Consider the following 55,775-nt stretch of genomic DNA (forward strand, 5'->3'; position numbering starts at 1 on the left):
CGTCCCCGCCGTACCCGCCGCCGCACAGACCGATTCCGAGGGTTGTCGCGACGGTGCGCTTGCCCGGCTGCCGAGCTTCTACATCAACGAATGCGACCCCGCGGGCCCGGATCATTACGTCTTCGCTGAAGGTTCGGCATCGCAAACCGATATCCAGGGCACCAAGAGTCGTATCGCCTATGCACTCAAGGACAATGCCGTAACGCCGACCGCCGCTTCGATCGTCGCCAGCTACAAGGCGCAGCTCCAGCAGAACGGATGGACGATCGTCGCGAGCGGTGAGCCCGCCTGGGTGACCGCCTATCGCGGCTCGCGCGCGGGCTCATGGGTGCAAATCGAGGCCAATGGCGGCGCCAACTATCAGATCGTGTACGTGACCCCGGCGGACAAGGTGGCCGACGCGTCGGCGCAGCATTACGCGCTGACTTGCGACGGATCGCTGATCGGCCGCTTCGCACAAGTTCAGGGCCTGCAAACCCAGCTATCCGAGGATGCTATCCGCTCGGGGAGCGGGAAACGGATTTTCTTTCCGCAGGCACAAAAATACGAAAATGTGACACTGTCGGGCGGCACCATCACGAGACCCGGTGATCGCACGACCAATGCCGGCCTTCGCGCCAGTGCGGGATTGGTGCAGAGCTGGCAGCAATGCGACCTCGTGCTTGATAACGAAGCCGGCGCGGCGCTGTTCACCTGGCAGTTGCGCGCGCCCCACCTCCTTTCGGTGACGACGGCTCAGGGCGCGACGACACTGACGCTCGACCATCAAGGCTATACGATGATCATGAGCGGCTCCTAACGGAGGCCGACGATGCGGCTTTGCCGCTGCGCCCTTTGGTTCAATCGCGTGGCGTCTGGAAACGCCGCCTGCCTCTCCCTATATCATTGAAACCACAATGTTTTGGAGGTTGCATGGCCGGCGGTTGGTCGCGCGACGGCGCGGTGCAGGACCAGATCGACGATACGGTCGCGGATGCGGTGAGCGGCGCGCGCGCGCGCATGCCGGCGGGCGACGGATTGGACTATTGCGAGGATTGCGGCGAGGACATTCCCGCCCGTCGGCGCGAGGCACTCCCCGGCGCACGTACCTGCGTCGTTTGCCAGGCGCGCCGCGACGCGGCCGTCAGAAGCGCCGGGATCAATCGGCGCGGCAGCAAAGACAGTCAGCTCAAATAACGTGGTACGATCGACGCCCGGCGGCCAAGCCGATCTGTTCGGACGCGAAGCGGCAAAGCTGCCGGCCGGCCTGGATTATGTCGAACGGTGGATGGCTCCGGCCGAGCAGGCCGCGCTGATCGGGCGATTCGCGGACGTACCCGTGTCGCCGTTCCGCTTTCAGGGGTGGCTGGGCAAGCGTCGCACCGCGTCGTTCGGCTGGCATTACGATTTCGATCGGGGCAGGTTCGCGGCCGCGGCGCCCATCCCCGATTTTCTGCTGCCTGTTCGCGACCGGGCGGCTGCTTCCGCCGGCCTCGCCGCCGACGACCTCGTACAGGCGCTGGTCACCCGTTACGACCCCGGGGCCGGGATAGGATGGCATCGCGACCGCCCGGTCTTCGAGCACGTCGTGGGCCTGTCGCTCGAAGCGCCGGCGACGCTAAGACTGCGCCGCCGCACATCCAGCGGCTTCGATCGCGCATCGCTCGATCTGGCGCCGGGCTCGCTCTATCATCTCAGCGGCGCGGTGCGTCACGATTGGGAACATAGCATCGCCGCGATGGACGTGCGGCGATGGTCAGTGACCTTTCGCAGTCTTCGCGCCGACACATCAGCCGTGCAGTAGCACGGCGGGGATCCGGCCAAATGCCGTGGGACAACGACTCATCTGTGATTCGTTCTAAAAAGGTGGTTTAATACGATTATGGACGATGCCGCCTTCGCTTCCCTGACCCCGCGCGAGCGCGATTGCCTGCGCGGCGTGCGCGCGCTCAAGGGGTCGGGCGAGATCGCGCGCGAGCTCGGCATCGCCACCGGCACAGTCGATGCCTATCTCGGCACCGCCAAGGTCAAGCTGGGCGCGCGCGACCGCAAGCATGCCGCGATGCTGTTCGCCGAGCACGAAGCCGGGCTCGCCCCCCAGAAACCTACCCCCCAGAATCTCGCATACGAGAATCTGGGGCTGGCGGCTGCCTCTCGCCACCCGTCATGGTCGTCGGCGATCGAGGGCGACCGTCTCTCCCCAAACCTTCAGGACGTCGTCCTCGGTCAGCGGCGCTTCGGCGATTTTCCGGTACGGACCACATGGTCCGGAACGTTCCGGGAAATCCTCGAAGGGGCGAGACCGAGTGATTTGTCAACGACGACCAGAGGAGTGCTGATCCTAGCTGCCACCGTGATTATTGGCTTTGCCTTTTTCGTGGTCAGCGCCGGGGTTGGCGCATTGTACGGTCTGGCGACACTTCTTCGTTCGCTTTCTCACTGACGCTCGCTGTTTCAAACCGAACGCGCCGGCCGGGGGCCTGCGCGAAGGAGGCACTATGCGCGTCGATCCGACCAATCATCCGCAATATGATACCATTCTTGCCGTCGCGGCTGCCGTGATGGCGGCCGAGCGCGACACAGATGCGTCGATCAAGGCGCTGAGCCAGCTCGTGTCGACGACGATCGACGAGTTCGCCGAAGCCCGCCTGCCCGCCGGCCTGTCGCAGCGTGCGCTCGACAAGCTCGCCTCGTCGATCGCGGGGCAGATCGAAAGCCGCCGTCTGCTCACCGAAGCGCACCGCGAGTTCGGCCGCGCCGCCAAGGCACTCGGCGCGACCGCCGACGGTTGGGGTCCGACCTGGCCCTGCTACACGGTCGAGGAAGCCGTCAAGCCGAAGCGCGCGCCGCTCCGTCGCGTCGCCTGATCAGCTTGACGGAGACACGCCGCGATGGTCGACATCGAAGGTGATATTTTTCCTGTTCGCTTTCTTGTGGCTCGGGTCGTGCGGCTATGCCTTATGGCGTGGCGGACAGCCCGAGCGATTTGTCGCCGTCATCTTCCTGGTGGCGGTTCCGTTATGCCTGGTCGCGTACATCCCGGATCCTTGGCGCGGGGTGCAGTGGATCATCCTGGCGATCGATTCGGCGATGCTCGTCCTGCTGCTGGCGATTGCGCTTCGCGCCAACCGGTACTGGACGCTGGCCATGGCGGCCATGCAGTTGCTGCAAGTACTGGGGCATTTCCTGAAGCTGACCGATCCCGCCATGCTGCACGTGGTCTATTGGATCAGCGCGGTGGTCTGGGCTTATCCGATGTTGCTCCTGTTGGTGCTCGGTACCGTCCGGCACCACAATCGAGTCAGGCGGCTGGGGCCAGAGCCGTCCTGGAGCAACTCCTCGCTCCCGCCGGATTGAGCGATCGGCGCATCGCCACCACGCTGATCGATGAATTCGGCTCGCTGCCGCTGCTGTTGGCCGCGCAGCCCGCGCGGCAATTGCGCGCGGCGGGCGACCCCCAGGTCGTGGCACTCCTTCAGGCGGTCAAGCAGACGGTGCGCCACGTTACGCGCGCCGACCTCGACGAGCGGCCGGTATTGCCGACGTCGCGCGCGTTGCGGGACTATCTGATGGCGCATCTGGCGGACGAGCCCAACGAACATGTCCGCGTGCTCTACCTCAACGGGTACGACCGGCTGATCGTCGATGAGCTCCATTCGAGCGGCACGCCGACCAGCACGCCGTTCTGTGTGCGCACCATCGCGGCGCGCGCGCTCGAGGTCGGGGCGATGAACGTCATCGTCGCGCATAACCACCCTTCGGGACTGCGCCAGAGCAGCGACGCCGACATCGCCTACACCGTCGCGCTCGAACACGCGCTCGACGCGCTCGGCATCACGCTGATCGATCACCTCATCGTCACGCGCGGCGGGCTCGCCAGTGTGCGCGCGGCAAGTCGGGCGATGGCGGCATGACGATCCATGCGCTCCTGGTCGACGACGACCCCGATACGCGTGCGATCGTCGCGCTCGCGCTCGACCTGCACCCGCGCTTCGCGGTGACCGCGGTGTCGCGGCTCGATGCCGCCGACGTGCTGCGCCGCGGGATCGAGAAGTTCGAGGTGATCCTGCTCGACATGAAACTGAGCGACATGAGCGCGGCGGCGCTGGTCGCGACGATGCGGCAATGGTCGCCCGAACCGGTGCCGATCGTGCTGCTGGCGGCCAGGGCCGGCGACGCGGACCGGCGAAGCTATCGCTCGGCCGGCGCGCAGGCCGTGATCGCCAAGCCGTTCGATCCCGTCGCGCTACCCGATCGCGTGGTCGATTTGCTCGAACCGACAGGTCCCGTCGCGCGTACCGCCGGTTACGCGCGGTAGGCCGCGGCATGCATCACGAACCCCTTATACCCTTCCCGGCAGAGGAAGGGGTAACGGGTTGGGGGAAGTCTCACTAAAGCCCACCCCTTTGTGGCACTCCCCCAGCCCGATAGTATCTAGTTTATGACCTGCGCGGCGAAGCGCTCCATTTCCTCCGCCTGCGGGCTCATCTGGAGCAGGAGCAGGTCGAGGCCGGCGGCTTCATATTCTGCAATCCGTTCCTTCAACTGCTCGGGTGTGCCGACGAGATTGGGGCGCAGCCCGCGGTTCGATACGGAATATTCCTGGATCTTGAGCTCGCGCTCGAGCTGCGTCCCCGACAGCCATTGGTCGAAATTATCGTAGCCCGCGGGCACCCCGGTAACGGTCGTGATCCGCTCGAGCTCGCGCTTCGCCTCGGCCTCGCTGTCGCGGACGATCGCATAGGCGGCCATGCCGTATTGCATCGGCTTGCCGTCCGCGGCCTCACGCCGTGCCGCCATGTCGGCGATCTTGGGCGCAATCGCCTCGACCGGGTCGCCGTGCATCACATAGGCGTCGCACTGGCTCACGATCATCGCCTTGGCCTTCTCGCTCTCGCCGCCGGCATAGACGGTCGGGCGCTTGGCTGGTTTGGGCGAGCAGATCGCGGCGTCGGTCTGGTAGAATTGGCCGTCGAACGAGAAACGCTCCTCGGTCCATAGCCCGTCGACCACCGTCAGCCATTCCTCGGTCCGCGCATAGCGGTCGTCGTGCTGGTCGAACTGGAGCCCGTATTGCTTCGCCTCGTCGGCCCACCACGACGAAACGACGTTGAGCGCCAGCCGCCCGCCCGAGATGCGATCGATGTTCGCCGCCGCCTTCGCGAACAGCGCCGGGTGGTGGAAATTGGGCCGCACCGCGACCATCAGCTCGATCGACTCGGTCACCGCCGCCAGCGCCGCCGCGGTCGACCAGGCATCCAGCGCGGGCTGCTCGACGCCCTTGATGTCGTTGAGGTTGAGCTCGGCGATCAAGGTCAGGTCGTAGCCGAGCTGTTCGGAGCGCTGCGTCAGGCGTTTGGTGTAATCCCAGCTCGCGTCCATCCCTTCGTCGGGCACGTTCCTGAGCCAGCCGCCGAACACCGGCATCCAGTAACCGTAGCGCATCAACGCGCCTCCATCAGCGTTTCGAGGTAATCGATCAGGCGGTCGTGCGGGTCCCAGCCGAGCACGTCGAGCGGCTTCGCGACGAAATTGGACAGCGCGTTGATGTCGTAGAAGCGCGGCGTCCCGTCGCGGTCGTCGATCATCGCCTCGATCCCGCCGACATCGAGGTTCATCGCCCGCGCGATCCGTTCGGCGGCATCGATCAACGCGGGGTCGGGCTGGGTAGCGACCATCTTGATGTTCGAATCCGCCACGCAGGCATCCGCCGGGCACAGATCGAACGCCCCGCCCCCGGCGATATCGATCGCGTAGAGATACTGACGGTCGAGCGTCTCGATCCGCGTGATCTCGCCGCCGCGCGCGGGAACGTAATCCTGCACCAGCAGCACGCCGTCGACGCTCCTGGGCAATTCGCCCTCGGCCACCGCCCAGCGCAGTTCGGTCATATTGTCGAATTTGACGATCCCCGCGCCGGAGCCGCCGATATTGGCCTTCACGACGAGCGGGAACGACAGCGTCGCGGCGGCGGTTTCGACATCGGCGGCGCGATGGACGACGCGCGTGTCGGGGATCGCCAGCCCGAGCGACGCGATCAGCGCAAGCTGCCGCGCCTTCGACGCGTCGATCGCCAGCACGTCCGTGCCGTTGACCACGCGCGCGCCGTTCCGCCGCCAATGATCGAGCAGCGCCATCGTGTGAAAGATCGGATGCTCGTCGCTGCGCAGGAAGCTCGACATGGCGATGCGGTTGAGGATGACGGGCGCCGGGATTGCGGGGTCGGCGGGGTTCCAGTGGCCGTCCGGGCCGAATGCGGAGTAGCCGATCCCGCGCCGATCGAGTGCGGCGAACAGCGGGGCGAACCATAAAGGGTGTTCGTAGAGAATCGCGAGGTCGGTCATCGTCTTCTCTTTCCGTCACCCCGGCCTTGTGCCGGGATCCACTGTGCAGCCAACGATCCCGCTAGAGCCTCTGGCGCAGCGCTTGCCCCCCGGTGGACCCCGGCACAAGGCCGGGGTGACGATTTTCTTGTCACGCTCGGCAGATAGGCAATCGGCCACACCGCTGCTAAGGCCCCGCGCATCATGCTCAACCTGACCGACATCACGGTCCGCCTTGGCGGGCGGACCATTCTCGACGGCGCGACCGCGAAGCTGCCGCCGAAGAGCCGCGTCGGGCTGATCGGGCGCAACGGCGCTGGCAAGACGACTTTGGTCAAGGTGATCGCGGGCACGCTCGACCCCGACACCGGCAGCGCCGACATGCCGCGCGGCTCTCGCCTCGGCTACATCGCGCAGGAGGCGCCAGCCGGGCAGTCAACGCCATTCCAGACCGTGCTCGACGCCGATGTCGAGCGCGCCGCGCTGATGCACGAGAGCGAGACCAGCCACGATCCCGACCGGCTCGGCGAAGTGCACGACCGGCTGATGGCGATCGACGCGTACACCGCGCCGAGCCGCGCGGCGCAGATCCTGGTCGGGCTGGGCTTCGACGAAGCGGCGCAGCATCGCCCGCTCGACAGTTTCTCGGGCGGGTGGCGGATGCGCGTCGCGCTGGCGTCGCTGCTCTTCTCGCAGCCCGATTTGCTGCTGCTCGACGAGCCGTCGAACCACCTCGACCTCGAAGCGGTGCTGTGGCTCGAGGATTTCTTGAAGTCGTACCCCGCGACGATCCTGATCGTCAGCCACGAGCGCGATTTCCTCAACAACGTCGTCGACCACATCCTCCACCTCGAGCGCGGCAAGCTGTGGCTCTATCCCGGCGGGTACGATTCGTTCGAGCGCCAGCGCGCCGAGCGCCAGGCGCAGATCGCCTCCGCGCGCGCGAAGCAGCAGGCCGAGCGCGAGAAATTGCAGGATTATGTTGCGCGCAATTCCGCCCGCGCCTCGACCGCCAAACAGGCGCAGAGCCGCGCCAAAGCTTTAGCGAGAATGCAGCCGATCGCCGAGCTGGTCGACGACCCGTCGCTGAGCTTCGACTTCCCGAGTTCCGCCGAACTGCGCCCACCGCTGATCACGCTCGACCTCGCGAGCGTCGGGTATGGCGACAAACCGATCCTCAGCCGCCTCAACCTGCGCCTCGATCCCGACGACCGCATCGCGCTGCTCGGCAGGAACGGCAACGGCAAGACCACGCTCGCCCGCCTGCTCGCCGCGCAGCTCGCGCCGATGGACGGCGCGATGACAGCGTCGGGCAAGATGCGCGTGGGCTACTTCACGCAGTATCAGGTCGAGGAACTCGACGCGTCCGAAACCCCGCTCCAGCACATGACCGTGCAGATGAAGGGCGCGACCCCGGGCGCGGTGCGCGGCCAGCTCGGCCGGTTCGGCTTTTCGGGCGACAAGGCGACGACCAGGGTCGGCAAGCTGTCGGGCGGTGAGCGTGCCCGCCTCGCGCTCGCTTTGATCACGCGCGACGCGCCGCACATGCTGATCCTCGACGAGCCGACCAACCACCTCGACGTCGACGCGCGCGAGGCGCTGATCCAGGCGCTCAACCAATATTCCGGCGCGGTCGTCATCGTCAGCCACGACCGCCACATGCTGGAGATGACCGCCGACCGGTTGGTGCTGGTCGACAATGGCACCGCGAAGGAATTCGACGGCAGCCTCGACGATTATATCGCCTTCGTGCTGGCGAAGGACGCGTCCGACACCGCCAAGGAAGTCTCCAAGCTCAACAAGAAGGAAGCGCGGCGCGCCGCCGCAGAGGCGCGCGAGGCGAGCCAGGGCCTGCGCAAGGCGGCGCAGGCGGCCGAAGCCGAGCTGGCCAAGCTCAACGCCGAGCGCAGCGCGATCGACCGTGCGATGTTCGACCCGTCATCGGCGGACGCCACGCTCGCCAGGCTGACGATGACCGACTTGATGAAGCGCCGATCAGAGGTCGAGACCAGGATTGAGGCGGCCGAGGCGGCGTGGCTCGAAGCCAGCGAAAAGCTGGAGGCGGTCGCCGCTTAAAGCTCCCTCCCGGTCTTCCGGGAGGGGCGGGGGGTGGGCGCCGAGCACAGCGAGCTCTTTCGGCCAATGACGGAGCGCGACCCAAGTGGGCCGCGCACCCACCCCTAACCCCTCCCTGAAGTCAGGGAGGGGAATAAAGTGCGCCGCACGTTGGTTAGCATTTTGTCAAAGCTTCGCCCCTACGACGCTCCGTGACTATGAAGGAATTCGGGGCATGAGCGCGTTCGGGCGCCGTAATGGAGCCGGCGGCGGCGCGGCCGGACGGCCGGCGTTCGGCGTCGCCAAGCCGATGCAGGGTGGTGCACCTGCGCGGTCCGAGCCCGATGTCGCCGAGCAATTCCCGCCGCTCCCGGGTGGACAGGACCCGCTAGTCGCGCCGTCCGAGAGCGATGCGCCGCTGGGCAACATGCCCGGCGTCCAGATGGACGCGATGCAGCGCCTCGCCGACCGCCAGAACGCCAGCGCCGAATCGGGCAGCTCGCGGGGCGAAGGGTTCGAGGCGTCGGTTCACAAGATCAAGGAACAGGTGCTGCCGCGCCTGCTCGAACGCGTCGACCCGGAAGCCGCAGCCACGCTCAACAAGGACGAGCTGGCCGAGGAATTCCGCCCGATCATCGGCGAGGTGCTCGCCGAGCTGAAGCTGACGCTCAACCGCCGCGAGCAGTTCGCGCTCGAAAAGGTGCTGGTCGACGAATTGCTCGGCCTCGGGCCGCTCGAAGAATTGCTCGCCGATCCGAACATCTCCGACATCATGGTCAACGGGCCGGACCAGACGTTTATCGAACGCAAGGGCCAGCTCGAACTCGCGCAGATCCAGTTCCGCGACGAGGAGCATCTGTTCCAGATCGCGCAGCGCATCTGCAACTCGGTCGGCCGCCGCGTCGACCAGACTACGCCGCTCGCCGACGCTCGCCTCAAGGACGGTTCCCGCGTCAACGTAATCGTCCCGCCGCTCAGCTTGCGCGGCACCGCGATCTCGATTCGCAAATTCTCCGACAAGCCGATCACGCTCGACATGATGGCCGGGTTCGGGTCGATGTCGGTCAAGATGGCGACCGCGCTCAAGATCGCGGGCGCGTGTCGGTTCAACGTCGTCATCTCGGGCGGTACGGGCTCGGGTAAGACGACGATGCTCAACGCCTTGTCGAAGATGATCGACCCGGGCGAGCGCGTGCTGACGATCGAGGACGCGGCGGAACTTCGCTTGCAGCAACCGCACTGGCTCCCGCTCGAAACGCGCCCAGCCAACCTCGAGGGTCAGGGCGAGATCACCATCCGCGACCTCGTCAAGAACGCGCTGCGTATGCGTCCGGACCGCATCATCCTCGGCGAAATTCGTGGGAGCGAGTGTTTCGACCTGCTCGCCGCGATGAACACTGGCCACGACGGGTCGATGTGTACACTCCACTCCAATTCCCCACGCGAATGCCTCGGCCGTATGGAGAACATGGTGCTGATGGGCGACATCAAGATCCCGAAGGAAGCAATCTCGCGCCAGATCGCCGACTCGGTCGACATGATCATCCAGGTCAAGCGCCTGCGCGACGGTTCGCGCCGAGTCACCAACATCACCGAAGTGATCGGCATGGAAGGCCCCGTCATCGTGACGCAGGAACTGTTCAAGTTCGAGTATCTCGACGAGAGCGCGGACGGCAAGATCGTCGGTGAATATCGCGCGATGGGCCTGCGCCCCTACACGCTTGAAAAAGCGCGGCAATACGGGTTCGACCAGGCGTTTCTGGAAGCTTGTTTGTAAGCGGTCAAAGCCGCTTGCACGTCCGTTCGAGAACAGTCGCATGGTTGGCGATCCGCATGGACGTGGTTAGCCGCAACCGAACGGCATCGAACACCAGCGTCACCACCACATCGATCGACTGATCGGCGCCGACCAAATTGGCGACCATCACATCGTTTTCGACGGCTGATCCACATCGCGCGCTGGCGAGCAGTCTGTTCGCGCGGACGTCGCCGCCTAGCGCGCTGTGTATGACCATGTCGAGCGCGGCGCATGGCGCAAGGTGGTCGAACGGCTTGCCGTCCAGGTCGCTGGTGAACGTCACGGCCTTCGCCGCGCGATCGAAATTGACGATGTTGGCCGACTCGTTGGGGTTACGGCAATCAAAGCGATCCTCCGCGGCAGCGGTATCGACGATCAACAGGGCCGCGACGGCAGCGATGACGGCGAAGCGCTTCATATGCCCCCCTTTTCCCGTATCGGATAGTTGCCGCAGCCTCACTTGACCAGCGGCGATGCAAACGAGGTTAACGCGCTACTAACCCGACCGCACTGCCGCTAAGCCGGCGGCATGCGCCGTTGGCTGCTCCCGCTGCTCGTCCTCCTTCCGGCGCCGCTCGGCGCGGCGATGGCGCCCGCGATGCCCGGGCCGCCATTGCCCGACCGCGCGGTGCTCGCACCCGACGCCGAAGCGCAATGGGTGCCGTTCGAGCTGACTCCGGGCAACCAGATCCGTTTCCGCATGACGGTCGATGGGCGCGCCGCGACCGCAATCCTCGACACCGGGTTCAGCCAATCGGTGATCTCGCGTCGCTGGGCGACCAGCGCGGGGCTGCGCATCGCCAATGGCGGGGTCGGCGTCGGGGTCGGCGGATCGGTCGCGATGGGCCAGGTCAACGGGCGCACGCTGGTGATCGGTGGCCTTACCAGGACCGGCGGCCGGCTCGGCGTGCTCGATTTGCCGGACAGCGCGACTGGCGGCGATACCGCGATCGACGCGGTGATCGGCAGCGACATCCTGCGCGCCTATGCGCTCGATATCGATTTTTCCGCGCGGCGGTTCCGCCTGCTGCCGAGCGGGCGCCTGCCCTTTGCGGGGCAGAGCGCACCACTGTCGCTGTCGGGCCGCGACCAGCTGTATATCAGCGAACTGCGCGTCGACGGCACGCGGCTGCGCCCGATGATCGTCGACACCGGCGACGGGGCGACGATCGCGGTGTCGGCGGAAGCGTGGGGGGCGCTCGGCGCGGCGGGGCCGGCGACGACGACCACCGTGTCGTACAGCGTCGCCGGCGCGGTGCAGTCCGGCCTTGCGGTGCTGCCCGAGGTCGCGGTGGGCGATGCGGCACTGCGCCAGGCCGAGACGCTGATCGAGCCCGGCGGCGGTTTTTCGGCGCGGATGGGCGCGTCGGGGCGGATCGGGATCGGGTTCCTCCAGCGCTTTCGCGTACTGCTCGACCCGCGCGCCGGACGGATGGTGATGGCGCCGACGCCCGATACCGATCGTCCGCCGCTGCGCTCGACCAGCGGACTGTTGCTCTCGACCCAGCCCGACCGGTTGCGCGTGCTCCACGTGATGCGCGGCGGTCCCGCGGCGGCGGGCGGGTGGCAGGCAGGCGACGAAATCTGCAGCGTCGACGGCACCGCGATCTCTGCAGCCTATGCGCGCGACCCGATCGCCCTGTGGCAAGTCGCCGCCCCCGGGCGAGTGGTGCGGCTCGGACTGTGCGGCGGCCCGGTCCGCGCGCTGACGCTCAGGAACTTCTACTAGAGATTGAAGGCGACGCTGACGGCGATGATCGCCGCGATCAGCGCGAAGACCTGAACGCTGCGCCAGTCGAGCAACGCCACGCGGTCGAGGTCGTCGCGTTTCCGGTGCCGCCAGTCGATCACCCCCGCGATCACAGCAACGACGAGCGCGAGCGCGACCGCGCCTTCGGCGATCTCCTTCCCCGACCAATCCATCGACTCAGTGGCCGAGCTTCTCGATCTTTTCTTGCAGCCGTGCGAGCTCGGCCTTGAGCGCGGCGACATCCTCGCCGTTGCCCGTCGCCGGCGCGGCGGGTTCGGCGCCCGCACCCGGCTTGAACGCCTTGGTCGCGGCCTCGAACATCTGCATGTTGCGCTTGGCGATCTCCGCGAAGGGCGAGTTGGCGAACGCGCCCTCGACCGCGGTCTTGAACTGTTCGTGGTTGCGGCGGAAGCTTTCCATCGACGCTTCGAGGTAGCCCGGCACCATCGCCTGCATCGAATCGCCGTACATCGCGATCAGCTGGCGGAGGAAATTGACCGGCAGCATCGTCTGCCCGCGGCTTTCCTCCTCCATGATGATCTGGGTCAAGACATTGTGCGTGATGTCCTCGTCGGTCTTGGCGTCGACCACCTTGAAGTCGCGCCCCTCGCGCGTCATCGCCGCGAGGTGATCGAGCGTGATGTAGGACGAGCTTTCGGTGTTGTAGAGCCGCCGGTTGGCGTATTTCTTGATGATCACCGGGCCGTCACCCGCACCGTGCTTTTTCATGGTCGACCGCCCCTGAAGATGTCGGGACCGGTTATAGCCGATGTTTGACGCACCGCAACATGTTGCGCCGCATGGGTGCAGCATGACGCTGCGGTAACCATGCCGGGCCGCCATTGTGCAACTGCGCTGGCGATGACGCCGCGACGGCGCTAGAAGACGCGCCGCAACCCGAGGAGCCTCCCATGTCCGATGTCGTCATCACCGCCGCCAAGCGCACCCCCGTGGGCAGCTTTCTGGGCGCGTTCGCGAGCGTGCCCGCGCACGAGCTCGGCCGCGTCGCGATCGAGGCAGCCTTGGCGCAGGCCGGCGTGCGCGGCGCCGAAGTATCGGAAGTTATCCTGGGGCAAGTGCTGACCGCCGGGCAGGGCCAGAACCCCGCACGGCAAGCGTCGATGGCGGCGGGCGTGCCCAAGGAAGTGCCCGCCTGGGGCGTCAACCAGGTGTGTGGCTCCGGCTTGCGCGCGGTCGCGCTGGCGGCGCAGGCGGTCGCGACCGGTGACGCGACGATCGTCGTCGCGGGCGGGCAGGAAAGTATGTCGCTGTCGGCGCACGCGCAGAATTTGCGCGGCGGAACCAAGATGGGCGACGTCAGCCTGGTCGACACGATGATCAAGGATGGCCTGACCGACGTATTCAACGGCTATCACATGGGGATCACCGCCGAGAATCTCGCCGAGCAATATCAGGTCACCCGAGGCGAGCAGGACGAATTCTCGGTCGCCAGCCAGAACAAGGCCGAAGCGGCGCGTGGGAGCGGCAAGTTCAAGGACGAAATCGCCGCGGTGACGGTGAGGGGCCGCAAGGGCGACACGATCGTCGAGGACGACGAATATATCCGCGCCGGGGTGACAATCGACAGCGTGTCGGGCGTTCGCCCCGCGTTCAAGAAGGACGGGACGGTCACCGCCGCCAACGCATCGGGGCTGAACGACGGCGCCGCCGCGCTAGTCGTGATGAGTCGCGAAGAAGCCGAGCGGCGCGGCGCGCCGATCCTCGCGACCATCAAGTCGTGGGCGTCGGCCGGCGTCGACCCGTCGATAATGGGGATCGGCCCGGTCCCCGCTTCGAAGCGCGCGCTCGAAAAGGCCGGCTGGAGCATCGCCGATCTCGATTTGATCGAGGCCAACGAAGCCTTCGCCGCGCAGGCGCTGTCGGTGGGCAAGGAACTCGGCTGGGACGCCGACAAGGTCAACGTCAACGGCGGCGCGATCGCGATCGGCCACCCGATCGGCGCGTCGGGCGCGCGCGTGCTGACGACGCTGATCTACGAAATGCAGAAGCGCGGCGCGAAGAAAGGCTTGGCGACGCTCTGCATCGGCGGCGGCATGGGCATCGCGATGTGCATCGAGCGGTAAGAGAATACCGCTATATTACAGCAGCTTGCTTGTAATTCGCCAGTTCAGCTGTCCTATCGTGGCATAATTGCTACAATTTGATACAAATTACGACATCTCTGACATAATGTCTGGGCTTGGGCTTGCGCCTGCAAGCCAAAACGGTTCTGGTTCACGCTGACGGTACTGGGGGAGTACCGATTTCACCTTCAGGGGGTTTCAGCATGAATATTTCACGCCTTTTGTCGGCGACGGCGCTCGTATCGTGCGGCCTGCTCGCGCCGCAATTCGCTTACGGCGCCGACAAGCCCGCCGGTCCGGCAGCGGCCGCGCCGGCGCCGCAGACCACGCCCAATTGCGATCCCGCGCAGGATCCGAACTGCCAAGCGACCGACGACAAGTCCGACGCCGAAATCGTCATCACCGGATCGCGCATCCGCCGTCCGAACCTCGAATCGACCGTGCCGATCACGTCGGTCCAGGGCGAATCGTTCTTCCAGAACGGCCAGACCAGCATCGGCGATGCGCTGAACGAACTGCCGCAGCTGCGCAGCACCTTCGCGCAGACCAACCCGGGACTCGGCATCGGTATCGCCGGCCTCAACCTGCTCGACCTTCGCGGCCTCGGCACGCAGCGCACGCTGGTGCTGGTCAACGGCCGCCGCCACGTCCCGGCGGACATCCTGAACAACGCGGTGTCGGTCGACACCAACTCCATCTCCGCCGACCTGATCGAGCGCGTCGATATCGTGACGGGCGGCAACTCCGCCGTGTACGGCTCGGACGCGATCGCCGGCGTGGTCAACTTCGTGCTGCGTCGCGACTTCAACGGGCTTCAGGTGCGCGGCCAGGCCGGCGTCACTGGCCAGGGCTATGGCGGTAACCAGTTCGTCTCGGCGATGTACGGCAAGAACTTCGCCGACGGCCGCGGCAACATCACGCTGCAGGGCGAGTATACGCGCAGCGAGCGCGTGTTCGCGTCCGACGTCGACGCCTTCCGCGTCAACCGCAACTTCGCGACGGTCGATGCCGACGGCGGCTCGGGCATCGTCAACGGCGGCGACGGCTACACCGATAACGCGCTGTTCAACGACCTGCGCAGCACGACGATCTATTATGGTGGTCTGGTGCCGATCAACCAGCGCAACGTGCCGAACGCCGGCGCGTGCGGCAATGCGACGACCGCCGCCAATGGCCCGCCCAATACCGCCGGTACGGCGTTCAACTGCACCTACCTGTTCGCCGATAACGGCCGCCTGATCGCGCAGACGGGCACGCGCTTCGGCACGGGCCTCAACAGCGGCATCAACGGCGGCAACGGTCAAACCGGCCGCGAGGCCGAGACCGTGTCGGTCCTGCCGCAGAACCAGCGCTACGGCTTCAACCTGCTCGGCCATTACGAGTTCGACAAGGCGCTGGAATTCTTCGTCGAGGCCAAGTGGAACCGCGTGAAGACGGTCGGCAACAACGCCGGCCCGTCGTTCAACCAGGGCACCGGTGGCACGACCGACTTCCGTGAGCGCCCGCGGCTCGACAACCCGTTTCTCAACCCGGCCGACCGCACCACGCTGGCGAACCTGATCCTCGCCTCGGGCTGTCGCACCGACTTGCAGGTGATTTGCCCGGCGGCTGGCAACCTGACCGCGACCGACATCGCCAACATCAACAACGGCAGCTTCCGCTTCGTCGATGCGCGCAATCTGCTCGACGTGGGCCTGCGCGACGAGCACTTCCAGCGCGATACCTATCGCGTGGTCGCCGGCTTCCGCGGGACGTTCAACGACGACTGGAGCTACGAACTGTCGGCCAATTACGGCCAGTTCCGCGAATCGACCACGACCAGCGGTTATATCGACCGCCAGCGGTTCGCGCTGGCGATGGACGCCGGCCGCAACCCGGTCACCGGGCAGATCCAGTGCCGCTCGCAATTCGATCCGGCGTCGGCGGTCCAGCTGTCGGGCTTCTCCCCGTCGCCCGATCCCGCCAGCGCCGCGACGGCCGCGTACAATGCGGCGAACGCCGCGCGCCTCGCGGCGGACATCGCCGCCTGCGTTCCGTACAATCCGTTCGGCACGCCGGACAACACCGCCTCGATCAACTATTTCTCGCGGACCTTCACGGTCCGGGCGGGCCTGAGCCAGTTCGTGGGTTCGGGCTTCGTGTCAGGCGACCTGAGCCAGTTGTTCGAACTGCCCGGCGGCCCGGTCAGCTTCGCGATCGGCGGCGAGTATCGGCGTGAAACGGCCTTCTACAAGCAGGATCCGTTCGTCGTCGGCGGCTTTACCAACGGTGTGTCGATCCCGCCGTTCGTGCCGAAGCCGTTCGAAGTGAAGGAAGCCTATGGCGAACTTCGCATTCCGGTGCTGAAGGATATGCCGTTCTTCGATGAACTGACGATCAGCGGCGCGGGCCGCGTGTCGGGGTATCAGGGCAAGGCCGGCACGGTCTGGACGTACAACGCCGGCGTCGATTACGCGCCGATCAAGGACATCCGGTTCCGCGCCAATTACAGCCGCGCGGTGCGCGCGCCGAACGTGTCGGAAACCGGCTTCCCGCTGGTGCCGAACTTTTCGAACGGCTTCGTCGATCCGTGCAACCCGGCGCAAATCGGCAGCGGCATTCGCAAGACCAATTGTCAGACCGATCTGGGCCCGCTGCTCGCCAACCTGACGGACATCACCCAGTCGCTGCCGATCGTCAGCGGGTCGAACCCCAACCTGAACGTCGAAAAGTCCGATTCATACACCTATGGCGTGGTCGTCCAGCCGCGTTTCATCCGCGGGATGAGCCTGTCGGTCGACTATTATAACATCAAGGTGAACGGGGTCATCGCGACGATCGCGCCGCAGACGATCGTCAACCAATGCTATGATTCGGCGACGCTGAACAACATCTACTGTGCGCTGTTCACGCGCTATCGCGGGACCGGCCCGGGCCCGCTCGGCGAAGTGCCGGGACGCATCCTGGGCAACTCGCTGACCAACGTGCCGCTCAACTTCGCCAAGCGCGTCCGCCGCGGCATCGACGTCAACTTCGACTATCGCCACGACTTCGGCGGGGTCGCGCTGGATACCAGCCTCGTCTATGTCCACAGCCTGACGAACAGCAACTATCAGGATCCGACCAACCCGGCGTTCGAAACGCGTATCCTCGACCAGCTCGGCGATCCGCAGGACGAGTTCCGGTGGGATGTGGCGATCGGCGTGAAGCCGTTCACCTTCGGCTACCGGATGCACTATATCGGGCCGCAGTGGCGCGCCGCCTATGCGACGACGCACACGATCAACGGCCTGCCGCCGAGCAACATCGATGCCTTCCCGACGCTGAAGTATCCGGGCGTCTTCTACAACGACATCCGTCTCGACATCGATGTCGGCAAGGGTCGTACCGGCGGCAAGCTGAAGTTCTACATGGGCATCGACAACGTGCTCAACCAGGGCGTGCCGGACGGCGCGACCACGGCGACGGGCACCGGCAGCGCGATTTTCGAATATCGTGGCCGCAGCTTCTACGCGGGGTTCAAGGCGAACTTCTGATCGGTCACGATCGGTTGCATGGGGCGGGGGGAAACCCCCGCCCTTTTTTTGCCTCGCGTTCAGCCCGTCCGATCGAAGCGGCTGCCCAATCCCGTCAGCAATTCATATTGCGACATGCCCGACGCCGCCGACGCGCGCGGCAGGTCGTAGTCGATCTCGAGCCAGTCGCCCTCGGCGACCGGCTGGCCGGTCACGCCGACCGCGATCAAATCCATCGACACGCGCCCGAGCACGGGCAGCGTCGCGCCGCCGAGCAACGCCTGGCCTCTTCCGGAAAAGCCGCGCCAGTAGCCGTCGGCATAGCCGATGTTGAGGATCGCGACATCGGTGTCGGCGGGCGCGGTCCAGGTCGCGTTGTAGCCGACCGTCTCGCCCGCCGCGACGCGGCGGCGCTGCAGCACTTGCGCTTGCGGGAACGCGACTTGCGCGATCGCGCCGGCCAGTTCGGGACGCGGCACGCCGCCGTAGAGCGCGAGGCCGGGGCGAGTCAGGTCGAATGCATAGTCGCCACCCAGCGCGATCCCGGCGGAATTGGCGAGGCTCAGCCGCTCGGCCGTAACGCCCGCCGCCATCGCGACGAAGCGGCCGCGCTGGTCGCTGTTCTTGGGCGAATCCTCGTCCGCCGACGCCAGGTGGCTCATCAGCACGTCGATCGTCAGGCCATCGAGCGCGCCGGCCGCAAGGTCGTCGCCGCCCAGCCCCATTCGGTTCATGCCGGTGTCGAGCATCACGTGGCATGGGGCTCCGCCTGCCGCTCGCCACCGCACGGCCTGCGCTGCGGTGCTGATCACCGGTGTCGCGATTCCCGACAGCGCCGCTGCCATGTCCTCGTCGCGCACGCCGTGGAGCACCGATAATGCGGGCAGGCCGAGCGGCGCCAGCTCCGCGGCTTCGGCCCAGGTCGCGACGAAGAAATCGCGAGCACCTGCCTTCGCCAGCGTCGTCGCCACCCACGCGGCGCCGAGCCCGTAGCCGTCCGCCTTGATCGCCGCGCCGCACGCTGCGCTGCCGCTCATCCGCGCGAGCGCGCGCCAATTCGCGGTCAGCGCGTCGGCGTCGCGGCGCAGGCGTAACGGGGCGGCGGTCATGCCGCCCCCTACCCTTGGCGCCGCCGCGACGCCAGCCGCGTCAGCGCCAGTAATTGAGCGCCGGCAGCAAGGCGGGGGGCAGCTCGCGCATCCATCGCGCCGCGGCGATCCGCAAGCCCGGGTCGGCACGCACCGCGTCGTACAGCTTGCCCGGGTCGTTGGTCGTGCGCCACGCCGGCTGGAGCAGCAGGAAGCTGCCCGGCGCGATCAGCGACGTATCGATATCGGACTTGAGGTACGTCGCCAGCGCCGCCGAATCGCGCGTGCAGAAATAGACGCGGAAGCGCAGCTGGTCGTTGTTCTCGGTCTTGAAGAACGGGTCGGCCGGCTCGGGCGCGTTGAGCACCGTCGCGAAGGCGGGGCGCGCTTCGTCCGCGCGGCCCAGGCCCTTGAGCGCGCAGCCGCGAATCCATTCGAACTGGCGGTCGCTGCCGTCGAGCTTTTCGGCGCCGCGCTTACCGCGTTCCTTGCCGCCGTCGAACTGCGCGCGCGCCTCGGTGATCACCGCCAGCGCCTCGGCATAGCGGCCGACATTGGCGAGCCCGGCCGCGCGATTGACGTCGATATTGACCCCGAACACGTTTTCACGCCCGATCCGCTCGCGCGCCTCGGCCAACAGCCTGATCGCTTCGTCGTAGCGCCCCAGCCCGATCAGCAAATTGCCCTCGCGGATCGTCAGGATCACCCATTCCATCTGGTCCCAGTTCGCCTTGAGGGTGCGCTTCGCGCGCTCGTCCTCCACCAGCTTGAGCGCGCGGTCGGAATAGCCGGCGCGGTACAGCACGTTGGCGAACTGGAGCAGCGCGCGGGTCGGCGGGCGGACCGTCGAGTCGGCCGAATTCGTCGGCGCGTTGGGCGACGCCATCGCATAGGCGCGCTCGGCCTTGTCGATCGTGCGCTGGCGCAACAGCCCGAGATCAGGCCCGGTCCAGGCGAGCAGCGGCTCCCACAGGAACGCGAGCCGCCGGTCGGCGAGCAGCCGCAGCGCGGTGTCGGGGTCGCCGATCGGCAGGTAGCGCCAGCGCATCTCACCCGGCACGACCCCGCGCACCGCGGCGTCGTCGCCCTTGACGAGCAATTGCACCGGCATCCTGCCCTTGGGACTTTCGACCTCGCCGCGCGCGATGACGAACGACGCCAGCGGATCCTCCGCCGGCGGCGTCGACACGGGCGGCGCGACCATCGCGGGCGGCGCGAGCGGCGGCGGCGCGTTCTGCGCGGCCAGCGGCGTGGCGGCCAGCGCCGCGCCGATCATCGTTACGCCGGTTACAATTGCGCGCGTCATGCCGGAACCGCCTCCCCTTTCCACTTCAGTCCCCACAGCGCCACCAGCAGCGCGACCAGGACCACCCCCCAGGTGTACCATAGCCCGGCGTACGGATTGCCAGTCTTGGCGACGATCAACTGACTGATCAAGGGGAGGAATCCGCCGAAATAGCCGGTGCCGATATGGTAGGGGATCGACATCGACGAATAGCGGATGCGCGGTGGGAACATCTCCGCCAGCAACGCCGCGACGGGGCCGTAGGTCGCCCCCGCGAGCGCCGACATCAGCAGCATCGCGAACAGGATGCCGACGATGCCCCACGCGGTCGGGCGCACCTTGTCGAGGCTGTAGCCCGCGGCGGTCAGCGCGGCGTCGAGCCCCTTGGGACTGGTGTCCGCCACCGCCTCCCCGCCGACGATCACCACCACCGCCGGGGTCGTCCCCTTGGTGTAGGCCACGCCCTTCTTGGAGAAATAGTCGAGCAATTGCCCGCATTCGTCGGCCTGTTTCGATGCGAACACGTCGTAGCTGCAATGCGGCCCACTGACGATCACCGGCGCGCGCTTGTTGGCGTGCACCAAAGCCGGGTTCGCCGCCCCGCCGATCACCCAGAAGATCGGGAACAGCATGACGAGCGTCAGCGCATAGCCGATCACGATCGGCGCCTTGCGCCCCACCCGGTCGGACAGCCGCCCGAACAGCACGAACCAGAACAGCCCGCACAGCCCGCCGAACCCGACGATCAGCTGCGCCGCAGTCTCCTCGACTCGCATCGTCGTGGTGAGGAAGGTCAGCGTGGAGAACAAGGCGGTGTACCATATCACCGTCAGCCCCGCCGCGATCCCGAACAACGCGACGAACAGCCGCTTGGCGTTGCCGGGATAGCGCAGGCTCTCGACGAACGGGTTCTTCACCGTCTCGCCCGCTTCCTTCATCGCGCGGAACACCGGGCTTTCGCTGAGCTTGAGGCGCATCCACAGCGACACCGCGAGCAGCCCGAGCGAGAAGATGAACGGGAAGCGCCACGCCCACGCCGCCCAGCCCGCGTCCCCCGCGACGAGCTTGGTCAGCAGCACGATCGCGAGGCTCAGGATGAACCCGCCCGCCACGCTCGCCTGGATGAAGCTGGTGTAGAAACCGCGCTTCCCCGGCGGCGAATGCTCCGCGACATAGATCGCCGCCCCGCCATATTCGCCGCCCAGCGCGAGCCCCTGGAGCACGCGCAGCAGCACGACGATCCCCGGCGCCCACAGCCCGATCTGCGCCGCGGGCGGAATGAACCCGATCCCCGCGGTCGCGACGCCCATCAAAGTGATCGTGACGAGGAAGGTGTATTTACGCCCGAGCCGGTCGCCGAGGAACCCGAACAACACCGCGCCCAGCGGCCGGAACCCGAACCCGACCGCGAACCCCGCCCACACCAGCAGGTTGCGCACCAGCTCGTTGTCCGACGGCACGAACGTCTTGCCGATGATCGCGGCGAGCGTGCCGTAGATGAAGAAATCGTACCACTCGAACAGGGTGCCGAGCGACGAGGCGGCGATGACGAGGCGAATGTCGGCGGGCGACGGATCGGGACGGAGTTCCTCCGGTGCCAGCGTTGCCATGATGCCCTCCCCTGTGTGCTTTGAGGTGTCCTATCCTGTCGGGGTGGGGAGGGGAATATGGGGCGGATCAGCTCCGCCTGGCTGGATCACGAAGGCATATCAACACATGAGGCAAACACAAGCCGGGCGCCGATCGTGTCGCGATCAGCGCCCGGCGCTGGGCTGCCCGGCGGGGTTGGGACCGTCGACTAGAAGCCGAAGAAACCCTTGTTCAGCTGCTTGTCGGTGTGATTCCAGCCCTTGTCGTAATCCTCGCTTTCCTTGATGTCCGCCTTCCACTCGTCGTCGGTCGCCGTGCAGAAGTTGACCAAGCTGTCGATCAGCCCATGAGGATTGTCATATTCGCCATTGGAGCGATCGGTCTGCCCCTTGTCATGATAGTTACGGTCCACGGTTCTTCTCCATCAAAATCCCGGAAAGACCACCCTTCCGAGACATCAATATGTTCGTGTCCGAATTGAGTATATGCAAGAATTTATACTTGCGTCCATTTGCAGCACAAATTTCAGCGCTGATAAACCACTTGCGCGCTACTTTGTTGCACAATTAGGCAAATTTGCGCAAAACATCTCGATTGAAATTGGTGCTGGCTTGCAGAAGATAATCTGGGCGTTGCAACCCGCAGCGCAAACCAAGGAAAATGAGATGATCAAAGTTCGCTGTCCGGGTTCGGGCGTCAAATAACGGCAAGGCCGAGGTTAAAACTCTCTTCCGTCAGTATGACTGCTGCCCTGAGCCGTTCGCATGTCTCCTCCGAATAGCTGGAGACCAACTTTCGCCGATGCTTCATGTCGTTAGGCAAAGCAAGTTGCCATGCAGCATGCTGAGCGCTTCCCGAATGGATTAGGCGCGGCATGTCGAGCGGTTCCGTCGCTCTGAAAATGCAGCATTCCGTAGCGAACGTCGTCATGTTGGGGCGGGGCGATACATCGAGATATAATCCGTGATGGATTTCGCGGCGCGCGCTTACCAGCATCGGTCTGGCAATGATCGTGGATGGCGGATAATCGCTTGCGTAGCCGATGGAGATGTAACCAATCTCGCCGTGAAAGCTGCACCGTCCCGTCGAGCTAGCGTCCGTCACAAAATTCTCGACCATCTCGACGACCCGTTCGTTTCCCTTTCTCGCGAATGAAAGTCGCTCGATTACAAAGACATCGGATGTATCCGTTCTATAATCACGACCGGGATAAATGAGAAAATAATGACCGAGGAGTATGTGCTCATCGTCATGCACCCGTCGTGCAGGCACTTCTTTATCGATAGTGAGAAGCTCGCTGGGGAGCTTGCTGGCTACCCCCAGTTTCGCGGCGAGTTCGGCAGGCGGAAGATCGAGGTCCGAGCGGTCGATTTCACATAAGTCACACAGCGTATTCAATTTGGCTTCGGGGAGCACTGCCTTCCCGCTGCGGATCCTGGAAAGACTGCTGGGGGCAGCATAGCCAAGGTAATGCAGCCATATCTTGTCGCTCTTTACGTTGAGCCGCACGGCGAGAATCTTCAGCAGCCGATCAGCCTTGTCCCCGCTAAATGCCATTTGAACCCCCGCCCATTCAATATCGCGCTACCTATCGACCAATAGACTTTGCACATCGATAGATGAGGGCGCGTCAAATGCTTTTATTAGCGGATCATTTGACGTGCAAACCCCTCTCCCATTACTCGCCCGTCCTTCACCCATCCCCCTTCCCCACAGGAATATCCTCCAACCGCCATCCCCCGACCACGCCCGCCCCGGATCGGTCCCTGGCTTGCCGTTCGCCTGCGACCATCCCGTCACCTGGGCGAGGTCGGGCAGGTCGCCCGGCTCCCAGCGGTGGTAGGTCGGCTCGCCGCGCGCCTGGCGCTCGGCCTCCGCGATGCGGTACTTCAGTTCCTCGCGCTCCTGCCGCGCTTCGTAGAGCAAAGCGAGCATCGCCGAGCGCGCCTCGCTCGTTTCGCCGGGGCGCAGCCGCCCGGTGAGCGGCTTCGACCCCAGCACGACCTCCTTCTGGTGCAGGTGCATCAGGTGCAGCGCCTGCGCCGGGGTCATCGGCGGCATTTCCGGCGGTTCGTTGTGCCGCCAATCGTCGTCGGCGTGCGATTCGACCAGCCAACTCGCGGCCAGCGCCATCTTGAGCCGTTCGTACCCCATCTCCAGCGCGAGCAGCCATTCGCGCGCGAAGCCGGGGTCGCGGTGGCGGAGGCGATAGAAGGCGCCCGGATCGAACCTCGCCGCGGCAGCCGACAGCCTGACGTTCGCCGTCGCGCTGAGCGCGGCAAGGAAGCGCTGCCGCCCGGCGTGATCGATCAGTCCCACTTGGGAGCGGCGCAATTGCAACCGGCCGCTTTTGGAGCGGCGGATATACGGTTCGTGCGGCGGCGGCACCGGCGCGCCGTCGCGCCCCTTCATCAGATCGGCATGCGCGATCGCCAGCGCGGCATCCCATTGCAGCGCGAACGCGGGATGCTTGTTGCGGCGTACGATGAATCGCCCGCGCCCGAACCCGAGCGCGCGCGCCGCCGTACTGGCGTTGCCGGTGCGGCGCAGATGGCGCAGGAACGCGGCGTTTTCGAGCTGCTGGGTACGCGAAAGGGGGTTCGGCATCGGTCCTCCGGTGTGAAGCGGGGACCGATCCAATTCTGCCTGATTTTCCTACATTTCAACAAAAAGCCGCGCTTCGACGTTCGACAAATCCTCCCCGTTCACGGGGAGTGTTTGGGCTTTGGCAGGCCCCCGGCCTGCCAAGATCGTGCCTGGGAGGCACGATCTCGCCAAACACAGCGCGGGAGCGCTGACGGAGGGGGTGGGCGGCAGGCGACACCGGGGAGGCGAACCCCCTCCGGCGCTTCGCGAGTGCGAGCGAGATCATGTCCCCCGGACATGATCTTGGCTTGCCGGGGGCAAGCCAAAGCCCGCACTCTCCCCGTGAACGGGGAGGATTCTAGAGGATCGCCACCACTTCAACCGCCCCGTCGCGCCCGGGCATCTCTACCGTCTCCCTCTCCCCCGCGCCGATCAACGCTCGGGCGAGCGGCGCGGAAAACGCGATCAACCCCGCCGCCGGATCGGCCTCGTCGTCACCGACGATACGGATGTCGCGCTCTACGCCATCCATCCCGATCCGCACCCGCGATCCGAACGCGATTTCGTCGGCGGGCGGCGGCGGGGCGACGATCGCGGTGACTCGGCGCGTGTGCCAATAGCGTAGGCTGCGGGCGATTTCCTCGCGGCGCGGTTCGTCGGCGTCGACCGCTTCCGCCTCGAGCGCGGCGATGCGTGCGTCGATCAGCGCGGGGCCGGCTTCGGTGACGAGGTTCGGCCCCGCCGGGATCGGCAGTTCGAAGCGGGGTTCCTCATGTTCCTCGTCCGACTCGCGGCGGAACGCGACGCTCATTTCTTCCCCAGCGCCTTGATGATCGCCGAAAAATCGAGGCCCCCGTTGCCAGCATCGGCGAACGCCGCGTACAGTTCCGCCGCCTTGGCCCCCATCGGCGTGTCGGCATCGACCGACGCCGCCGCCTCCATCGCCAGCCGCAGGTCCTTGAGCATCAGTGCGGTGGCGAACCCGCCCTGGTAATCCCGGTCGGCGGGGGTCTCCGGCCCCACCCCCGGCCACGGCGCGTAGCTGGTCAGCGACCACGACTGCCCCGAGCTCACGCTGGCGATGTCGAAGAATTTCTGCGGGTCGAGGCCGAGCTTGTCGGCGAGCAGGAACGCCTCGCACGTCGCGATCATCTCCGCGCCCAACACCATATTGTTGCAGATCTTCGCGGCCTGCCCCGCGCCCGATCCGCCCGCGTGGATCACCGCCTTGCCCATGTCGGCGAGGAACGGCTGCGCGCGGTCGAAGCCTTCCGCCGACCCGCCGACCATGAAGGTCAGCGTCCCAGCATTGGCCGCCGCGATCCCGCCCGAGACGGGAGCGTCGACCATCGTAAGGCCTTTCGCCAGCGCCGCCTCGCCGACGCGCTTCGCGGTGGCGACGTCGATCGTCGAGCAGTCCATCAGGATCGCCGACGCGGGCGCCGCACCGAACACGCTGTCGGTGTAGACGCTTTCGACATGCTTGCCAGCGGGGAGCATCGTCACGACGGCTTCGGCGCCGTCGCACGCCTCCGTCGCGCTCGCGGACGCCAGGCACCCCGCCGCCTTGGCCTTGTCGAGCGCTTCCGCCGACAGGTCGAACGCGCGGACGTCATGCCCCTTGGCGGCCAGGTTCGCGGCCATCCCGCCGCCCATATTACCCAGCCCGATGAATGCGACGCGTGCCATTTCACTCTCCATTCTTCTCCAGAGGGAGAAGGATACTGTAGCTTGGCAGCTTGCTGCCTAGCGGAAGTTGGATGAGGGGAGTGGCAGGTCGGCCTTGCCCCCGGCAAGGCCTAAAGACTGCGGGGCAGTCTTTACCTGCCACTCTCTCGATAGGGTGATCCCCTCACCCGGCTACGACCAGGCAGCAAGCTGCCAAGTCTTCGCAACCCTCTCGCGACGGGAGAGGGAAGCAGGGTCACTTCCCCTTCCACGTCCCCGGACGCTTCTCGACGAACGCGGTCATGCCTTCCTTCTGGTCCTCGGTACCAAAGAGCCCGTGGAAAAGCCTTCTCTCGAACTGCACCCCCTGCCCGAGCATCGTCTCGAACGCGGCGTTGACCATTTCCTTGTTCGCGAGCACCGCGAGCGGCGCCATCCCGGCGATCTGCGCGGCGACCTTCACCGCTTCCTCGATGAGGTCGGCGGCGGGGATGATCCGGCTTACCAGCCCTGCGCGCTCCGCCTCTTCCGCGTCCATGAAGCGCCCGGTCAGGCACATCTCCATCGCCTTGGCCTTGCCGACCGCGCGGGTCAGGCGCTGCGATCCGCCCATCCCCGGCGCCACGCCGAGCTTGATCTCGGGCTGGCCGAACTTCGCGGTGTCGGCGGCGAGGATGAAGTCGCACATCATCGCCAGTTCGCACCCGCCGCCGAGCGCGAACCCGGCGACTGCGGCGATCACGGGTTTGCGCGTGCGCGTGAACATCTCCCACCCGGCGAAGTAATTGTCGCCGTACATCTGGCCGAAGCCCTGGGGCTGCATCTCCTTGATGTCCGCCCCCGCCGCGAACGCCTTCTCGCTGCCGGTCAGCACCGCACAGCCTTGGCTCGGGTCGGCGTCGAACGCTTGGCACGCGGCAACCAGCTCGCCGAGGACTTGGTTGTTGAGCGCGTTGAGCGCCTGCGGACGGTTGAGCGTGATCAGCGTGACGCCGCCCTCACGCTGTTCGACCAACAGGGTTTCGTAACTAGCCATCACATCATTCCTTCGGGGGCAGCGGCGACCACGCCTGGTCGGCGGGGAGCGGCTGAAAATAGCTATCGATCATCGTATCGGTAACGTCCGCCGGCAAAGCAGGGGTCCAGCGCGGATTGCCGGTCTTGTCGATCAGCAGCGCGCGGACGCCCTCGGCGAAATCGGGCGACTGGTACATGCGGATCATGATCGCATATTCCATCCGCATCTCGTCGACGAAATGGAGGTGGCGCGGGCTTTCGACCAGCATCTTGAGCGACACCTTGCAAGAGGTCGGCGAGCGCTGCGCGAGCGTCGCGAGTTGTGCGGTCGCCCACCCGCCGCCATCGGCTTCGAGGTCGCACAGGATCGTCTCGTAGTCGTCCGAGGCGAACAGGCGGTCGATCTCGGGCAGCTGCGCGACGATCTTCGCGGGCGGCGGCGTCACGGCGGCCCCCGCGAGAATCGACTCTGTCTTCTCCGGCGTCGCGCAGATCTGCGCCTTGGCCTCGTCCAGCGCCTCCGACGGCACGTAGAAATTGGCCAGCCCCATCGCGACGCAGTCCGCGCCGTCGAGCCGCGCGCCGGTGAGTGCGAGATATTGCGCGCTCCGCCCACGCAGCCGCGACAGGTACCGCCCGCCACCGACATCGGGGAACAGCCCGATCGTCGTCTCGGGCATCGCGAACAAGGTCCGCTCGGTCGCGACGCGATAACGGCATGGGCACGAAATCCCGACGCCCCCACCCATCGTCACGCCGTCCATGAACGCCACGCCCGGCTTCGGATACGTGTACATGAGGTGGTTCAAACGATATTCGTGGAAGAAGAAATCGCGGCCTACGCTCGCGCCATTCGGCACGTCGTTGGCGATCGCGACGACATCGCCGCCCGCGCAGAACCCCCGTCCCTCGGCATGGTCGATCAGCACGATCCGCACGTCGGGATCGCTTCGCCAGTCGAGCAGCGCACGCGTCATCGCCTGCACCATGTCGAGGTTGAGCGAGTGCAGCGCCTTGGGCCGGTTGAGGCTCAGCCGCCCGGCGCATTTGTCCACATAGGTCCGCACGTCGTCGGTCGTCATCAGGTTCACGCAAAGCCCCCTAGTGCGTGATGGAAACGTAGCTGCCCGGCGCCGGCTCGATCGCATCGGCGGGCGTGCGTGCGGGAACGCGCTTGGCGGTGCCGTGGTCGGCCAGCCACTTATCCCAAGCGGGCCACCACGAGCCTTCGTTGCGGGTCGCACCGGCGAGCCAATCCTGCGCACCTTCGGGCTTAGCGTCGCTCGTCCAGTAGCCGTGCTTGTTGGCAGTCGGCGGGTTGATCACGCCGGCATTGTGCCCCGACCCGCCGAGCACGAACGTCACCGGCCCGCCGAACAGTTTCCCGCCATCATACACCGCGCTCCACGCCGAGACGTGATCGTCCTTGAGCGCGATCAGGAAGATCGGCGTCTTCACCGCAGCCAGGTCGATCTCGACCCCGCCGACCGCGAACCCGGTCTTCTCCTTGAGCGCGTTCGAGGCAAGCAACCCGCGATTGTAGCTCTTCAGGAACGCGTGCGGAATGCGCGCGCCGTCCTCGAACCAATAGAGCAAGTCGCTCGGCGGCGCGGCCTTGTCGAGCAGATAGTGGTTGATCACCGACGACCAGATCAGGTCGTTTGAGCGCACCGCGGCGAAGAGCTGCTGCAACTCAGTGGAGTCGATGAAGCCCTGGCGCTCGAGATGCCCTTCGAGCGCATCGAGATGCGCTTCGTGGACGAACGCCGCCCAGTCGCGCATGTCGGCGAAATCGACCATCGAGCCGATCAGCGTCGCGGTGTTGACCTCGTCGGCGCGACCCTTCGCCGCGAGCCATGCCAGCGCGACAGAGACGAGCGTGCCACCGAGGCAGAAGCTGAACAGGTCGACCTTATCCGCTCCGCTGCGTTGGCGCGCCTGCCCGATCGCCTCGACGATGCCGTCGAGGACGTACTGCTCGACTCCCATGTCCCGGTGGCGCTCGTCGGGGTTGATCCACGAAATGACGAAGACCGTCCGCCCCTGATCGACCAGCCATTTGACCAGGCTCGACCGCGGCTGGAGGTCGATCATGTAGAATTTGTTCACCAGCGGCGGGACGTAGAGCAACGGCTCGGCCGCCACGTCCTTCGTCGCCGGATCGTACTGGATCAGCTGGAACAGGTCGTTCTGGAACACAACGCTACCCGGCGTCGCGGCGATCGTCTTGCCCTTCTCGAACGCTTGCGAGTCACTACGGCGACGGACGATGCCCTTCCCCTCCGCGACGTCTTCGATCAGGTGCGCGAAGCCTTGCGCCAGGTTCGCGCCGCCGGTCTCGACCGTGCGCTTGACCACGTCGGGGTTGGTCATCGCGAAGTTGGTCGGGGCGATCGCGTTGAGATATTGATCGGTCAGGAAATCGATCATCGCCGCGTTGGCCGTATCGTTTTTTTCCGCCACGCTCGCGACCGAGCGGATCTGCTTCGACGCGAGCAGGTAGGCGTCGCGGAGCGTGCGGTAATACGGATTGTCCTGCCATTCGGGCGAAGCGAAGCGGCGGTCGCGCGGCTTTTCGGCCTCGGGCTTGGGCAGGAATGCCGAAGACCAGAAATCGCCCCATTCGCGCGCTGCCTGAAGCTGCACCTCGAGCAATTGCTGCGGGTTGCGCCCCAAACCGGTCGCGAAATCCGACATCGTCTGGAACAAGGCGAGCGGATCGTACGGCCGCGTCGTCACCGCCGGGATCGGCGCGCGCGCGGCCTCGGTCAACGCGTGCGAAATGTTGGCAAGCGCGTCCTGCCACAGCGCCGCCGCGCCCTGCATCGTGTCGGTCGTGCTGTTAGTCACTGGCGCGTCAGGTCCCGGCCGACGATCATCCGCATCACCTGGTTGGTGCCCTCAAGGATCGAATGGACGCGCAAGTCGCGCCAGAAACGCTCGATCGGATAGTCGCGCAGATAGCCGTAGCCGCCGTGCAGCTGGAGCGCGCGGTCGACGATGCTCGACCCGTTGTCGGTCGCGAGCCGCTTCGCCATCGCCGAGAAACGCGACTTGTCGGGGGCGTTAGCCGACACTTTCGCCGCGGCGAGATAGAGCAAGGCGCGCGCTGCTTCGAGGTCGGTCGCCATGTCGGCGAGCATGAACTGCGTATTCTGGAAATCGGCCACCGGCGAGCCGAATTGCTGGCGCTCCTTGGTATAATTGACCGCCTCATCGAGACAGCGCTGCGCCCCGCCGAGCGAGCACGCGCCGATGTTGAGCCGACCGCCGTCGAGCCCCGCCATCGCGAAGCGAAACCCGTCGCCTTCCGCGCCGACGCGGTTTTCGACCGGGACGCGGCAATCCTCGAAGATCACCTGCGCGGTCGGCGATGCGTTCCAGCCGAGCTTCTTCTCCGGCGCACCGAACGACAGGCCCGGCGTGCCCTTTTCGATCACCAGGCAGGAAATGCCCTTCGACTTCTCCTCCGACGTGCGCACCATGCAGACGTAGATGTCGTTATAGCCCGCGCCCGAGATGAACTGCTTGGTGCCGTTGAGTACATAATGGTCGCCGTCGAGCTTCGCCGAGGTCTTGAGCGCCGCCGCGTCCGATCCCGACCCCGGCTCGGTCAGACAATAGCTGGCAATCTTCTCCATGCTGACCAGGGCGGGGAGGAACTTGTCCTTGACCTCCTGCCCGCCGAAGCGGTCGATCATCCACGTCGCCATGTTGTGGATCGAGATGTACGCGGATGTGGCGGGGCAGCCGTACGCCATCGCCTCCATGATCAGCGCGGCTTCCAAGCGCCCGAGCCCGATCCCACCCGATTCCTCCGACACGTAGATCGCACCGAACCCGAGCTCGCCCACCGCCTTCCACACATCGACGGGGTAATGCGACTTCTCGTCCCATTCCGCCGCGAACGGCGTGATGCGATCGGCAGTGAACCGCCGCGCGAGCTCCTGGATCTCGCGCTGGTCGTCGGTCAGGTCGAACTGGTTGGTCATAGCGGTCTCGATGCGATCACTTCTTTGTGGGCGTCTTGGCCGGATGCTTGGCGGATGCCGGTTCTTCGGCGGGCGCATCGCCATCATCGGCTGGCACGTCGGTGATGTTGGCGTCGTCGGGCATCGCATTGGCGTCGACGCTCGTGATGTTGGCGGCGCCCTCGTTGGCCGCGACGGGAGCCTCGTTCTTGTGGCAGCCAGCCGCCGCCAGCGCCACGGCAAGGATGAGGAGTCGCTTCACTGTCATTCTCCCGATCTGATCATTCGGTCGTTTAGCTGGGCGCCGGGCTCAAGGCCATAACGCGCGAGTAACGATCCCGATGCTTGGTCACCCCATCGTCGGGATGACGAACGCGTTGCCGCCGTCGGGCGATCCGTCGGGCCAGCGCTGGGTGATCGTCTTGACCTTGGTCCAGAACTTGACGCCTTCCATGCCGTGCTGGTTGGTATCGCCGAACGCCGAACGCTTCCAGCCGCCGAAGGTGTGATACGCGACCGGCACCGGGATCGGCACGTTGATCCCGACCATCCCGACGTTGACGCGCGCGGCGAATTCGCGCGCGGCGTGGCCGTTCCTCGTGAAGATCGCGACGCCGTTGCCGTATTGGTGGTCGCTCGGCAGGCGGACGGCTTCCTCGAAGTCCTTGGCGCGCACGATCTGCAGGACCGGGCCGAAAATCTCTTCCTTGTACGACTGCATGTCGGTGGTGACGCGGTCGAACAGCGACGGGCCGATGAAGAAGCCTTCCTCGTGGCCCTGGAGTTTGAAGCCGCGCCCATCGACCACGAGCTCAGCACCCTCGTCGACCCCCGTCTGGATCCAGTTTTCGACGCGCTGCTTGTGCGCGGCGTTGACCACCGGGCCGTAATGCGCCTCGGCATCGGTCGAGACGCCGACGCGCAAAGCGTCGATCGCGGGGATCAGTTTTTCGCGCAGGGCATCGGCGGTCTTGTCGCCGACCGGCACGACGACGGGGAGCGCCATGCAGCGCTCGCCGGCCGACCCGAACGCCGCGCCCGACAGGTCCGCGACGACCTGGTCGAGGTCGGCGTCGGGCATGACGATGCCGTGGTTCTTCGCCCCGCCCATCGCCTGGACGCGCTTGCCGTTGTCGACGCCGCGTTTGTAGACGTAATGCGCGATGTCGGACGATCCGACGAAGCTGACCGCGGCGATCGCGGGATGGTCGAGGATCGCGTCGACCATTTCCTTGTCGCCATGGACGACCTGCAGGATGCCCGCGGGTGCGCCCGCTTCAAGCATCAGTTCGGCAAGCCGCACGGGGACGCTCGGGTCGCGCTCGCTGGGCTTGAGGATGAACGCGTTGCCGACCGCGATCGCCACGCCGAACATCCACATCGGGATCATCGCGGGGAAGTTGAACGGCGTGATCCCCGCGCCGATGCCGAGCGGCTGGCGCATCGAATAGACGTCGATCCCGGGGCCGGCGCCCTGCGTATACTCGCCCTTGAGCACGTGCGGGATGCCGCACGCGAATTCGATCACGTCGAGCCCGCGCTGCACGTCGCCGCGCGCGTCCGCCACGACCTTGCCGTGCTCGGACGCGAGCAGGTGCGCGAGCTCTTCCATATTGGCCTCGACCAGCCGCTTGAACTCGAACATCACGCGCGCGCGGCGCTGCGGGTTGGTCGCGGCCCAGGCGGGCTGCGCGGCCTGTGCGGCGGCGACGGCGCGGTCGAGGTCGGCCTGCGTGCCGAGCGCCACCGATGCCTGGACCTGGCCGGTGTTGGGATCGAACACGTCACCCGAGCGCCCGCCCGCCCCGCCCTGATGGCCGACGATGTGATGATCGATGATACGCATAGGGTCTCCTCGCGGGCAGCGGCGGCCCGGGCATTGCACTGTAATTAAATTGCTTAAGCGCCTTGCAGCGTCAGCGGTCAAGTCGCTCCACCGCGATCCCGACCGGATGACCGGGGACGGCGGCGAAGCGCACGCCGAACAGGTCGCCGAGCCGATTGGGGGTCAGGACGGTGCTTGCCGGCCCCGCGGCGACGATGCGGCTGGCCTTCATCAAGATGGCGTCGTCGGCGACTCGCGCCGCCTGCGCGACATCGTGGAGGACGGTCACCACGCCCGCCCCCGCACGCGCCACGGCGCGCAGCCGGTCGAGGAGATCGAGCTGATGCGCCGGATCGAGGCTGGCGAGCGGCTCATCGGCGAGGAGCCATCGCGGCTCACCCGCCAGCACGCGTGCGAGCAACACGCGCGCGCGTTCGCCGCCGGAGAGCTCACCGACGCGACGAACGGCCAATGCCCCGGTATCGGTAGCCGCCAGCGCCGCCGCGATCGCCGCCTCGTCGCCGGCATTGCGATGCGGCAGGCGCCCGAGCGCGACGACATCGCGCGCGACCATATTCCACGCGACATCGCCTTGTTGCGGCAGGTACCCGATCGCCCGCGCTCGCTCGTCGCGCGGCACGGCGGCGACTTCGACCCCGTCGATCGCGACCGATCCTTCGGCGCGCACGAGGCCCGCGGCGACGCGCAGCAGGCTGGTCTTGCCCGCGCCGTTGGGGCCGAGGATCACGGTGACGCGGCCCGGCGCGATACTCACCGACACCGCGTCGAGTACGCGGCGACGGCCGAGGTCCAGCGTCACACCGTGGAGCGTCAGCGCCATTGCCGGCCTCCCTCACGAAATAATAGCCCGAGGAAGAACGGCGCGCCGATCAGCGCCATCACCACGCCCAGCCGCACTTCTCCCGCCCCCGGCGCGAGGCGGCACAGACTGTCGGCGGCGAGCGTCAGCGCCGCACCGCCGAGTGCGCTAGGCAGCAGGAGCGCGGAGGGTTTCGCGCCGAAGACGGGGCGGAGCAGGTGCGGCACTACCAGCCCGACGAACCCGACCACCCCGGTCACCGCGACCCCCGCGCCGACCGCGAGGCCGGTGCCGAGCACGACCGTCCAACGCAACCGCGTCAGGTTCGCGCCGAGCGACCTGGCCGCATCCTCGCCCAGTGCCAGCGCGTCTAGCGCTCGGCCGGTGGTGAACAGCAACGCCATCCCCGCCACCATGAACGGCGCGGCGAGCATCACGTCGTCGATCCCACGGTCGGTCAGCGCGCCCATCAGCCAGTCGATCGCCTCCGCCACCGCATAAGGGTTGGGCGCGATCGAGATCAGGAACGCGGTCAGCGCGCCGGCGAGACTCGCCAGCACCGTCCCCGCCAATACGAACACTACCGGGCTCTGCGCGCGCGCGGTGAGCAGGCCGAGCAGCGCCATCGCGCCCGCCGCCCCCGCCATCGCCCAGCCGAACTGCGCCAGTCCGCCTCCACCCAGCCCCAGCACGATCGACGCGACCGCGCCGAGCGCCGCGCACGACGACACGCCGATCACCGTCGGGTCGGCGAGCGGGTTGCGCAAATACCCCTGCAACACCGCCCCCGACAGCCCGAGCACCGCGCCGAGTAGCGCACCCAACGCTGCGCGGGGCACACGCAGTTCGATCACGATCGCCCAGCGCGGGTCGTGCCCCGTCCAGGCATCCCACGGCAACCATTGCTTCCCCGCCGCGAGCGACAAGCCGACCATTGCCAAGGTCAGCGCGGCGAGCAAGACGAGGCGGGCGGGGCGGCTCATCTTGTCATCCCCGCCCGGATCTCGGCGAGCCGCCGCATCGCAAGAATGATCGTCGGACCGCCGCAATTGATCAGCGAGCGCGGAAACGCCGCTTCGGCGACCCGCACGCCGGCGCGCTTCAATACGCGGCGGCGCAGCGTCGCGGTGCGCCCGTCGAGGTCGGGGTCGAGGATCACGTCGGGGGGCCAGCGCATGACACGCTCGATCGGGATCGCGCCCGACGCCGTCGCCTTGCCGTCGGTGGCGAACCCAGCGTGGCCGAGCATCTCGGTCAGCAGGGTCGGGCCGCCATTGGCGAAATTGTCGGAGATGAACAGCAACGCCTTGGGCCGCGCGGCATCGTGGGGCGCAGCCGCCGCGACCGCCGCGTCGATCCGCGCGATCAGCCGCTCGCCCGCCGCCTTCTCGCTAAGTGCCGCCGCCACTTGCCGGATCTGGTCGCGGCTCGCGGCGATCGTCGTCGGCGAATCGAGCAGCAGCACTTTCAACCCAAGCGTCTGATACGCGCGCAGCGTTGCGGCGGGGGTGAAGCTCGACGCCAGCACCAGATCGGGCCTGAGCGCGATCACTTCTTCCGCCGTGCCCGCCGTCCCGCGAAACGAGCGCGCGACATCGAGCGGGATCGAGGTCGCGCTCGCTTCCTGCGAATAATGGCTGATCGCGGCGATCCGCCCGCGGGGCGCCAGCGCAAGCAGCAACTGGTCGGCGCACGGATTGGTCGACACGATCCCGCCGCCAGAAATGGACGGCGTGGCGGGAGCGTTGCCGCACCCCGCCAGCGCCAGCGCGATCAAGGCAACCGCTACCCTCACTCGAACCGCAACCGCACGCCGCCATAGGCTGCGCGGCCCGGCGTGCCGTAGCCGCGCACGGTCTGATACTTGGCGTCGAACAGGTTATCGACGCGACCGTACACCGCGAACCGCTTGCCGATCGGCATCTCCGCGCGCACCCCCGCGACCGCATAGCCGTCGAGCGGCACGCGATTGCCGAAATCGTCGACGTCGATGCTGTCGCCGACCAGGCTCACCGTCGCGCCGAGCGATAGCCCGACCGGCAGGCGGTAATCGACCGAGATGTTGGAGGCTAGCTTGGGGCGCCGCAGCAACGACCGCCCAAACAAAGCGCCCGGCGCGCGGTTGGTCGCGTCGATGTAGGACAGATTACCGCTGACGGTCAGCCCGTCGACCGGTTTGATCTCCAGTTCGACCTCGGCCCCCTCCGCGCGCGTCCGGGCGATATTGGCGTAGGTGAAGGTCGCCGGATCGAAGTCGATCTGGTTGATCGTGTCGCGGTGGAACCACGTCACCTCGGCGCGGAGCCGCTCGCCGAGGAACGTCTGGCTGATACCAAGATCGTAGCTTTGCGCGCTCTCCGGCTTGAGCGTCGGCACGCCGTAGAAAGCGGCGAAGCGCTGGTACAAAGTCGGTGCCTTGAACCCCTCGGCATAGCTCGCGCGGAGCGTCGTTCCGCCGAAATTATATGCGGCATTGGCGCCGAACGTCGTGTGCCCGCCGAAATCGCGGTTGTCGTCGTACCGCACCCCGCCGGTCAACGTCAGCCGGTCGAGCGGGGTAACGATCGCCTCGCCATAAACACTCGTCGTCCAGCTGGCGTGCGCGTCGTTGCTGCCGAAGGCGCCAAACGATTGCGCACGGAAGCGCGTGCGCTCGTGCTCCGCCCCGAGCACCAGCCGCAGCGGGTCGGCGACCTGCCAATCGCCCTGATATTCGAACCGCTCGGTCCGCCCGCGCGCGAGCGAGGTCTTCGCGCGCGTGACCGGCGAGGCGAAATTGTCGCGGTCGATATCGGCGATCGCGAAGCCCAGCCGGTTGCTCACCGCGCCGCCGAACGCCTTGGCGTGCAACCCCGCGTAGCCGTAGAATTCCTTGGCGGTCGAATATTCGGGTGTGTCGGCGAGCACATAGGCGGGCGCGGGAAAGCCGTCATTCTCGACGCGGCTGTCGGCGTAATAGGCGCGCACGTCGATTCCCACATCGTCACTCAGATCGACGCCGATCCGCCCGGTCGCGCCATATTGCCGGTATCCGTCGCGCTCGGTGCCGTTGGCCGCCGCGGAGATGCCATCGGTGCGCAGGTAGCCCGCGTCCAGCGCGCCCGAGAAGATTCCGCTTCGCCCCGACACGCCGGCATTGGCGGTCACGCTGTCGAAACTGCCATATTCGATGTTGCCGCGCGCTTGCAGGCCGTAGCGCGGCTTGGTGGTGATCACGTCGACGACGCCACCGATCGCCTGGCTGCCCCATGGCACCGAGTTCGGCCCGCGCAGCACCTCGACGCGGTCGATCGATCCGGCGAGCAGATTGGCGAAATCGAAACCGCCGCCCGGCGACGACGGGTCGTTGACACGCACGCCGTCGATCAAGGTCAGCGTCTGCTCGCCCTCCGCGCCGCGGATGCGCACCGCGGTGAACCCGCCGGGCCCGCCGTTGCGCGTGACAGTGACGCCGGCCGTCGTCGCGAGCAGGTCGCTAAGCGCCACCGTCTGGCGCCGTTCGATCGTGTCGCGGTCGATCACCGTCACCGCCTGACCGACCCGGTCGGACAGTTCGGCGACCCCGGTCGAGCTGATGACGATGTCCTTGCGCGATTCGAGCGGGAGGCTGAAGACGCCGACGATGTCCTGACTGGTCTCGTCGACCACCTGCTGGTCGGTCTGGTCGGGTTTGGGTGGCGCGCCCTGCGCGCGTGCGGGTGTAGCGAACAAGGCGAGCGGCAAGGCCGTCGCGGCGAACAGACTGGATTTCAACATTGGACATGACCCCTTCGAGGGGCCGCTCACCGGGATGCAACACGCACCCGGCCATGCGGCCCGGTTCATGTCGTTCACGCGAGGGGTGCTCCCCTCGTCCGCCCGGCACACCCCGTCCGCGCGAAGGATCGACCGTGGCGGGCAGGTCTCCTGGCTCCCGGGTCACCGCGTTCGCCTCACCTTCCCAGCCGAAGCCAGTGGTACATCGAGGCGACCGCTATCCGGTCACAGTTGCGGGGGCAGCGCCGGTCTCATCACCGGACTTCCCTTTTCCCGTCACAGCCCGCCTCTAGCGCGAAAAGGGCAAAGGTCAAAAGCCGAACGATCGTTGCGGCGAGGGCGCAGGCGGCGTGGGCGTGGCGGCCGTCTCGACGCCCTCGAGCGCGAGCATCCGTGCTTTCGACACCGATCCGCCGGGCGCGGAAAAGCCCCCCACCTTGCCGCCTGCCGCGAGCACGCGATGGCACGGCACGATCAGCGGGATCGGGTTCGCCGCCATCGCCTGGCCCACGTCGCGCGCGAATTCGGGACCGGCGCCGAGCTGTTTCGCGACCGCGCCATAGGTCGTGCTCTCGCCCCAGCCGAGCGTGCGGACGGCGTCGTATACCTTGGCAAAGAACGGCGACTGCTCGCCCAGATCGATCGGAACGCTCGCGAAATCGACGCGCTCGCCCGCAAAATACTGCTGCGCCGACGCAATGACACTAGCGACCTCCGCCGGCGGATCGGTCCGCACCGCGTCGGGCAAGCGCCGAAACAGCGACCGTTCGGCCTCCGCGGGCGTGCTCGCGGGCAGGCGGAACGCGGTGATCCCGCGCCCGCTCCACGCGATCGCCGCAAAGCCGTGCGCGGTCTCGAAGACGTGATAGCGGTGCATCGATCCAATGTCGGTGGGCGGCGCGTGATTGGCAAGCTTTTGCCCTCCACCGAATTGCAAGCTTCGGGCGCGACGAATTTTTCGGCTTTCCTTTGGTGCGGCACCGACTTACTACGATAACACACTAAGGGTGGGGAGTAGTAATGCGTAAGCGGAGCGTATGGTTGGCGGCGTGTGCGATGGCGACGCCGGTAGGGGCAATGGCGCAAACCACGGCGGCCCCCGCCGCTCCACCTGCCGCCCCGACCGCTCCGAAGGATTCGCAGCAGCCCAACAACGGCGACATCCTGATCGTCGCCGAAGCCGGCGACCGCCAGTCGATCGACCGCAAGAGCTATGTCGTGAAGCCCGGCCCCGCCGCCGAGGTCGCGACTGGCATCGAGGTGATGAAGGACTTACCGTCGGTATCGGTCGACGCCGCCGGGCAAATCTCGCTGCTCGGCAACGGCAACGTCAAGATCCTGATCGACGGGCGTCCGGTGCCCGACGCGCTGTCGATCCTGCGCAGCATGAGCGCGGCGCAAATCGCGCGGATCGAGGTCATCACCAACCCGTCTGCGCAGTTCCCCGCCGACGGCACCGCCGGGATCATCAACGTCATCACGCGCCGATCGTCGCGCGACGGACTGGCCGGGTCGATCGCCGGCGGGGTCGACACCCGCGGGGGCGGCGTCGCGCGGATCGCGCCGACCTACACCAAGGGCAAATGGTCGCTGTCGACCTCCCCGACCTTCTTCCGCCAGCGCGGCCCGACCGAATACCGGATCGAGCGGCAGCAGCTGACGGGCGCGCCCGACGGTATTTCCGATCGCTTCGAGGACGCCACCGGCGAGCAAAGCCTGAAAGGCTTCGGCGCGCGCACGCAGGCGGTGTTCCGCCCGGACCAGAAACGCAGCTTTTCCGCCGCGTTCAGCGTCAGCGCGGTGCGGGTCGAAAACGACACCTTCGACACGATCACGCCGCGCACCGGCGAGTTCGCGCCGTTCGCGCAGCGCGGCTTTGCCGGCTACACGACGCATGCCGGCAATCTCGCGCTCGATTACCGCGCCGAAGGCAACCGCCGTGGCGAATTGCTGACCGCGGCGGTCAGCGGCACGCTATTCAGTTACGATGGCGACAGCGCGTTTCGGGAGACCGCGCTGTCGGGCGGGCCGACCTCGTTGCTGGCGATCGCGACCGGCGCGAACGACCGGCTGGCGTCGGCGAAGCTCGATTACGTCCGGCCGCTCGGGAAAACCGAGCAATTGTCGCTCGGCGCGAGCTTCGATTACCGGCGGCGCCATTTGACGAGTGCTGCGGTGGGCGGCGGCCTGCTCGGCCCGTCACGCAACACCGCGAGCGATTTCGCCGGCGATTATCGCGAGCTTGCCGCCTATGCGACGTTCCAGACGGTGATCGGCGGGTTCAAGATGCTCCCGGGCTTACGCGTCCAGGGCCGCAACTATTCGCTCGACGACCTCAACGGCGACGGCCCGTCTCGCGTCGATTTCTTCCCGTCGATGTTCGTCGAGCGCAAGATCGGCAAGCGCGTGACGACGACGCTCAGCTATTCGCGGCGGATTTCATGGCCGGACATCGGCGACCTGTCGCCCGTGCTGCGTTATCAGTCGCCGACCAGCGCGGTGCGCGGCGACCCCGCGTTCCGGCCGGAGACGACCGACGCGTTCGAGGCGCGGGTGAGCTTCGCGGGCAAGATCCACAGCTTCGACCTGACCTTCTACGACCGCATCACCCACGACAGTTCGGACCGCCTCATCACGCTCAATCCCGACGGTGTCGTGGTGACGTCGCCGATCAACGCCGGGACGCGGCTCGAGCAGGGAATCGAAGCGGCGTTCCGCGGACGCATCTTCACCCCGCTGCGCTACACGCTGACGGGCAATCTGACCGCGGTGTCGCGCGACATCGGCACGCTCGGCAACCGCCAGCGCGACGCGCAATATCGCGGCAAGCTCCAGCTCGACTACACCGACGGCAAGGCGGCCGATCCGGGCTTCGACCAGGTCACCGCGAACCTTCGCTACGAAGGGCCGGTGCACCAGTTCCAATATTCGCGGTCGGACTTCGTCGATGCCGACGTGAGCTGGACACACCGCTTTACCAAGCGGCTGTCGCTGATCACGTCGGTCGTGTCGATGTTCGGCGGCGTGTCGTACGACAGCCAGAACCGCACGCCGTTCATCCTCGACAAGCGCTTCGACCGGCAAGGCGGGCGGACGTTCCGCTTCATGCTGACCTATCAGCTGAGCGCCGCGCCCCAACCGCAGCCCCCGGCCGCGCCGCCGATCCCGACGCTGCCCGGAACACCCTAAGGCACTCGATACGAAAAAGCCCGCCAAGTCGCTGACCTGGCGGGCTTTTAATGGTGGGCGTAGCAAGGATTGAACTTGCGACCCCTGCGATGTCAACACAGTGCTCTACCACTGAGCTATACGCCCACGAAGGTGGCGCCTCTAGCGAAGGGCGCCGCCGCCTACAACCCCCCGCTCGCGCTTTCCGATTCGAACAGGCGGTCGACTTCCAGCACCAGGTCGCGCAGATGGAACGGTTTGGACAGGACGCGCGCCTGCGGCATCTGCTTGCCCGCGCGCAGGGTGACTGCCGCGAACCCGGTGATGAACATCACGCGCGTCGCGGGCGCGATCTCCGCCACCTTCTGCGCGAGCTCGATCCCGTCCATTTCGGGCATCACGATATCGGTCAGCAGCAGGTCGAAATGCTCGGTCTCGATCAGCGGCAGCGCGGCGGTGCCGCGATCGACCGCGGTGACGGCATAGCCCGACCGCTCCAGCGCGCGCGTCAGATATTCGCGCATCACATTATCGTCTTCGGCCAGAAGAATCCTGATCATCGCCGTCCCGCTGTATGTTCTGCCGCCATTTTATGCGCCAAGGACTTAACATTTTCCAGCGATTGCGGCGTCCCGTCGTGGCGCATAAGATCGCGCGATGGGCGCTCCTTCATTCGATCGCTTCGGACCGATCCCGCCGCTCAGTCCGGTGGTCGTGTCGGTGCCGCATGCCGGGCGCGATTATCCGCTGCCATTGCGCGCCGCCGCCGCGGTGCCGGTCGCGTCGATGCTCGCGCTGGAGGATCGCCACGCCGATACGCTGGCGCTCGCCGCGCGTGGCGATGAGACGCTGATCATCCAGCGCCGCGCGCGCGCCTGGATCGACCTCAACCGCGGCGAAGACGAGCGCGACCCGCTGATCGACGACGGCGCGCGGCCGATCCCAGCGGGTGCGGCGGCGACCAAGTTGCGCAGCGGGCTCGGCTTGGTGCCGCGCCGCGCCGCACCGGGGGTGACGCTGTGGCGCCGCCGGCTGGGCGATGACGAAGTGCGGCTGCGCATCGCCGAGGATCATCGCCCATACCATGTCGCTCTGGATGAGGCGCTGAGCGCAGCGCGCGACCGGTTCGGGTCGGCGTTGCTGATCGACCTGCATTCGATGCCGCCACTCCCCGGTCCGCTGTCGGCGCGCGTGGTGCTCGGCGACCGCTTCGGGCGGAGCGCGGGGGGGCAATTGGTGCATCGGTTGGAGGGCGAGATCGTCGCGGCGGGGCTGATCGCTGCGCTCAACGCGCCGTACCCGGGGGGCCATATCCTCAACCGGCATGGCCGGCCGCAGGAGAATATCCATGCGATCCAGGTCGAAATCGATCGCCGGCTCTACCTCGATGCCGGGCTCAATATGCCGGGCAAGGGGCTGGCTGGGACTGCCGCCCTCCTCCGCCGCCTGATCGATGCGGCGACCGACGAACTGCTCGGCCACGACATCGCGATCGCCGCCGAATAACGCCGCGCCGTCAGACGAGCCCGCTACGCGGCCTCGCTGCCCGCCGTGGCGCGTTGCGAATTGGCGAACGCCAATTCGGGATCCGCCCGCATAAAAAAACCGCCCCGGGGTTACCCGAGGCGGCCTAGGTTCAGGGAGGAGGCGCACCCGAAGGTGCGCCGCACGGCCCCGTGAAAGGGGGAAACACGACACCGCGCACTCTATTAACTAAGAAGCCGGTGGTTTGGTTTCAAGGGGCGGGCGGCGACTGCCGCCAGTCCCTCGCCATTAGTTGGTCGGCTCGAGCTGCGGCGCCGGCATCAGCCCCAATTGCACCTGGCGCGCGAAAATCTCGCGCATCACCGACAGCGAAAACAGGTGCGCGTAGATCAGCGGCAACAGCCCCGACTGAACGATCTTGCGCAGCTGGTCGCCGCGCAACGCGGTCAGCTTTTCCTCGCTGATCATCTGGAAGCCCGAATAGACGAACGGCTTGTCCGCGCCCTCGGGCTGGATCGACACTTCGCCGTCCATCAACAGGTCGAGTTCCTTGATCTCGGCCATGAACGCACCGGTGCGTGCGCCGGCTTCCTCGAACTGCTGGTTGAAATCGAGGATGTTCTTGACGAGCGGAGTCGCCTCGCCGTTCTCGAACAGCGGATCGCCGTCCTCAAAATCGCCGATCGTCGGCGAGGTCGGGTCGAAGCACAAGGTCAGTTCCTCGGCTTCCGGGCTCAGCCGGGCGAGCAGATACGGATAGCGGCGGATGTACGCAGGCACATAGGTATACGGGTCGCGCAGCTGCGCCTTCTCGTCGAGGAACACGTTGATGCCTTCGTTGAGCCCCATCAGCGCCAGCGGCACCGAATCCTCGCCCTGCGAGAAGATGATCGGCATTTGGCGCTGGACCAGCGGGAATTCGTCGACCGTGATCGGGATCGCATGCTGGTTCTTCAGGAAATCGGCGCCTTCGGCGGGGCGGACCTTGAATTTGGCATGGGCCTCGCTCGAAAGCGGCTCGAGCGTGTTGTAGAACAGGGGAAGCGACTGCGGCGCGCTGGCCATTACCTTGACTCCATCGAATCTCGTGAGCGCGGCGGACCGCCGCTAATCGCCGAGCGCCCTAGGGAATAGGATCGACCGGCGCAAGCTTCACCAGCTTGCCGGGGTTCATCAGTTCGTGCGGATCGAAGGCACGTTTGATCGCACGCAACGCCGCCATGCGCGCGGGCGGCGACAAGCGTTCGAGCTCGTGAAGCTTCATCTGGCCGATGCCATGCTCGGCGGAGATCGAGCCGCCCGCCGCGACGACCAGGTCGTAGACCATGTGGCTGGCTGCCTCGCCGATCTCGGCACGCCAGCGGTCGGGGTCGGCACCCGCCGGCGCGTTGACGTGGAAGTGGACATTACCGTCGCCGAGGTGGCCGAACGCGCTGCAATGGACGCCGGGGAACGCCGCCTCGACCCGCGCCGACGCGCTTTCCATGAACCCGGGCATCGCGTCGACCGGGACCGAGATGTCGTGCGCCATCGTCGGTCCCTCGGCGCGCTCGGCTTCCGAGATCGAATCGCGCAGCCGCCAGAAGGCAGCGCCCTGCGCTTCGTTCGCCGCGACAACCGCGTCCTGCACGAGGCCGTCGGCGAGCGCCGCCGCCATCAGCTCTTCGAGCGCGGGCCTCGCGGCGTCGGGCGAACTGGCGACGTAATCGACCAGCACCAGCCAGAGATGCGATCCCGCGAGCGGTGGGCGCGTGCCCGGAATATGCTTGAGCACCAGGTCGAGCGCGAGCTTCGGCATCAATTCGAAGCTCTCGATCGCGGTGCCCGACTGGCGCTCCATCGCGCGCAGCAGTTTCAGCGCCGCGGCAGGCGATTCGACCCCGAGCCAACCCGTCGCTCGGTCGGCCACCGCGGGTACGAGCCGCAAGGCCGCTGCGGTGATCACGCCGAGCGTCCCCTCGGCCCCGACCAGCAGATGGTCGAGATCGTAGCCGCGATTGTCCTTCTTGAGCGCGGCGAGCCCATCGTGCCGCGACCCGTCGGGCAGCACCGCCTCGACCCCCGCGACCAGCGACCGCATCGTCCCGAAGCGCAGCACTTGCGTGCCCCCGGCGTTGGTCGACGCGAGCCCGCCGATCGTGGCGCTGCCCCACGCGCCGAGCGTCAGCGGAAAGCGCATGCCCTCGGCTTCCGCCGCGGCGTGCAAATTGCCGAGGATCACTCCGGCCTCGGCCACCGCAAGCCCGGCTGCCGGGTCGATCGAGCGTACCCGGTTCATCCGCCTGAGCGACAGGATCAGCGCCGACCCGTCCGCTGGCGGCGTCGCGCCACCGACCATCGAGGTGTTCCCGCCCTGCGGCACCAGCGGCACACCAAGCTCGTGCGCGCGCCCGACAGCGAATTGCACGCCCTCCGTGGTGTTGGGCGCGATGATCGCGGACGCTTGTCCATGGAACCGTCCGCGCCAGTCACTCAGCCACGGCGCGATATCGCCCGGGTCGGTCGTCACAGCCTTGTCGCCGAGCCTGGCGCGCACCGCGTCGATCAGATTCTGCTGGGCCGGTGTCATACCCGCAGCCGCTACCACGCTGCCCGCGCGACCGCCAATTCATTGACCATTCAACATTCGGCCTTACCAAGGCGCGCTTCATGCCGCATCCGTCCGCCGCCCTCTTGCTGTTGCTCGCGCCCGCCATTGCCGCGAGTACGCCGGTACCGGCTGCGCCGGTCGATGGCGACGGCGTGGGCCAGGTGTCGATCACCGGCCGGATCGTCGTTCGAGTCGAATCGGCGCCGGCGCCAGAGGCCACGCTGCGCGCAATGCCGGTGCCGGTGCGCTGGATCGAAAAGGGTGGCCCCAAATGCATCGCCGTCAGCCAGCTCTCGGGCGCGATCGTCAACGATACCGACAGCGTCGACCTTGTGCTGAAGGGCGGCACGCGGCTGCGCGCGCTGCTCGACGACGATTGCGCGGCGCTCGGCTATTATGGCGGCTTCTACCTCAAGACCGCCGCCGACGGCCAGGTGTGCGCCAAGCGCGATACGATCCGCACGCGGACGGGCGAATCGTGCTCGATCGGCAAGTTCAAGCGGCTCGTCCCCCGGCCCGACAAACACCGCAAACCTTGACTTTGCGGCTCTGATCGGCAAGCGCGCGAGGGACGCGCGCGACGCCTTGTCGCGCCATTTTTTCGGAAACGTTCTGAATGCCTTTCGCCGACCTCGGCCTCTCCGACGAATTGCTCCGCGCCGTCGGGGAGTCGGGCTATACCGAGCCGACGCCGATCCAGGCCGCGACCGTCCCCTCGGTGCTGATGATGCGCGACATCATCGGCATCGCGCAGACCGGCACCGGCAAGACCGCGGCGTTCGTCCTCCCGATGATCGATATCCTGGGTCACGGCCGCAGCCGCGCGCGGATGCCGCGCAGCCTGATCCTCGAGCCGACCCGCGAGCTCGCCGCGCAGGTGGCGGAGAATTTCGAGAAATACGGCAAGTATCACAAGCTCTCGATGGCGCTGCTGATCGGCGGCGTGCAAATGGGCGATCAGGTCAAGGCGCTGGAAAAGGGCGTCGACGTGCTGATCGCGACCCCGGGTCGCCTGATGGACCTGTTCGGGCGCGGCAAGATCCTGCTCACCGGCTGCAACCTGCTGGTGATCGACGAGGCCGACCGCATGCTCGACATGGGGTTCATCCCCGATATCGAGGAAATCTGCACCAAGCTGCCCAAGCAGCGCCAGACCTTGCTGTTCTCGGCCACCATGCCGCCGCCGATCAAGAAGCTCGCCGACCGCTTCCTCGACAATCCCAAGACGATCGAGGTCGCGCGCCCCGCGACCGCCAACACCAACATCAAGCAATGGCTGGTGCCGGTGTCGTCGTCGAAGAAGCGCGACAAACTGGTCGAACTGCTGCGCGGCGAGGATGTCCGCACCGCGATCATCTTCTCCAACCGCAAGACGACGGTGCGCGAGCTCAACAAGGCGTTGCAGCGGCAAGGCTTCCGCAGTTCCGAAATCCATGGCGACATGGACCAATCGTCGCGCATCGCCGAGCTCGACCGGTTCAAGGCGGGCGACGTCAACATCCTGGTCGCGTCCGACGTCGCGGCGCGCGGATTGGACATCAAGGGCGTCAGCCACGTCTTCAATTTCGACGCGCCGTGGCACCCCGACGATTACGTCCACCGCATCGGCCGCACCGGCCGCGCGGGCGCCACGGGGGTCGCGTTCACGCTCGCCACGTCGGAAGACGCGGAGAACGTCGCGAACATCGAAAAGCTGACCGGCATGACGATCGAGCGCTACAAAGGCGCGGCGGACGAAGCCCCGGCGCCGCGCAGCTCGCGCGGGCGCAAGCCGGCGGCGAAGAAGGAAGCCGAAGCCAAGCCGGCGCGTGTCGAGCGCGAAGAACGGCCCGAGCGCGCCCCTCGCGAAGAACGTGCGCCGCGCGCGGAACGCCCGGCGCGCGAAGCTCGTCCGCCGCGCCGCGAACCTGCGCCGCGTGCACGCGGCCACGATGCGGACGACGGCCCCGATGACGGGTGGAACGGCCCGATGCCAGGTTTCCTCAGCGCGAAGCTGACCGCCGACTAAATCCGCGCGTGTCGCTGCCCGATTTCATCAGCATCGTGCCGGTGCAGGCGATCGTCAGCCCGTGCGTCAACGTCTGCACTATCGGCAAGGACCGGCTGTGCGAAGGCTGCCGCCGCTCCGCCAAGGAAATCGCGCGCTGGACGAGCATGACGCCCGCCGAACGCGATGCGGTGATGGCGGAATTGCCGGGACGCTAGCCGCTATTTCGCGGCGGGCGCCTTGATGAAATCCGACGGCAGCGGTTGCCGGTTGCGCAGTGTGTCGCTGCACGCACGCTGCGTGGTCGAGGAAGAGGCGCGGCCATAGAGGCAATCGTGCCGCTCGGCGCGCCACGCGTCGTCGGCGCGGTCGTACGCGCCTCTATAGCCCGGACGCTCCTTGGGAATGGGCTGGACCCGCGGCGCCGGCATCGTGCGGATGCCATAGCCTTGTGCCAATGCAGGCGGTACGAATGACATCATCGCGACGCAAATCATGGCTCGTTTCATCGCGACTCTCCCTGCCTGTCCTGGCGGCACTGAGCGCCGCCGCGGCTGAACGACCGATGAAGACTCAACGCGGCAACGCGTCGAACGCTTTCTTCAAATCGTAGATCGCCTTCAGCTTCGGCCCGTACACCACGCCGCCGCCCGCACCGTTGTAACCGTCGCCGAACTTCACCCAGTCGTGCGCCTTGATTTCGTCGGCCAGCCCCGCCGAGCGGCAAAAGTCGAAGAACCCCAGCACTTGCCAGCGCAAGCCGCGCGCGAACGCGTTGACCAGGTCGAACGCCGAGGCATAGCCGATCAGCGGATGGTTGAACCCCATCACCTGAGTCCCGCCCCAGCTCGCCGACTGCGCGGCAAGCTCGACCCCCGACAGCGTGCGCGCGAAGTGATAGGCGTCGTATTCCTTCGCCTGATCGCCGTGGAAGCTCGCCCAGGCGTCGGTGGGCTTGGCGCGCCATTTGTGGTTTTCCCAGCGCCTGCCATCGGCGCCGTGCCCCCCGAACACGAAATGCGCGTCGAAGGTCACACTATGGTCACACCCCCAGCGATCCCAGAACACGTGATTCTCGAACCGCATCACCGGTTTGCCCGGCGTGAACGCCCGCCCGCCGCTCTCCACCATCCACACCGCGAGCGCCGCGAGCGTTTCGATCCCCGTCACCGCGGACAGCCGGTCGACCAGTCCGCCGATCGTATTGTACGTGCGCACGACGCTCCCCAATGTCGTGCCGGCGGGTGGCAGGGTCTTGACCGGTTTCGTCGGCGCCAGCGCAGCGGCCTTCAGCGTCGCATCGTCCTTGTAGAATGCCATGCCCCCTCCATTGGCGCCGCTCAGGCGATCTGGTTGGTCTCCACCAGCGCATCGTCGAGCTCGTTGGCGCGCTTCAGGGCCTCGCGCATTTGCAGCCGTTCGCCATAGGCGACGAAGGCGTCCCGCTTCGGCATTGTCCCGAACATCGTGCCCCACATCACCTGGCTGCCGACATAGACGTCGGCCATCGTGAATTTCTCGCCGCAGATGTACGGCCCCTTCGCCACCGCGCCCTCGAGCACGTCGATCGCGGCGTCGAAATTGCCATAGCCGAACATCCGGCCCTGTTCGGGCTTGGGCAAGAACCCAGCCGCCTGGTTGGTCACCGCCTGTTCGACCGGCCCCGCGGCGAAGAACAGCCAGCGGTAATAGTCCGCCCGGTCGTCGAGCGCGGGCGCGAGCCCCTTGTCCGCGAACGCATCGCCCAAATACGCGCAGATCGCGGCGCATTCGGTCACGACCTTGCCCTTGTGAGCAATCGCCGGGACCTTGCCCATCGGGTTGACCGCGAGATAGTCGGGCGACTTCATGCTGTCGGCGTAGGCCATCACGCGAACCTCATAGTCCGCACCGACTTCCTCGAGCGCCCAGCGCGCGATCCGGCCGCGCGATTGCGGATTGGTGTACAGAATCAGCTCGCTCATCGCTCTCTCCGTGAACAAATAGGGAACAGACATAATCCAACAATGCAAGCGCGATCAATGCCGCGACCGTAAATTGCTGACTCAGAGCGCCTTTTCGAACAGCGCGAGCATCCGGCCCCACGCCTTCTCGGCCTGCGCGGCGTTGTAGACCTTGCTGTCGGGCGGGCACCAGCCGTGCATCGTGCCGGTATAGACCTCGATCTCGGCGGGCAGCTTGGCGGCGGCGAACGCGGCCTTGAGCGTATCCTTGTCGGTTGGACTGCGCGCGTCGTCGTTCGCGGCGATCGCGATCAGACACGATGCCTTCATCTTGGGGATCAGCAGGTGCGGGCTGTCGGGCTTGTCGCTGACGAGCCCGCCGCCGTGGAAAGTCGCCCCCGCCTTGATCCGCCCGCGACGCACCGCGGCGGTGCGGAACACCATCGGGCCGCCCATGCAATAGCCGGTGGTCGCCATGCCGCGCTTGGTGTCGACCTCCTTCTGCGTATCGATGAAGGTCGTGAAGGCGAGCGCGTCGGCGAACTCGGTGTCGACGGTCAGCAGCTTGGTCCACGGCATGATCCGCGCACGCACCTCGGGCTGGTCGAACGATTCGCCGGTGGCGAGGAACGGCGCCTTGGTCGAGCGGTAGAACTGGTTGACCACCAGCACCGCATAGCCCGACTGCGCGAGCCGGTCGGCCATCTGGCGGAACGCGGGGCGCAGTCCCATGATGTCGGGCCAGATCAGCACGCCGGGATGCTTGCCGCTGATCGGCGCGGTGAAATAGGCGTCGCAGGTGCCGTCGGGGGTCTTGATCGAAACGTCGCGTCCCTTGATCGCCGCGGCATTGGCTGGGACGGGGAGCATCGCCATCAGCCCGGCGACTCCCGCGAGCGCCCCGAACTGCCGCCGCGAGGGATGCACACTGGCGAGGAACTGCTCGTTTTCGGTCGCGGTATGGTCGTCGCACATCGTGTCTCTCCTGAGTCGCCCCCGACGGCTGCGAGACTAAGGGCGATTGCGCTCGGGGAAAAGCGAGCGTGCGTGGCCGGCCATTGTCTACCCAGTGGCGGACATTCATTCCTGACCGCATCATGCATCAATGAATGAAACCCCAAGCGCTTGCTGTTGCGCATCCCTTCCTGACTTGGCCGCAGTACCAATGGGCGGCGATGGTCTCGACGAGCGAGTGTTCGCGACCATCGATAACGTTGTCGATCATGGCGGAGACGCTTGGTGGCTACACCTTTCGCAATGCCGCACCTGCGGCCAGCATTGGATGATTGCTCAAGAAGAACGGATTTTCGATGAGCACTTCATGCGGCGATTGACTGTCGATGAGGCTAGGCGCATCTCCATCGATGCCAACTGGCCGGTCGAGTTTCTTAGCTACGAGCGCGTGCTCAAAACAGGGCACGCCTTGCGCGTTCGACCTTGCATCTTCTTAGAGCGACTATCTCCATCGCTGGTATGGACTGCGGAAGATCTGCGTAGGGAACGGCCCGACATCTCAGTGGAGGAGATCGCGCTTCTACTTGGCGTCACCGCAACGCAAGCGAAGCGGCTGTTGGCAGCAGCTTCTTCGGGGCAGGGTTCGTGGTGGCAGCGGACGCGCCACCTTCTGGGCTTGTAGCGTTCCTTGGCGAAGCAGAGAAATCTGCTTTCCACCTTCAGCAGACAATCCCTAGACCCCGCGCCACCGCCATACCCCATCGTCGCCCGTCTCGCGCACCGCGCGGCCTTCGATTTCCAGCCGGCGCAGGTGCGCCATCGCCTCGCCGGTCGCCATGCCGAGCATGTCCTGCCCGATCGCGCGGCGGAACAGGCGGCCGAAGCAATCGACCACGCGGCGCGGCTCGACCCGCACGAACGCTTCGAGCTCGTTCAGCCGCTCGCGATGCTCGCGGTCCATCGCGTCGAGCCGCGTATGCAGCCCGGTGAACGGGTCGCCATGCCCGGGCAGCGTCAGCACGTCCGCCGGTACTTCGCGCTTCAATTTGGCGATCGAGGCGAACCATTCGCCGAGCGCGTCGGCCTGCGGCTCGGTGATCCCGACCGACACGTTGGGGCTGATCCGCGGCAGCACTTGGTCGCCCGCGATGAACACCCCGTTCGCTTCGTCGAGCAGACAGGCATGTTCCGGGCTGTGCCCCGCGCCGACGATCACGCGCCACTCGCGCCCGCCGATCCGGATCGCCTCGCCGTCCACCATCCGGCGGTACGACATCGGCATCGGCCGCACGATCCGCCCGAAATTGGCCCAGCCGTGCTGCGCGGCGATGTCGATCTGCTCCGCCGACCAGCCTGCGGCGTGGCGGTAATCGCTCACCTCGCGCGGAGTCTCCGGCCGCGCGTCGGCGACGAGCATCTGCGCGGTCAGCCACTCGCCGCGCGTCATCCACAGCGGCGCGGCGTGATGATCGCACATCCAGCCGGCGAGCCCGATATGGTCGGGGTGGAAATGCGTACCGATCATCCGCGTGACGCGGACGCTGGCCATCGGTCCCTTGAACACCGATTTCCACGCCTCGCGCGTTTCGGTCCGGTTCATGCCCGCGTCGACCAAGGCGATGCCGTCGCCATCGTCGACCAGCCAGCAATTGACGTGCTTGAGTGGCCCAGGGACCTTGAGGCGTACCCAGCGCACCCCCGGCGCGACCGTCATCGCGTCGCCCTCGGCGGGTTCGGCGCCACCGAACGGGTAGGTCAGCCCCTTATGGCTGGTCGGCACGAAACTTTCGTCGGCAACGAACGCGGCATCGGGGGTGCGAGCAACCATCGGGTTTCGACTAGCAACGGAATTGCCGAGCGGCAATCGGAGCTGGTAGAGGACGGATATGGAACCCGCTCCGGTCAAGAATTCGATGCTGAAGAATATCGGCATGGCGATCCTGCTGACGCCGTTCGGGATCGGGTTCATCATCGCCGCATGCCTGTCGGGCGGACCGAAGGAAGTCTACAAGGCGCTGTGCGAGCGGGACTGAGCGATTATGCTCGCAATGTTGGATTTGGCCTGACAGCCTGTCGCCGCTCTTTCTCATCGTGAGCCGGCGACGATATGTCGCTCCCCGCCGGCCGCCAAGGCATGCCGATGCAGCCCCGTGGTCAGTGCGAACATTGGGAACATTCGCTTGGCTGGGGACGCAGCCGCGCCTTTGCCTTAGTTCTTGAACAGCGTCTCCGCCGTATGCTCCACAGGCGCTGTTTCGCCCTCGCCCGCCGCCAGCGCTTCGGCATCGCGCGCGGCCTGGTCGCGCTGGCCGCGCAGTTCGGCGATCAGCGCCTCGCGGTCGCCTTCCAGCCGGGTGTCGACCGGCGCTTCGAGACCCGCCGCCTTCGCCGCCTTCGCCACCGCCGCATCGAGTTCGCGCTGCGTCGTCAGGCCCAGCGTCACCGGGTCTTTCGGGGTGATGTTGGCGATGTTCCAGTGGCTGCGGTCGCGGATCGCCGCGATCGTCGTCCGCGTCGTGCCGATCAGCGTCGAGATCGCGCCGTCGGTGATCTCCGGATGATTGCGGATGATCCAGGCGATGCCGTCGGGCTTGTCCTGACGCTTGCTGACCGGCGTGTAGCGCGGCCCCTTGGTGCGGCGTACCTGCTCCGGCCCCTTGAGCATCTGGAGCACGTGGTTGGGATCGGCCTGGCCCTTTTCGATCTCCTCCTGCGTCAGCTCGTGCGCGCGCACCGGGTCGCGCCCGGTCAGCTTGGTCGCGGCGGTATCGTCGGCGATCGCGTTCACTTCGAGGATGTGCAGCCCGCAGAACTCGGCGATCTGGTCGAACGAGAGCGAGGTGTTGTCGACCAGCCAGGAAGCGGTCGCGTGCGGCATGAGCGGCTGGGCCACGAAATTTCTCCGTCGGAAATAAATAGGGCCGCCCCTCGCGGAGCGGCCGTGTCGTGGAAGGGGACTTAATGCGGAAGGTCGCCTAGGGCAAGCGTTACGCGGCGACCGCCTCTTCCGTGATCGGGACCAGCGCCTGGAGGAATTGGCCTGCGCTGGCCGCCCAGGTGAAGCTCTGGCCATAAGCGGCGCACGCGGCGCGGTCGCGGGTCAGCGCCTCGGCGATGGCGGTGTCGAGGTCGTCGGCCATCCCGGCCACGTCGGGCGTCAGGACGTCGATTGGGCCGGTAACGGGATAGGCCGCAACCGGGGTGCCGGCGGCCAGCGCCTCGATCATCACCAGCCCGAACGTGTCGGTGCGGCTGGGAAAGACGAACACATCGGCAGCGGCATAGGCGGCGGCGAGGTCGGGCCCGAATTTGGGACCGAGGAAATGGACGTTCGGGAATTTCGCCTTCAGCCCGGCGAGCGCAGGGCCGTCGCCGACCACCATCTTGCTCCCAAGGTGCGTCGCGGTCAGGAACGCCTCGATATTCTTCTCGACCGCGACGCGGCCGACATAGAGCATCACCGGCCCCGGCAGCGCGCGGATCGCGGGATCGGGCGCGGCCCCCGCGAAAGTCGCGAGATCGACTCCCCGGCCCCAGTGCCGCAGCTTGGTCAGCCCGTGCGCCCGGAGCGTCTCGGCAATCGACGGCGTCGCGGCCATGATCGCCTGCGCGGGCCCGTGGAACCACTTGATGTAGCGCCACACCCACTCCGGGTTCACGCCGGTGCGCGCCGCGACATAGTCGGGGAATTGCGTGTGGTACGCTGTGGTGAAAGGAAAATCGCGCTGCAAACACCAGCGCCGCGCGGCCAGGCACACCGGTCCTTCGGTCGCGAGATGGACCGCTTGCGGGCTGAACGCCTCGAGCATCTCGCCGACCTTGCCGGTCGAGGCGAAGGCGAGGCGGATCTCGGGATAGGTCGGGCACGGCACCGACCGGAACAGGTCGGGCGAGATGACCAGCACGTCGTGCCCCATCTTCTTCAGCTCGGCGCGGGTCGATTGCAGCGTACGGACGACGCCGTTGACTTGCGGCAGCCACGCATCGGTGACAATCGCGATGCGGACTCGGTCGAGCTCGCTCGCGTCGCGCAGCGGCCGAGCGCTGGTCGTCTTGCGGCGTCGCCTCATAACGCTCGGTATAGCGCAGCGCGCCGCGCCGCGTCAGTCGGTGATCGCGATATGCCCCGGCAGCGCGGCCACGCGCGCCAGCCAGGCTTGCACGTTGGGGTAGCGGTGCAGCTCGAACCCGCCGCCCTCGGCGACGTGCGTATAGGCATAAAGCGCGATGTCGGCGAGGCTGAAGCGCCCGCCGGCGAAGAACGGGGTCTGCGCGAGATGCTCGTCCATCAGCGTCAGCGCCGCCTCGCCCGCTTCGTGTTTGGGGCCGAGCTGGACGCGTTGCGCCTCGCTCAAATTGCCCTCGCCCAGCCAGCCGTACCAGAAACGCAACGTCGCGATATTGGGCTCGTGATTATATTGTTCCCAGAACATCCAGCGCAGCATGTCGGCGCGGTCGAAGCGATCGGTCGGGATCAGGTCCGACCCGTCTGCGAGATAGAAGCACGCCGCGCTGCTTTCGGGCAGGAAATCGTCGCCGACCTGGAGCACGGGAATGCGGCCGTTGGCGTTGACGCCCGACAGAAACGCGGGAGAGCGCGTTTCCCCCGCCATGATGTCATATTCGCGCCGCTCGATCGGAATCCCCAGATGCGCCGCGGTCAGGCGGATCTTGTAGCAATTTCCCGACTGGGCGTATTCGTGCAGGATCAGGTTGGCCAATTGCATGCTCCCTCGGTCGGCCGATGCCCGGCTCTCGCACCGCCGTCCAATCGAAACCCCGGCGCCGACGATCAACCCCGCTTATAGAATCCCCGATTGCCGACGCTTGATCACGGCGCGGCGCACTTCCAGCACCACGATGCCGACCAGCGCGAGCAGCGGAATCCAGCCCCACATGTGGTTCCACCAGCGGAAGGTGAAGCCTTCGCCGACCGGTGCCTTCACCTCTTCACGCAGCTTGTGGAGCATATCGTCGTCGAGCGGGTAGAAGAACATCGTCGAGTCCCCGTCGACGTACAGCGTGTAGCCATAATCCTTCGTCGCGAAGAACGGCATCGACAGCACGACGAATTCCTTGATCGAATAACCGAGCCTGGTCGGATTGTTGCGGTACCAATCGCCCACGGACGACGGCTTCGCCCGGTCAGCGAGCCGCGTTAAGGTCAAACGCCGTCCGGTGGGAAAGCTTGCGGTCCCCTCATAGACATAATCGGTGTAGCGGTCGCGATCGGCCGTCGCCGGAAGGTCGGCGACATGATCGACCCACGGCCGGTAAAGCGGCAATTGTGGCCGATCCGACAGCCCTTGCGCCGCCAGAAATACCGCGACCAGGATAACCGCCAGAACGATTTGCGGCCACCGCGGCGGCAGCGCGACTTCTTCTTCCCCCATGATCTCCCACTCTACTCCATCGTCAGCACGATCTTGCCGACATGGTCTCCCGCTTCCATCCGCCGGTGCGCTTGCGGAGCGTCGGCCAGCGGATAGGTGCGGTCGATCACCGGCTTCAATTTCCCTTCCGCGACCAGCGGCCAGACGGTGCGCGCCAGTTCGTCGGCGACCGCGGTCTTGAATGCGACCGAGCGCGGGCGGAGCGTCGACCCGGTCAGCGTGAGCCGGCGGCGCATCACTTCGAACACCGGGATCGTCGCCATCGGCCCGCCCTGCACCGCGATCGACACGTGGCGGCCGTCGTCGGCGAGGCACTGCATGTTACGCGCGACATAGTCGCCGCCGACCATGTCGAGCACCACCGCGCAGCCCGCGCCGGCGGTGATCGCCTTCACCTCGGCGACGAAATCCTGCGCCTTGTAATTGATCGCATGGTCCGCGCCGATCGCGCGCGCCGCGGCACATTTCTCGTCGGAGCCGGCGGTGACGATGATCGTCACCCCGAACAGGTTGCACAGTCCGATCGCCATCGCGCCGATGCCCGAGGTGCCGCCGTGAACCAGCACCGTGTCACGCTCCGCCGCGAAGCCGCGTTCGAACAGATTGGTCCACACGGTGAACAAAGTCTCGGGCATCGCCGCCGCTTCGACCATGGTCAGCGCGTGTGGCACCGGCAGGCACTGGCCGTACGGCGCGACCGCGTAATCGGCGTAACCCCCGCCCGCGACCAGCGCGCAGACCGGCTGGCCCACCAGCTCGGCCTCGACACCCTCGCCAATCGCGACGATCGTCCCCGCGACTTCCAGCCCGAGGATCGAAGGCGCGCCGGGCGGCGGCGGATACATGCCGGCGCGCTGGAGCAGTTCGGGGCGGTTGATGCCCGCGGCGGCGACCTTGATCAGTACCTCGCCCTCACCGGGCGTCGGCACGGGCCGCTCGACGATCCGGAGCACGTCGGGGCCGCCTGGCGTCTCTGGGTCGATCGCTCGCATCGTGATCGGAATCGCCCCGTCGGTCATCGCATCTTTATTGACACGCGAGTCCGCACGGTCAACGCTGGGCCCCATGGATTCCGACGAGAATCTGCCGCGGCCCGGCGAACCGCTCGCGCTCCTGGTCAAACAGGATCTCGATCCGCTGTCGGTCGCCGAGCTCGACGCGCGCAT

At 66.6% G+C, this 55,775-nt stretch carries 58 protein-coding genes, 1 tRNA gene and 1 riboswitch (2 of these 60 running past the window's edge); of the genes, 21 read left to right on the top strand and 38 right to left on the bottom strand.

Features of this window, described 5'->3' with window-relative positions; all coding sequences use genetic code 11:
- The 8 genes from E7773_RS14340 to E7773_RS14375 form a co-directional block, all read left to right on the top strand.
- On the top strand, positions 1-799 hold the 3' portion of the coding sequence (locus E7773_RS14340) for a hypothetical protein (RefSeq protein ID WP_293992591.1). The gene continues 59 nt to the left of window position 1, outside the view; only the last 799 of its 858 coding nucleotides appear in the window; its start codon lies beyond the left edge, outside the window; it ends in the stop codon at positions 797-799.
- 113 nt (positions 800-912) lie between these two features.
- Complete coding sequence (locus tag E7773_RS14345; protein ID WP_293992592.1) at positions 913-1,176, top strand: DksA/TraR family C4-type zinc finger protein; 264 nt, start codon at positions 913-915, stop codon at positions 1,174-1,176.
- 1 nt (position 1,177) lies between these two features.
- On the top strand, positions 1,178-1,783 hold the full coding sequence (locus E7773_RS14350) for an alpha-ketoglutarate-dependent dioxygenase AlkB (protein WP_293992595.1): 606 nt from the start codon (positions 1,178-1,180) through the stop codon (positions 1,781-1,783).
- Positions 1,784-1,861: 78 nt separating this feature from the next.
- A complete protein-coding gene (locus tag E7773_RS14355; protein WP_293992597.1) occupies positions 1,862-2,422 on the top strand; it encodes a helix-turn-helix transcriptional regulator in 561 nt (186 codons plus the stop codon).
- A gap of 55 nt (positions 2,423-2,477) precedes the next feature.
- Positions 2,478-2,846 (top strand): hypothetical protein, encoded by a 369-nt coding sequence (locus E7773_RS14360; RefSeq protein WP_293992600.1) that lies wholly within the window; start codon positions 2,478-2,480, stop codon positions 2,844-2,846.
- A 40-nt stretch (positions 2,847-2,886) separates the two neighbouring features.
- Positions 2,887-3,336 carry a hypothetical protein gene (locus E7773_RS14365; RefSeq protein WP_293992602.1) on the top strand — a complete coding sequence of 150 codons (450 nt, stop codon included), beginning with the start codon at positions 2,887-2,889 and terminating at the stop codon, positions 3,334-3,336.
- Positions 3,333-3,893 (top strand): JAB domain-containing protein, encoded by a 561-nt coding sequence (locus E7773_RS14370; protein WP_293992605.1) that lies wholly within the window; start codon positions 3,333-3,335, stop codon positions 3,891-3,893. The genes E7773_RS14365 and E7773_RS14370 overlap by 4 nt, the downstream gene beginning before the upstream one ends.
- On the top strand, positions 3,890-4,297 hold the full coding sequence (locus tag E7773_RS14375; protein ID WP_293992608.1) for a response regulator: 408 nt from the start codon (positions 3,890-3,892) through the stop codon (positions 4,295-4,297). Before E7773_RS14370 ends, E7773_RS14375 begins: the two co-directional genes overlap by 4 nt.
- Positions 4,298-4,413: 116 nt before the next feature.
- Here the strand turns inward: E7773_RS14375 and E7773_RS14380 are convergent, their stop codons facing one another.
- Together E7773_RS14380 and E7773_RS14385 are read right to left on the bottom strand one after the other, a co-directional pair.
- Positions 4,414-5,424, bottom strand: a complete 1,011-nt coding sequence (locus E7773_RS14380) for an LLM class flavin-dependent oxidoreductase (RefSeq protein ID WP_293992610.1) — start codon at positions 5,422-5,424, stop codon at positions 4,414-4,416.
- On the bottom strand, positions 5,424-6,323 hold the full coding sequence (locus tag E7773_RS14385) for an alpha-L-glutamate ligase (protein WP_293992613.1): 900 nt from the start codon (positions 6,321-6,323) through the stop codon (positions 5,424-5,426). The genes E7773_RS14380 and E7773_RS14385 overlap by 1 nt, the downstream gene beginning before the upstream one ends.
- 183 nt (positions 6,324-6,506) lie before the next feature.
- Here E7773_RS14385 and E7773_RS14390 point away from each other — a divergent pair, with 183 nt between their 5' ends.
- Both E7773_RS14390 and E7773_RS14395 read left to right on the top strand, forming a co-directional pair.
- Positions 6,507-8,378 (top strand): ABC-F family ATP-binding cassette domain-containing protein, encoded by a 1,872-nt coding sequence (locus tag E7773_RS14390; RefSeq protein WP_293992615.1) that lies wholly within the window; start codon positions 6,507-6,509, stop codon positions 8,376-8,378.
- A gap of 214 nt (positions 8,379-8,592) precedes the next feature.
- Positions 8,593-10,134, top strand: a complete 1,542-nt coding sequence (locus tag E7773_RS14395) for a CpaF family protein (protein WP_293992618.1) — start codon at positions 8,593-8,595, stop codon at positions 10,132-10,134.
- Positions 10,135-10,138: 4 nt separating this feature from the next.
- Here E7773_RS14395 and E7773_RS14400 read toward each other — a convergent pair whose 3' ends face one another.
- Positions 10,139-10,573 carry a hypothetical protein gene (locus E7773_RS14400; RefSeq protein WP_293992620.1) on the bottom strand — a complete coding sequence of 145 codons (435 nt, stop codon included), beginning with the start codon at positions 10,571-10,573 and terminating at the stop codon, positions 10,139-10,141.
- A 111-nt stretch (positions 10,574-10,684) separates the two neighbouring features.
- On the opposite strand from E7773_RS14400, the gene E7773_RS14405 reads away from it, so the two are divergent.
- A complete protein-coding gene (locus E7773_RS14405) occupies positions 10,685-11,884 on the top strand; it encodes an aspartyl protease family protein (RefSeq protein ID WP_293992623.1) in 1,200 nt (399 codons plus the stop codon).
- On the opposite strand, the gene E7773_RS14410 is transcribed toward E7773_RS14405, so the two are convergent.
- Together E7773_RS14410 and phaR are read right to left on the bottom strand one after the other, a co-directional pair.
- Complete coding sequence (locus E7773_RS14410; RefSeq protein WP_293992625.1) at positions 11,881-12,078, bottom strand: hypothetical protein; 198 nt, start codon at positions 12,076-12,078, stop codon at positions 11,881-11,883. The two genes, E7773_RS14405 and E7773_RS14410, sit on opposite strands and share 4 nt — an antisense overlap.
- A 4-nt stretch (positions 12,079-12,082) precedes the next feature.
- Positions 12,083-12,634, bottom strand: coding sequence for a polyhydroxyalkanoate synthesis repressor PhaR (phaR, locus tag E7773_RS14415; RefSeq protein WP_293992628.1), 552 nt, complete (start codon positions 12,632-12,634; stop codon positions 12,083-12,085).
- A 182-nt stretch (positions 12,635-12,816) separates the two neighbouring features.
- Between phaR and E7773_RS14420 the strand changes: the two genes are divergently transcribed.
- Both E7773_RS14420 and E7773_RS14425 read left to right on the top strand, forming a co-directional pair.
- On the top strand, positions 12,817-13,989 hold the full coding sequence (locus E7773_RS14420) for an acetyl-CoA C-acetyltransferase (protein ID WP_293992631.1): 1,173 nt from the start codon (positions 12,817-12,819) through the stop codon (positions 13,987-13,989).
- 203 nt (positions 13,990-14,192) lie between these two features.
- Complete coding sequence (locus E7773_RS14425) at positions 14,193-17,504, top strand: TonB-dependent receptor (protein ID WP_293992633.1); 3,312 nt, start codon at positions 14,193-14,195, stop codon at positions 17,502-17,504.
- Positions 17,505-17,563: 59 nt separating this feature from the next.
- Here the strand turns inward: E7773_RS14425 and E7773_RS14430 are convergent, their stop codons facing one another.
- The 19 genes from E7773_RS14430 to E7773_RS14520 form a co-directional block, all read right to left on the bottom strand.
- Complete coding sequence (locus E7773_RS14430) at positions 17,564-18,592, bottom strand: alanine racemase (RefSeq protein WP_293992636.1); 1,029 nt, start codon at positions 18,590-18,592, stop codon at positions 17,564-17,566.
- A gap of 40 nt (positions 18,593-18,632) precedes the next feature.
- A complete protein-coding gene (locus E7773_RS14435) occupies positions 18,633-19,877 on the bottom strand; it encodes a tetratricopeptide repeat protein (RefSeq protein WP_293992639.1) in 1,245 nt (414 codons plus the stop codon).
- Positions 19,874-21,466, bottom strand: a complete 1,593-nt coding sequence (locus E7773_RS14440; protein WP_293992641.1) for an MFS transporter — start codon at positions 21,464-21,466, stop codon at positions 19,874-19,876. The genes E7773_RS14435 and E7773_RS14440 overlap by 4 nt, the downstream gene beginning before the upstream one ends.
- Before the next feature lie 188 nt (positions 21,467-21,654).
- Positions 21,655-21,858 carry a hypothetical protein gene (locus E7773_RS14445; protein ID WP_293992644.1) on the bottom strand — a complete coding sequence of 68 codons (204 nt, stop codon included), beginning with the start codon at positions 21,856-21,858 and terminating at the stop codon, positions 21,655-21,657.
- Positions 21,859-22,142: 284 nt separating this feature from the next.
- The gene (locus E7773_RS14450) at positions 22,143-23,003 is read right to left on the bottom strand and encodes a hypothetical protein (protein ID WP_293992646.1); all 861 of its coding nucleotides are present in this window, start codon (positions 23,001-23,003) and stop codon (positions 22,143-22,145) included.
- Positions 23,004-23,030: 27 nt separating this feature from the next.
- Entirely contained in the window at positions 23,031-24,053 is a 1,023-nt protein-coding gene (locus E7773_RS14455; RefSeq protein ID WP_293992649.1) for a hypothetical protein, read from the bottom strand.
- Between the two features lie 337 nt (positions 24,054-24,390).
- Complete coding sequence (locus tag E7773_RS14460) at positions 24,391-24,843, bottom strand: GreA/GreB family elongation factor (protein WP_293992652.1); 453 nt, start codon at positions 24,841-24,843, stop codon at positions 24,391-24,393.
- Complete coding sequence (gene mmsB / locus E7773_RS14465) at positions 24,840-25,721, bottom strand: 3-hydroxyisobutyrate dehydrogenase (protein WP_293992654.1); 882 nt, start codon at positions 25,719-25,721, stop codon at positions 24,840-24,842. Before mmsB ends, E7773_RS14460 begins: the two co-directional genes overlap by 4 nt.
- A 235-nt stretch (positions 25,722-25,956) precedes the next feature.
- Complete coding sequence (locus tag E7773_RS14470; protein ID WP_293992655.1) at positions 25,957-26,736, bottom strand: enoyl-CoA hydratase; 780 nt, start codon at positions 26,734-26,736, stop codon at positions 25,957-25,959.
- A 4-nt stretch (positions 26,737-26,740) separates the two neighbouring features.
- Complete coding sequence (locus tag E7773_RS14475) at positions 26,741-27,799, bottom strand: enoyl-CoA hydratase/isomerase family protein (protein ID WP_293992727.1); 1,059 nt, start codon at positions 27,797-27,799, stop codon at positions 26,741-26,743.
- Positions 27,800-27,818: 19 nt separating this feature from the next.
- Positions 27,819-29,567, bottom strand: a complete 1,749-nt coding sequence (locus E7773_RS14480; protein WP_293992657.1) for an alpha/beta fold hydrolase — start codon at positions 29,565-29,567, stop codon at positions 27,819-27,821.
- A complete protein-coding gene (locus tag E7773_RS14485; protein WP_293992660.1) occupies positions 29,564-30,709 on the bottom strand; it encodes an acyl-CoA dehydrogenase family protein in 1,146 nt (381 codons plus the stop codon). Before E7773_RS14485 ends, E7773_RS14480 begins: the two co-directional genes overlap by 4 nt.
- Before the next feature lie 16 nt (positions 30,710-30,725).
- On the bottom strand, positions 30,726-30,950 hold the full coding sequence (locus E7773_RS14490) for a hypothetical protein (RefSeq protein ID WP_293992661.1): 225 nt from the start codon (positions 30,948-30,950) through the stop codon (positions 30,726-30,728).
- An 87-nt stretch (positions 30,951-31,037) separates the two neighbouring features.
- The gene (locus E7773_RS14495; RefSeq protein WP_293992662.1) at positions 31,038-32,534 is read right to left on the bottom strand and encodes a CoA-acylating methylmalonate-semialdehyde dehydrogenase; all 1,497 of its coding nucleotides are present in this window, start codon (positions 32,532-32,534) and stop codon (positions 31,038-31,040) included.
- A gap of 70 nt (positions 32,535-32,604) precedes the next feature.
- On the bottom strand, positions 32,605-33,354 hold the full coding sequence (locus tag E7773_RS14500) for an ABC transporter ATP-binding protein (protein WP_293992663.1): 750 nt from the start codon (positions 33,352-33,354) through the stop codon (positions 32,605-32,607).
- A complete protein-coding gene (locus tag E7773_RS14505) occupies positions 33,345-34,316 on the bottom strand; it encodes an iron ABC transporter permease (RefSeq protein ID WP_293992665.1) in 972 nt (323 codons plus the stop codon). Before E7773_RS14505 ends, E7773_RS14500 begins: the two co-directional genes overlap by 10 nt.
- Complete coding sequence (locus E7773_RS14510; protein ID WP_293992666.1) at positions 34,313-35,128, bottom strand: ABC transporter substrate-binding protein; 816 nt, start codon at positions 35,126-35,128, stop codon at positions 34,313-34,315. Before E7773_RS14510 ends, E7773_RS14505 begins: the two co-directional genes overlap by 4 nt.
- Positions 35,125-37,089, bottom strand: coding sequence for a TonB-dependent receptor (locus tag E7773_RS14515; RefSeq protein ID WP_293992668.1), 1,965 nt, complete (start codon positions 37,087-37,089; stop codon positions 35,125-35,127). Before E7773_RS14515 ends, E7773_RS14510 begins: the two co-directional genes overlap by 4 nt.
- A gap of 122 nt (positions 37,090-37,211) precedes the next feature.
- A riboswitch (cobalamin riboswitch) is annotated at positions 37,212-37,391 on the bottom strand.
- Positions 37,392-37,399: 8 nt separating this feature from the next.
- Positions 37,400-37,966, bottom strand: coding sequence for a methylated-DNA--[protein]-cysteine S-methyltransferase (locus E7773_RS14520; RefSeq protein ID WP_293992670.1), 567 nt, complete (start codon positions 37,964-37,966; stop codon positions 37,400-37,402).
- A 143-nt stretch (positions 37,967-38,109) separates the two neighbouring features.
- On the opposite strand from E7773_RS14520, the gene E7773_RS14525 reads away from it, so the two are divergent.
- Positions 38,110-40,278, top strand: a complete 2,169-nt coding sequence (locus tag E7773_RS14525) for a TonB-dependent receptor (protein WP_293992671.1) — start codon at positions 38,110-38,112, stop codon at positions 40,276-40,278.
- A gap of 51 nt (positions 40,279-40,329) precedes the next feature.
- Here the strand turns inward: E7773_RS14525 and E7773_RS14530 are convergent.
- Positions 40,330-40,404, bottom strand: a tRNA-Val gene (locus E7773_RS14530).
- A 35-nt stretch (positions 40,405-40,439) separates the two neighbouring features.
- Positions 40,440-40,817, bottom strand: a complete 378-nt coding sequence (gene cpdR, locus E7773_RS14535) for a cell cycle two-component system response regulator CpdR (RefSeq protein WP_293992672.1) — start codon at positions 40,815-40,817, stop codon at positions 40,440-40,442.
- A gap of 97 nt (positions 40,818-40,914) precedes the next feature.
- Between cpdR and E7773_RS14540 the strand changes: the two genes are divergently transcribed.
- Entirely contained in the window at positions 40,915-41,763 is an 849-nt protein-coding gene (locus tag E7773_RS14540; RefSeq protein WP_293992673.1) for an N-formylglutamate amidohydrolase, read from the top strand.
- Positions 41,764-42,030: 267 nt separating this feature from the next.
- Here E7773_RS14540 and E7773_RS14545 read toward each other — a convergent pair whose 3' ends face one another.
- Positions 42,031-42,807 carry a SapC family protein gene (locus E7773_RS14545; RefSeq protein ID WP_293992675.1) on the bottom strand — a complete coding sequence of 259 codons (777 nt, stop codon included), beginning with the start codon at positions 42,805-42,807 and terminating at the stop codon, positions 42,031-42,033.
- Between the two features lie 58 nt (positions 42,808-42,865).
- Positions 42,866-44,311 carry an FAD-binding oxidoreductase gene (locus tag E7773_RS14550; RefSeq protein WP_293992676.1) on the bottom strand — a complete coding sequence of 482 codons (1,446 nt, stop codon included), beginning with the start codon at positions 44,309-44,311 and terminating at the stop codon, positions 42,866-42,868.
- Between the two features lie 80 nt (positions 44,312-44,391).
- Here E7773_RS14550 and E7773_RS14555 point away from each other — a divergent pair, with 80 nt between their 5' ends.
- From E7773_RS14555 to E7773_RS14565, 3 genes are all read left to right on the top strand, one after another.
- Entirely contained in the window at positions 44,392-44,871 is a 480-nt protein-coding gene (locus E7773_RS14555) for a hypothetical protein (RefSeq protein ID WP_293992678.1), read from the top strand.
- Between the two features lie 77 nt (positions 44,872-44,948).
- Complete coding sequence (locus E7773_RS14560; protein ID WP_293992679.1) at positions 44,949-46,340, top strand: DEAD/DEAH box helicase; 1,392 nt, start codon at positions 44,949-44,951, stop codon at positions 46,338-46,340.
- An 8-nt stretch (positions 46,341-46,348) separates the two neighbouring features.
- Positions 46,349-46,537 carry a DUF1289 domain-containing protein gene (locus E7773_RS14565; RefSeq protein ID WP_293992681.1) on the top strand — a complete coding sequence of 63 codons (189 nt, stop codon included), beginning with the start codon at positions 46,349-46,351 and terminating at the stop codon, positions 46,535-46,537.
- Between the two features lie 3 nt (positions 46,538-46,540).
- Here the strand turns inward: E7773_RS14565 and E7773_RS14570 are convergent, their stop codons facing one another.
- The 4 genes from E7773_RS14570 to E7773_RS14585 all read right to left on the bottom strand — a co-directional run bounded on the left by E7773_RS14570 (position 46,541) and on the right by E7773_RS14585 (position 49,237).
- Positions 46,541-46,828 (bottom strand): hypothetical protein, encoded by a 288-nt coding sequence (locus E7773_RS14570; RefSeq protein WP_293992683.1) that lies wholly within the window; start codon positions 46,826-46,828, stop codon positions 46,541-46,543.
- Between the two features lie 64 nt (positions 46,829-46,892).
- Positions 46,893-47,639, bottom strand: coding sequence for an N-acetylmuramidase domain-containing protein (locus tag E7773_RS14575; RefSeq protein ID WP_293992685.1), 747 nt, complete (start codon positions 47,637-47,639; stop codon positions 46,893-46,895).
- Between the two features lie 20 nt (positions 47,640-47,659).
- Positions 47,660-48,283, bottom strand: a complete 624-nt coding sequence (locus tag E7773_RS14580) for a glutathione S-transferase family protein (protein ID WP_293992686.1) — start codon at positions 48,281-48,283, stop codon at positions 47,660-47,662.
- An 81-nt stretch (positions 48,284-48,364) separates the two neighbouring features.
- A complete protein-coding gene (locus E7773_RS14585; protein WP_293992688.1) occupies positions 48,365-49,237 on the bottom strand; it encodes a dienelactone hydrolase family protein in 873 nt (290 codons plus the stop codon).
- A gap of 175 nt (positions 49,238-49,412) precedes the next feature.
- Between E7773_RS14585 and E7773_RS14590 the strand changes: the two genes are divergently transcribed.
- Positions 49,413-49,898 carry a hypothetical protein gene (locus E7773_RS14590; protein WP_293992690.1) on the top strand — a complete coding sequence of 162 codons (486 nt, stop codon included), beginning with the start codon at positions 49,413-49,415 and terminating at the stop codon, positions 49,896-49,898.
- A 51-nt stretch (positions 49,899-49,949) separates the two neighbouring features.
- Here the strand turns inward: E7773_RS14590 and E7773_RS14595 are convergent, their stop codons facing one another.
- The gene (locus tag E7773_RS14595; RefSeq protein ID WP_293992692.1) at positions 49,950-51,044 is read right to left on the bottom strand and encodes an MBL fold metallo-hydrolase; all 1,095 of its coding nucleotides are present in this window, start codon (positions 51,042-51,044) and stop codon (positions 49,950-49,952) included.
- A gap of 58 nt (positions 51,045-51,102) precedes the next feature.
- Here E7773_RS14595 and E7773_RS14600 point away from each other — a divergent pair, with 58 nt between their 5' ends.
- Positions 51,103-51,249: a hypothetical protein gene (locus E7773_RS14600; protein ID WP_293992693.1), complete on the top strand. Its 147-nt coding sequence runs from the start codon at positions 51,103-51,105 to the stop codon at positions 51,247-51,249.
- 176 nt (positions 51,250-51,425) lie between these two features.
- Here the strand turns inward: E7773_RS14600 and E7773_RS14605 are convergent, their stop codons facing one another.
- From E7773_RS14605 to E7773_RS14625, 5 genes are all read right to left on the bottom strand, one after another.
- Positions 51,426-52,109: a DUF1013 domain-containing protein gene (locus E7773_RS14605; RefSeq protein WP_293992695.1), complete on the bottom strand. Its 684-nt coding sequence runs from the start codon at positions 52,107-52,109 to the stop codon at positions 51,426-51,428.
- 94 nt (positions 52,110-52,203) lie between these two features.
- Complete coding sequence (locus E7773_RS14610; RefSeq protein WP_293992696.1) at positions 52,204-53,286, bottom strand: glycosyltransferase family 1 protein; 1,083 nt, start codon at positions 53,284-53,286, stop codon at positions 52,204-52,206.
- A 33-nt stretch (positions 53,287-53,319) separates the two neighbouring features.
- Positions 53,320-53,937, bottom strand: coding sequence for a glutathione S-transferase family protein (locus E7773_RS14615; protein WP_293992698.1), 618 nt, complete (start codon positions 53,935-53,937; stop codon positions 53,320-53,322).
- A gap of 81 nt (positions 53,938-54,018) precedes the next feature.
- Positions 54,019-54,609: a hypothetical protein gene (locus E7773_RS14620; protein WP_293992699.1), complete on the bottom strand. Its 591-nt coding sequence runs from the start codon at positions 54,607-54,609 to the stop codon at positions 54,019-54,021.
- A gap of 11 nt (positions 54,610-54,620) precedes the next feature.
- The gene (locus E7773_RS14625) at positions 54,621-55,628 is read right to left on the bottom strand and encodes an NAD(P)H-quinone oxidoreductase (RefSeq protein ID WP_293992701.1); all 1,008 of its coding nucleotides are present in this window, start codon (positions 55,626-55,628) and stop codon (positions 54,621-54,623) included.
- Between the two features lie 46 nt (positions 55,629-55,674).
- On the opposite strand from E7773_RS14625, the gene E7773_RS14630 reads away from it, so the two are divergent.
- Positions 55,675-55,775, top strand: the 5' portion of a protein-coding gene (locus E7773_RS14630; RefSeq protein WP_293992730.1) for a DUF1192 domain-containing protein. It continues 94 nt past the right edge of the window; 101 of the gene's 195 nt are visible here — the first part of the coding sequence; the start codon lies at positions 55,675-55,677; its stop codon lies beyond the right edge, outside the window.

Source organism: Sphingomonas sp. (genome assembly GCF_004799495.1).
GTDB lineage: Bacteria > Pseudomonadota > Alphaproteobacteria > Sphingomonadales > Sphingomonadaceae > Sphingomonas.

Excerpts from the sequence above, each read along its gene's own strand:
- E7773_RS14625 (WP_293992701.1), bottom strand. The coding sequence starts at position 55,628 with ATGACCGACGGGGCGATTCCGATCACGATGCGAGCGATCGACCCAGAG.
- E7773_RS14515 (WP_293992668.1), bottom strand. The coding sequence starts at position 37,089 with ATGTTGAAATCCAGTCTGTTCGCCGCGACGGCCTTGCCGCTCGCCTTG.
- E7773_RS14355 (WP_293992597.1), top strand. The coding sequence starts at position 1,862 with ATGGACGATGCCGCCTTCGCTTCCCTGACCCCGCGCGAGCGCGATTGC.
- E7773_RS14610 (WP_293992696.1), bottom strand. The coding sequence starts at position 53,286 with ATGAGGCGACGCCGCAAGACGACCAGCGCTCGGCCGCTGCGCGACGCG.
- E7773_RS14575 (WP_293992685.1), bottom strand. The coding sequence starts at position 47,639 with ATGGCATTCTACAAGGACGATGCGACGCTGAAGGCCGCTGCGCTGGCG.
- E7773_RS14460 (WP_293992652.1), bottom strand. The coding sequence starts at position 24,843 with ATGAGCGTCGCGTTCCGCCGCGAGTCGGACGAGGAACATGAGGAACCC.
- E7773_RS14555 (WP_293992678.1), top strand. The coding sequence starts at position 44,392 with ATGCCGCATCCGTCCGCCGCCCTCTTGCTGTTGCTCGCGCCCGCCATT.
- E7773_RS14430 (WP_293992636.1), bottom strand. The coding sequence starts at position 18,592 with ATGACCGCCGCCCCGTTACGCCTGCGCCGCGACGCCGACGCGCTGACC.
- E7773_RS14560 (WP_293992679.1), top strand. The coding sequence starts at position 44,949 with ATGCCTTTCGCCGACCTCGGCCTCTCCGACGAATTGCTCCGCGCCGTC.
- E7773_RS14425 (WP_293992633.1), top strand. The coding sequence starts at position 14,193 with ATGAATATTTCACGCCTTTTGTCGGCGACGGCGCTCGTATCGTGCGGC.
- E7773_RS14440 (WP_293992641.1), bottom strand. The coding sequence starts at position 21,466 with ATGGCAACGCTGGCACCGGAGGAACTCCGTCCCGATCCGTCGCCCGCC.
- E7773_RS14500 (WP_293992663.1), bottom strand. The coding sequence starts at position 33,354 with ATGGCGCTGACGCTCCACGGTGTGACGCTGGACCTCGGCCGTCGCCGC.
- E7773_RS14450 (WP_293992646.1), bottom strand. The coding sequence starts at position 23,003 with ATGGCATTTAGCGGGGACAAGGCTGATCGGCTGCTGAAGATTCTCGCC.
- E7773_RS14545 (WP_293992675.1), bottom strand. The coding sequence starts at position 42,807 with ATGGCCAGCGCGCCGCAGTCGCTTCCCCTGTTCTACAACACGCTCGAG.
- E7773_RS14360 (WP_293992600.1), top strand. The coding sequence starts at position 2,478 with ATGCGCGTCGATCCGACCAATCATCCGCAATATGATACCATTCTTGCC.
- E7773_RS14595 (WP_293992692.1), bottom strand. The coding sequence starts at position 51,044 with ATGGTTGCTCGCACCCCCGATGCCGCGTTCGTTGCCGACGAAAGTTTC.
- E7773_RS14580 (WP_293992686.1), bottom strand. The coding sequence starts at position 48,283 with ATGAGCGAGCTGATTCTGTACACCAATCCGCAATCGCGCGGCCGGATC.
- E7773_RS14585 (WP_293992688.1), bottom strand. The coding sequence starts at position 49,237 with ATGTGCGACGACCATACCGCGACCGAAAACGAGCAGTTCCTCGCCAGT.
- E7773_RS14570 (WP_293992683.1), bottom strand. The coding sequence starts at position 46,828 with ATGAAACGAGCCATGATTTGCGTCGCGATGATGTCATTCGTACCGCCT.
- E7773_RS14400 (WP_293992620.1), bottom strand. The coding sequence starts at position 10,573 with ATGAAGCGCTTCGCCGTCATCGCTGCCGTCGCGGCCCTGTTGATCGTC.
- E7773_RS14410 (WP_293992625.1), bottom strand. The coding sequence starts at position 12,078 with ATGGATTGGTCGGGGAAGGAGATCGCCGAAGGCGCGGTCGCGCTCGCG.
- E7773_RS14485 (WP_293992660.1), bottom strand. The coding sequence starts at position 30,709 with ATGACCAACCAGTTCGACCTGACCGACGACCAGCGCGAGATCCAGGAG.
- E7773_RS14620 (WP_293992699.1), bottom strand. The coding sequence starts at position 54,609 with ATGGGGGAAGAAGAAGTCGCGCTGCCGCCGCGGTGGCCGCAAATCGTT.
- E7773_RS14550 (WP_293992676.1), bottom strand. The coding sequence starts at position 44,311 with ATGACACCGGCCCAGCAGAATCTGATCGACGCGGTGCGCGCCAGGCTC.
- E7773_RS14395 (WP_293992618.1), top strand. The coding sequence starts at position 8,593 with ATGAGCGCGTTCGGGCGCCGTAATGGAGCCGGCGGCGGCGCGGCCGGA.
- E7773_RS14505 (WP_293992665.1), bottom strand. The coding sequence starts at position 34,316 with ATGAGCCGCCCCGCCCGCCTCGTCTTGCTCGCCGCGCTGACCTTGGCA.
- E7773_RS14495 (WP_293992662.1), bottom strand. The coding sequence starts at position 32,534 with ATGCGTATCATCGATCATCACATCGTCGGCCATCAGGGCGGGGCGGGC.
- E7773_RS14475 (WP_293992727.1), bottom strand. The coding sequence starts at position 27,799 with ATGACGACCGACGACGTGCGGACCTATGTGGACAAATGCGCCGGGCGG.
- E7773_RS14420 (WP_293992631.1), top strand. The coding sequence starts at position 12,817 with ATGTCCGATGTCGTCATCACCGCCGCCAAGCGCACCCCCGTGGGCAGC.
- E7773_RS14405 (WP_293992623.1), top strand. The coding sequence starts at position 10,685 with ATGCGCCGTTGGCTGCTCCCGCTGCTCGTCCTCCTTCCGGCGCCGCTC.
- E7773_RS14390 (WP_293992615.1), top strand. The coding sequence starts at position 6,507 with ATGCTCAACCTGACCGACATCACGGTCCGCCTTGGCGGGCGGACCATT.
- mmsB (WP_293992654.1), bottom strand. The coding sequence starts at position 25,721 with ATGGCACGCGTCGCATTCATCGGGCTGGGTAATATGGGCGGCGGGATG.
- E7773_RS14470 (WP_293992655.1), bottom strand. The coding sequence starts at position 26,736 with ATGGCTAGTTACGAAACCCTGTTGGTCGAACAGCGTGAGGGCGGCGTC.
- E7773_RS14525 (WP_293992671.1), top strand. The coding sequence starts at position 38,110 with ATGCGTAAGCGGAGCGTATGGTTGGCGGCGTGTGCGATGGCGACGCCG.
- E7773_RS14380 (WP_293992610.1), bottom strand. The coding sequence starts at position 5,424 with ATGCGCTACGGTTACTGGATGCCGGTGTTCGGCGGCTGGCTCAGGAAC.
- cpdR (WP_293992672.1), bottom strand. The coding sequence starts at position 40,817 with ATGATCAGGATTCTTCTGGCCGAAGACGATAATGTGATGCGCGAATAT.
- E7773_RS14520 (WP_293992670.1), bottom strand. The coding sequence starts at position 37,966 with ATGCACCGCTATCACGTCTTCGAGACCGCGCACGGCTTTGCGGCGATC.
- E7773_RS14375 (WP_293992608.1), top strand. The coding sequence starts at position 3,890 with ATGACGATCCATGCGCTCCTGGTCGACGACGACCCCGATACGCGTGCG.
- E7773_RS14345 (WP_293992592.1), top strand. The coding sequence starts at position 913 with ATGGCCGGCGGTTGGTCGCGCGACGGCGCGGTGCAGGACCAGATCGAC.
- phaR (WP_293992628.1), bottom strand. The coding sequence starts at position 12,634 with ATGAAAAAGCACGGTGCGGGTGACGGCCCGGTGATCATCAAGAAATAC.
- E7773_RS14455 (WP_293992649.1), bottom strand. The coding sequence starts at position 24,053 with ATGCCGAACCCCCTTTCGCGTACCCAGCAGCTCGAAAACGCCGCGTTC.
- E7773_RS14540 (WP_293992673.1), top strand. The coding sequence starts at position 40,915 with ATGGGCGCTCCTTCATTCGATCGCTTCGGACCGATCCCGCCGCTCAGT.
- E7773_RS14435 (WP_293992639.1), bottom strand. The coding sequence starts at position 19,877 with ATGACGCGCGCAATTGTAACCGGCGTAACGATGATCGGCGCGGCGCTG.
- E7773_RS14385 (WP_293992613.1), bottom strand. The coding sequence starts at position 6,323 with ATGACCGACCTCGCGATTCTCTACGAACACCCTTTATGGTTCGCCCCG.
- E7773_RS14600 (WP_293992693.1), top strand. The coding sequence starts at position 51,103 with ATGGAACCCGCTCCGGTCAAGAATTCGATGCTGAAGAATATCGGCATG.